Raw genomic sequence first — 57,671 nt, 5'->3', positions numbered from 1 at the left:
GCTCTAGGACGTCAACAACTTCAGCCGAATCCAGACGATCGAGACTTCCGTAAAGGGGTTTATAGTCTTCGCTTTGACTCCACAGCACGGCATAAAACCCAATAGCCACCGACGCCGCCAGACCAATCATTAACCCTATTTGACGTAATAAAGGTAAATTGCTGAAGCCTTCGACCAAATCACTTCCACTGCGAGCATTACTATTAGAGACTTCTGCGGGAACTTCCGCGCCTTGAGCTTCTGCCATTTCGGTCTACTCCGTTAAATCGGCATATTCATAATGTCGCGGTACGCTTCTACCAGCTTATTGCGTACCTGGACAGCGGCCTCGAATGAGACGCTGGCTTTTTGTGAAGCAACCATAACGTCCGTTATGTCTACATTTGGCTCACCACGCTGATAAGCCTCTGCCATGGCATTGGCACTTTGCTGCACATCGTTCACTTTATTGACAGCTTGCGCCATCACCTCACCAAAGCCCGGCACTTCTCGCCCAGGGTTCACCTTATCGGGCTGATTCGCCTTGCTGATGTCGTTTAATGCCTGGGGCTTTTGAAATGCCTGAGTCTGCGCTTTAAGCGAGCGCATTTCCGAGAGAAGATTATTGATATCTACCCGATTGCTCATAGTTTGGCCATTTAGTGTTCGAATTAGAATCGTCGATTTTTTGGCACTTATACATAAAAGCTGCCTTTAGGTGAGATAGTGCACAAAGTGGGCCAAGCTTTGCCGCCGGTGAGTTTTTGCCGCTCCAGCACATCAGCCACAAAAAAAGCGGACATTAGTCCGCTTTCCAGTATTATTTAAAACCTTTGGAGCTCAGACATCCAATTCAAAACCATCCTCTTTTAGGCGCGCTATTTTGTAGCGTAAAGTCCGTGCGCTAATACCTAAACGCGCTGCGGTGTTCTTCCGGCTGCCTCGTTCGGTCACCAGCGTTTCGCGAATGATTTGAAACTCTCGCTGCTTCAAATCCTGCCCCAACACTGCACCATCATCGGCATCTAATCTGGCCATCGACGGCGGGGCTACGGCTTCCCGACCCATAGAGTAGTGTTCAACCTGTGAGACCCCATCGGTGACCTCATGGCTTTGCGAGGTCACTCTGGCTGCATCAAAACCCGGAGTACTGAGCAAGCTCGGCTTCTCGCTGTAACCGGTGTGCTCTTGCAGCCCCAAGTCTTCAGCACTAATGATTCGACCAGACTGCAAAATCAACGCACGTTGCATAATATTGTCAAGCTCGCGGACATTGCCCGGCCAAGCGTATGAGAGTAGTTGCGCGTGAGCACTGGCATCGAGTTTTACACCGACTCTTTTTTGTTTTTTCGCATGCTTAAACAGCAACTTTTCCGCAAGCGGAATAATGTCTTCGCGGCGATCTCGAAGCGGTGCCCACTGCAAAGGAAGAATGCTTAATCGGAAATATAAATCTTCACGAAACCGACCGTCCATTACCGCTTCGCGCATATCCCGATTTGACGTCGCTATAACACGCACATCCAAAGCAATGGTTTTTCGGCCACCTAAGCGCTCAACCTCTCGCTCCTGCAAAACCCGCAGCAGTTTTGCCTGTAAACCAATATCCATTTCGGATATTTCATCCAGCAACAAAGTACCGCCGTTTGCTTGCTCAAACTTCCCCGGTGTACTTGTAACGGCTCCGGTATAAGCACCTTTCTCATACCCAAAGAGGGTTGCTTCCAGCATATTCTCCGGAATCGCCGCACAGTTTATAGCCACAAAAGGCTTATCCTTACGAGGCGACTGGTCGTGAACATAACGCGCCAACACCTCTTTACCCGTGCCCGATTCACCAACTATTAATACGGTGGATTCTGACTGAGCCACTCGCTGCGCTAGTTGCAGTAGCTTTTGACTGGATGGCGCTTGTGCAACGGGAGCCTCACTAGCCCCCATTCCCGCCAGGCCCGCATGCCGAGCAACCACCTCTAGGAGCGCGTCAGGCTCAAAAGGTTTGACCAAATAATCCACCGCACCTTCTTTAATTGCCACCACTGAGTCTGCAATGCTGGCATAGGCCGTCACCAGTACCATGGGAATGTGCGGGTAGTCCCCTTTAACCTGACGCAACAAATCGTAGCCCGATAAACGGCCCATGTTTACGTCCGATACAATCAAAGAAAAGGCCGAGTCATCTTTTAAATACAACAAAGCGTCTTCGGCGCTAGCCGCCTCACAAACCTCGTAATCGGCCAGCATTAGAGTGTCGACGAGCGCTTCACGTAAATCCGGGTCATCCTCTACAACCAACACTCGTGCCGACGGAGTGTCGACTGACATTTTTTTTGCAAGATTTAACATGAGAACACCTTTATGTGGTTCTGCGTGAAAACTTAATAGTCGGACTTAGACTCAATACAGGGCACAAGCAGAATGGCTCGAGCCCCCTGCCCCAATTCAGACTGTAAACTGAAACGACCACCGTGCGCTTTTGCCACGGCGTTGACCACGGCCAGACCAAGACCGGTTCCTTGTGATTTGGTCGTAACAAACAGTTCACCCAAACGAGGCAATAACTCTTCAGGTATTCCCGGCCCCTTATCGGCCACCTCAATTGCCAGCCAGGTTTCTCCCGCTGAATTTAACTGTGAGGCGTGAGCGGACATTGTCACGCTAATTTGAGCCTTCTGCCCTACCGCTTGAATGGCATTATTAACGAGGTTTACCAAAGAGCTAACCAAGGCATCGCGGTTACAGGCAAGCTTTAAAGGACGATCCGTTACCTGCCACACAATCGTGCTGTTACTGGAGCCCAGCGGCACTTCAATGGCTTCGGCTAATTCACGGTGAATTTCGTCTACTTCGCACACATCCTCTATGGGAATTCCACCTTTTACGAACAGCAGCATGTCTTGTACTTGTCGCTCCATGTGCTGTAGTCGTTTCGACACTTTCACTGCAAATGTGCGGCGTTTTTGTTCTTCAAGATTTTCTTTTTGCAAATGTCCAGAATAAAGCAATGCGGCGGAAAGAGGGGTGCGTATCTGGTGTGCTAAAGCGGACACCATCTGTCCAAGGGCTGACAACCGCTCATGTTTCGCAAGCTCTGACTGCAAACGGCGAGTTTCGGTTTGATCTGTCAGCAGAATGATTTGACCATCGCTTCCCATATTACGGGTAGCTAAGCTGATGCGACGCCCGTCACGTAAAGAAATTTCATGGCCATCATCGCCGCGAGGCGCAAAACTACGGCTGATTACATCGCGCCAAACCTCTCCCTCTAAAGGTTCCCCCAAAAGGTCCTTCGCCGCTGGATTACACTCTCGGATGCGGCCACTGTTATCCAGAACAACTACCCCACCTGGGAGCACGTTCAGCAAACTTTCTAAACGATGAGCAAGGCGCTCTTTTTCAGCCAGCTCTTGCAATCGCTGCTGGGTGACCTGGGTTAGCTCCTCATTTAGATCCGCAACCTGCTTTTCTAACTGGCGGTACGAATGAGTTAGCTGATCCGACACTTCAGTAAAAAGAGCGAAGGCATCAGATAATGCCTGGGCTTTGTCTGATCCCGCCACGACCGGAGCTTGAAGTACATTGGTGTCCATAAAGCTTACGCTGGCCTGCTTCGCCATATTCAAACCTTTTTTGCTGACGAGTCTTTGTCGTCAGATTACATTAAGCAACTCTGTAAAAGGCTTTTAGCAAGAGGAATGCCATAAAATATTTACTAATTATTTCAGTGGCTTACGGAAGAAACAAAAAAGAAGAAGCCAATTAATTGGCGCAAAGAGGGAAAAGACTAAAAGAGAAACCAGGGCCGGGCGACCCTGCTTAATTCATCGTTGCAAATCGTACTTGCGCATTTTTTCGACAAGCGTAGTACGACGAATAGACAACTTTTCGGCGGCCCGTGCAACCACACCGCCACAATCATTCAAGGCCTGCTGTATTAAATCCTTCTCTAAACGCGTGAGGTATTCGCGCAAATCTATGCCCTGTTCAGGCAACAACGGCGTATCGTTCATGCTGACGACGGTGGTTCCTTTCGTGGCCTCAGAGGACTCAGCCTTAATGCTGAAAGGTTCATCCTCCACTTCGACATGCCGATACTTGCTGGGCAGGTCTTGAACACCCACAACACCGTAAGGGTGCATAATCGCCATTCGCTCGACTAAATTGGCCAGTTCTCTGATATTACCGGACCAAGCGTGGCGACACAGAGATAAAATGGCCGCCGAATTAAAACGAATTGAGCCTCGTTGTTCGCTTTCCATACGCGAGACCAATTCATTAATCAATAAGGGGATATCCTCGGCTCTTTCTTTAAGAGAGGGCAACTCAATCGGGAACACATTGAGCCGGTAATACAAGTCTTCACGAAACTCACCATTTTCAATCATGGTTTCTAGATTACGATGAGTTGCGGCAATAATTCGTACGTCAGTCGCCACCGTTTTATTACTTCCCACTCGCTCGTAGCATCGCTCCTGCAAAACACGCAAGATTTTAACCTGCATGCTTAAGGGCATATCACCAATTTCATCTAGAAATAATGTACCACCCTCAGCCAATTCAAAGCGCCCAGCCCGAGCGGATATCGCCCCGGTAAAAGCGCCTTTCTCGTGGCCGAAGAGCTCACTTTCCAGCAGCTCTCCAGGTATGGCGCCACAGTTGACCGGCACAAACGGCTTGTCTCGCCTCGGTGAGTGATAGTGTAAATTGCGAGCAACGACTTCTTTGCCTGTACCTGACTCTCCGGTAATCAGTACTGAGACGTCTTTATCCGCAACTTGCGCCATCATCTCTCTTACTTGGCTAACTTGGCGGCTGGTACCTACCAAAGAACGAAAGAGGTGCACCGGACGGCGCTGAGCATGCTTTTTGTTGACTTGCTGGGCTTGTTTGTACAGGTGTGCCCGGTGTAGTAAATCCACTAAAGGGTTATAGCGTACAGGCAAATTTAAATGGCCTATAACCCTCTCTCGAAGCTCAGTGATCTCAGGGTTAATGGCTGGTTTTATTTCCCCAAAACTTGCCACGGCCACTTCATCATTCCATAAACTGATGGCTTCAACGTAGGCCTCAAATTCAGGTAGTTTATTTTGTCCAATTAATATCAGAGTGTAATCGCTATCGAGTGGATTACTTTGGAGAAGAGACTCAAGCTTCTTGGCGCAACAAAACTGAACCCCATCACCGAGAAACGTAAAAACCGTCGTTAATGCTGAAACGCGCTGTACATCCTCTTCGAGAACGAGCACCTTGTTGTTGTGGGACATAACTTTTCCAAATGACTATGGCAATACCCGAAGAAACGGAACTGATATCGAGACTGCAATAGGAATAGCCTGACTCACGATGATTGTCAAACTATTGACACAATAGAGCGGTAAAAATAATAAAAACAGCAGCTTAGGCGGATTATCTCAAGCATTATCGACAGGCGCAATAGCGTCCCAGCCCGTCTTCAATACCCATAATAATTGACGAACTTCACGCACTTGGTCGGGGTTTTGATTCTTATTAGCATTAAGCAGCGATAACGTACAATATTCATACAGGCTATCAAGCTGGCGCGCCAACTCAGCAACCTCAAGGTTCAGGCTATCGCGCAAGCCCTCAACAATTGCTATAGCACGCCCTAGGTGCTCTCCTCTCGCGGCAATATCCTTACGATCAAAAGCGGCTGAGGCAAGGTCCAGCTGCTGTAACAGCCCCTCAAAGAGCATTTGTATCAGTCGATGCGGGGAGGCGTTAGATACTTCACCCTGTAAACCTAACTGCCGATATTGCGATACGGCTTTTTGGGAATCGTAACTGTGCATGCTCAAACTCCGAAGCGCTCACGTTAATTTACGTTTACTTTTGCTGCCTTTGCACAGGCGTCAATTAACGTTGCGTAAGTGCTTTTGATGTCCAACAGGGTTTCTCGGATTAATATCTTATTGTGTCGGTTTTCATGACAAACTTTGTCTATCAAGATCATACACGTGTGATCAAGCTGCCTAAGTCTCGTATAGTTCTCACACGCAAGCGCCAGAGTCATATCTTCTTTAAGCTGCTGTAACGCATTAACACCGGCCTGGCCTTGTAAACTCTCAGGACGTGCAACTACCAAACTCATAAGGTCGGGCTCGCGTCGGCAATTTGATCCCAGGCACTTTTTATTTCCGCCAAAAGCCGGCCACATTCATCTAACAATTCAGGTTTATCTTGGCGATTTGCTTGAATCATTGTCCGGATCACGTAATCATAAATTTGATCAAGGTTTGCAGCCAGCTCACCACCATCCGTATCATTTAAGCTACCCTGCAACCCCTGGATAATTTTAATCGCCTTGCCAATTAACTCTCCCTTTAGGGCAATATCACTACGTAACATAGCCCCTTTGGCTTGTGCTATTCGCTCCAACGCCCCCTCAAACAACATTTGAATTAAACGGTGTGGTGATGCGTCTACAATGCTCGACTGTACATTTACTTGCTGGTATTGCCTTGCTGCTGCGCTATAGGGACTCATATATAAACTCTCTTTTCGCGTTTATTCATAGTCGATTGTGATCTCTATAGCTAACGACCTTGCATGTAAAAACTTTAGTCAATTCTTAAAAAATAACGATTAGAAACTGAGGCTTTTGCTTTTATGTGATGAGGCAAAACGTCTCAATGCCAGCCAAAGACAGATTTGAGAAATAATGACATTTGGCCCGCCATAAGCGAGCCTTTAGAGAAGCAAAATAATTGAGTTAAGTGTTCGGGGCTACGCATTACCCAGCGATAGCCGCGTTATTTGGGAGCTGTAAATGGCAGTCGATCGTTAATATCTTCTAAAAACGAGCCAGTGTTAGTGAGGTTATTGACAATCAACTCCATGGCCAAGAACTGACTTTCAAGACGGGCGCGATACGCATCTGTGCGTCGCTCCAATGAGGTGCGATCATCTTCAATCGTTTTTAAGTCTTGCTCAATATTATCTTCACGGGTTGCTATCAGCCCATTGCTGGCTAAGAAGCTGTTAATCAAACTGCTCATACTGCCAGAAAATCCGCGCGAGAAATTAATGTTCGCCGTCGTCGCGCCTTCTTTCACTTTTAACGCCAAACCTTCAGCAGCATTGCCAAGCTTAGGCAACAGCACCTGTCCCGAGCCAAACGCTGTTTCGCCATTCACTGTGCCTGCCACGTTGGTACCGGTAGTACCAGCTCCTACGCTTAGCCCTAACTCTGCGGTATCGGTTCCAATACTTTTAATCTCAACCCGGCTGCTGCTGCCATAGGCTTCTGATGTAAAGTTTAACGCGTTGCCATCAAACGCCACCGCAACGTTTGTGCGGGTGCCTGCCAACTCCTGACCGGCGTTAATCAATGACTCAATTTCAGCGGCCAGTTCGGCACCGCTGGCGTACACTTTGCCATCGGGCAGGCTGACTTGCGTGGTCTTATCGTCAATTTCAATTTCAAAACTGTAGTCTTTGCCTGTCGTATCCAACGGAAACGCCGCTACCGCCCCGCCGGCTAAACTGCCTCGACTGGGCTGCTGGGTAATAACCACCTCGTAATTACCGGGCTGGCTGCTTTGCGTGAAGTTGGTAACCTCTATGGCACTGGCATCGGAGCTGGTTTGCGGTACAAATAAATCGCGCACTAAATCGTAGTTTTGCGACATAACCGCGTTGAAGTTGGTGTTTACACGATCAGGGTCTTCGTTAATGGATAAAGTGCCGTCTTTTACGTTGGTTTGAATCCCCAGCTGCGCCAGGTTTGCAAACCCATTATCAATACCCGGAACAGAAGCGCTGATGATATTACGCACCCGGTCAATGATATTGTCGGCCATCGAGTCGTTATACAAGCTGCCAAACTCACCGGTGTCGTCATTCACGCCCACCAGTTGCTCAACAGCCCCCAAGAAGGTGTTATACGCCTCAACAAAGTCACGAATAGCGGTTTCGGCCAAATCGCGATCATTACCGATGGTAATGGTGATGGTCTCGGTGCTCGAAGCGCTGAACAAGTCCACCGAAAGGCCATTAATTACATCATCTACGCTGTTGGTCTCCCTGGTTACCTGGAGCCCATTTACACGCAAAATGGCATCTTTACCTTCTTGCTGCTGGGTCATACTTTGGTTGATGGTATTAAAGTCGAACTGCGCTAACCCGGGGGCGCCAGCGTCTTCGGTTGCGGTCAACTCAATCTCGTTACTCGCACCGGTTGGCCCGGTCAGCAATAAGCGAAAACTGGTACCATCGCTGACAATACTGGCCTGTACACCTACGTCGGCGTCGTTAATGGCATCGCGCAAGCCTTCCAGTGTATTGTTGGAATCATCAATGGTAATGGTCGCACCGGTTTTCTCGGTATCAACCGCAAAGTCATCCAGGGCTGTATTCCAGTCGCCGAAGCGCAGTGTCAGTTCACCTTTACCGATTTCAGCATCGGCACTGGCAAAGCCCGCACTGGCAATAGACTGAGACTGAGCAACTTGTTCGATTTGAACCTGGTAGCTGCCCGCCACCGCGCTTGAGGTAAGCTCGGTGAGCGCCAATTGAGTGGTGTCAGGCACGGACACCGACTTGGCATCAAAGGTATCCGCGCTGCCCAGCTGAGCCACCGATGCTTCTAACTCTGCCAGGGCGCTGCGCAGTAAACCATAGTCAGATATCTGCGTTTCCAGCTTGGTTTCACGGGTATTAAGGCGATTTTCTTCAGGGGCACGGTTAATGCTCACCAAGTCATTAATCAAACTGGAGGTATCAATGCCCGAGCCACCGCCCAAACTACTGATGATATTGTTTGCCATGCCCTACTCCGAAAAAACGAGAAGAAAAATGCCCGTATACACTGTTATCGACCCAACCACAGATAACTTTAGCCCATAAAAAAAGGTGCCCTGGGGCACCTTTAAAGCGTTGGTTTGACTCTATGCCTGAGCAGTCAGTAAGGGTACCGGCTCACCTGCATTCAATTCACGGGCCAGCTTTAAGAAAATCTCATCCGGAATTTGGCGAATCAGCTCTTGGGTAGAGCTATCAACCACTCTCACGATGGTGTCACCTGAGTCACTGTCGTAGCTGAACTGCAGGTCGCGCTGGGTAGACTGTATGAACTCGTTCATATGGGCTACCGCTTGCTTAACACTCTCTTGAAAGTCGCCTTCAGATACTTTCTGCTGTTCCTCCGCCTTGGGCTTTTGACCTTCGGGCGGCAAACTTTTACCGCTTTGATTGGCGGCGCTTGCCTGTGCTGATGAAGCCGCCCCAGAATTAACGGGCATTAACCGCTCCGCTCCTGTTGCGCTTACTTCATTCATAGCTTAATCCTCAATCTATAAAACCCGCCGGTGATCCGGCGGGCCGATTCAGTCTTACTGCAGCAGCGACAGTACTTGCTGCGGACGGGAGTTAGCCTGGGCCAGCATGGCGGTAGCCGCCTGCTGTAGTACCTGGGCTTTACTCAGGTTGGCAGTCTCCTGGGCGAAGTCTGCGTCCATAATCCGCGATTTGGCCGCTGAAGTCTTCTCTGACACGTTGGTCAAGTTAGACACGGTGAAATCCAAACGGTTGTTGACAGCACCGAGGTCGGCGCGGGTTTCACTCACCTGGCCGATGGCATCATCCAAAATACCGATGGCCTTTTGAGCGCCTGCGGCAGTGGAAATGTCAATGCTGGCAACAGAGCCAGCGCCTGAAGCGGAATTACGCTCCTGCAGGCCTGTGTCGGTGGCAATAGAAGCAGCCGCATTATCACCATACTTAATGCTCAAGTCACCACTGGTGCTACCCAATGCGATCGCCGCAGTACCTTGTTCACCTTGGAATGCAACCACGCCAGTCAGGTTGCTGACCTTATTGATAGCTTCGATAAGGTTGTCTGCTTGTTCATCAGCATCAGCGCCGGCATCCACTTTACCGATTGCCACACCGTTAATGATCAAGTCACCTTCTTTTAAGTCATTTTGGGTGGTGGTGGCGGCACCCTGCAGGTTACCTTCATTGTCCACAGCATCCAGACCCAATGCGGCTAGGTTGGTCATCATGGTCGCAGTGGCAGCGGCATCATCACCACCCTCAACTTTAACGCCGGCGCCGTCACTACTGGTGTCATTGAAGCTCAAGCGGAAGTTTCCGTCTGTTTCAGTGCCGTCAAAACCAGCGGCATCCAGTGCTGCAGTACCACTACCGGTTACCGTGATTGACACCACGTTTTCTTGGGAAAGTACCAAGCGGCCTTTATCGTTCAGGCTCGCACTTACAGTGGTGTCATCGTTAATTTTCTGTACCAGCTCTTCCATGTTATTGGTGCCAGTCAACACAAAGGACTGTGCATTGCCGTCGCCGTCAGTCACAGCGATGGTCAGGGTGTCAGTACCGGCTGTCAGCTGACCGTCACCAGTACTCAGGCCCTCGGTTGAAACCAGAGCGCTTGCTTCCACGTTCTTACCTTCAAGGTCAGAATTGATGGTTGCCAGCTTCTCATTAAGAGTTGTACCCGCTGCAGCGTCTGCAAGGCTGCTAAGAGCTACGTCGTTTACATACAAAGTGGTATCAGCATCAGCGCCAGTAAAAGCGCTCAGTGCAGCCAAGCCAGTTGCAGCCTCACCAACCACATCGCCAGAGCTGCCACCCAAAGAGTTGGCACTAAAAGATCCAACAGAAATACTGATGGTTTGATTTTGCTCAGAACCCACCTGAAGCGCGGTATCCTTCAAGCTACCATCCAACAAAGCCTGACCGTTAAAGGTAGTTTCTTTTGCAATACGACCCAACTCTTGCTTTAGCTGCTGGGCTTCAGAGTCCAGACGGGCGCGGTCATCGTTAGAGTAGATGCCGTTAGCAGACTGTACCGACAGTTCACGCATACGTTGCAGGATGTTGGTTACCTCTTGCAGGGCACCCTCTGCGGTTTGAATCATAGATACGCCGTCGTTAGCGTTACGAACCGCCTGGTCCAAACCGCGTACCTGTGAGGTCATGCGGTTAGCAATGGCCAAGCCGGCGGCATCGTCTTTAGCAGAGTTAATGCGGTTACCGGACGACAGACGCTCGGTTGCTTGGTCAAGGGCGTTGCCTGATTGCAACAGCTGGCGCTGAGTATTCAGGGAGGCAACGTTGGTATTAATTACTAGAGCCATGAGTAATCTCCTAAGTTATTTCCTGTTCACAGTCTTGCCAGCTGTGATCAGCCGATTATTGAAGCCGCTGAATGGGTTTTGGCTTCTGAGTAGGTTATCGGTCTGTTCCTGGGAAGCTTTAGGATTTTTTACTGACTTTTTTGAAAAATTATAACTTATTGTTTTTATTGTTGTTTTTAAGCTTTCAAAGGGGAAGATCAATTACGTATTTGATTTTTTATAAGCCTTTACAGCTTTACGGCCCTTAACCGTTTGCTGGTGGTTATGCTGCAAATTCTGCTTTTGAGCTTCGGCCAAAGCCACCAGCGCCTGGTTTTGTTCGGCCAGACGTGACACACGTTCGCTCAGCTCCAGACTTTCATTCTCAGGCAACGACTCCAAGGGTTCGCGGGCCAGCAGTGCCAAATGTTGATCGCGGGTTTCCAGAGTACGATAAAACTCATCCCAGCTGGCCGATGCGGCGAGTTCGGATAGCAAAGCGTTTGTCTTTTCTGCCCTCTGGATGACGGTTTTCCAGTTGACCTTTTGATCACTCAACATTAGGAACCCATTACGACATATAACTGAATAACGACAGATTAGCGACTTTAACAAAACTCTTTTGCGCCGCTGACAGCACTAGCTCTTGCATTTCTAAACGCGTTGATGCCTCTGCATAATCCAGAGCTTGTAAGTCTGTCAGCACTGAGTCTGTGTAGAGCTTACTGTCAAGATTTTGCTCACGCGTGCTCTCGAGTGTGTTTAGCCTTGCCCCCACCTCGCCTTGTACAACCGATATATTCGTGACGGCATTTTCCAAGTTAGCCAGGGTTTGGGCTACCACTTCATCCAGGTAGGCCTTGCTTTCAGGCGTTTCATTGACCGCATTCATCGCCTGACTCAAGCGAGTAAGCGTAGTTGCCAAACTTTGTTTGTTGGTAGTGGTCAAGCTAAAGCTGTCACCTGGAACAGTACTTCCGTCCCCTGGGTGGGGTTGGCCTGTAATCGTAAAGCTGGCACCGGCAACCTCTATTGGCTGACCGCTAACAAATGGTTCATTTTCATGCCCGGGCATAACCATTCCGGTCGAGCGATTAGTGATAGTGTATTGCGCTCCACCAGACCCATCGGGACTGAAAGTAACGATTAAGTCATCAGGATACAACTCATCAAACGTGTCTTGATCGGTCACTTGCCCAACATTGATCCGCGCCGGAGGATCAGACCGGTTGTTGGGGTTAGCTTCTGTATAAAAGGTGAAATTATCACTCGGGATATCCACAAACACCCGCTTCCCCGAGTCGCTGACATCGACCGCCACACTCCCCGAGGCATTGATCTGCCGTTGGCCTTCATCTCCGTGGTAGATAAATTGCCCATCTGCGCCCCGGCTAAATGGCTGGGTCGAGCCCTGATAGCCGGCAAAAATATACTGCCCTGCGGCATTGCGGGTGTTTTGCAGGTTCAACAGTTCGTCAATGCGACTGTTGGTTTCTGCCACCAGCGCTTTGTAGTCGTTAGGCGTTAACACGGCGGTGTTACCGGCACTCACAGCCAGCTCTTGCATACGCTGCACCAGCAGCAGCACGCTATCAAGCGCTGTTTCTTCAAGGTTTAAGCTGTTTTCGGCCACATCAATATTTTTAATGTATTGATCCAGCCGCGAGACCTCCTCGTTAAGCTGCAGAATTTGCGTGGCCGCTACCGGGTCATCGGCGGGCGTTAATACACGCTTGCCCGAAGCCATCTGCTCCTGAGTCTTAGTCAACGCCGTCTGGGCGTTACTCATGCCGATATTAGCGATGTTGTATATTTGCGATGTTGCCACACGCATAGTGCGCCACCTTTACCTAAGTCGGTTAAACAGCATTTAACAGCGTATCAAACAGTTCACGGGCAACGGAGATCACCCGGGCATTCGCCCCGTAGGCTTGTTCAAACTTAATCAAATTTGCCGCCTCTTCATCCAGGTTAACCCCAGAGACGCTATCGCGTAACGCCTGTGTTTGCTCCAGCAGGCTTTTGCTGGCCTCGGTGTTGGTGTTCGACAAATTACTTTTTGTGCCTATATCCTCAACCAGGCGTCCGTAGGCCTGCGCAAAACTTAATGAGTCATCACCCATGGTTCCCAGCGTTTCAAGGGCGGCGAACTTAAGACCATTGCGGTTATCGTTACTGGCATCGCTGTTAAAGTCGATAGTGAATGTATCGCCCGATTCCGGCTGACCTTTAATGCTTACCTGAAACCCCAGATAATTCGATTGGGCAAAATCGGCAGCCGTGCTATCGCCCAGCAAGCGGCTGTTGCCTGGAATGGTGTCTAGCTCAACCCCTTCTGCCATGGTGATATCGATACGACCACCAACGGTAATGGCATTAGCGCCCCCACCTGTCAGAGTTTCTAAGGCACCACCGACACCATCAGAGACCGATACAGTATTGGCAGCACTTTCGAAGCGTATGTCTACGTCTGCACCACTGGCTACACTTATAAAGAGTTGAGGTTCACCCGAAGCGTCAGCCGTAACCTTCGCATACGCCCCTTGCGCTATCAGCGTTGGGTTCGCATTGATCTGCTCAGCCATATATTCGTAAAAACCCGCAGGATCGCTATCTGGGTTTGGTACACCAGTGGCCAGCATACCCGCCTCCTGCTCGATCAAGTTTTGACCATTAAGAGTAATTTGCAAAGGGTCCGTAAAAGGAGTGCTCAGATTTCCGATGGTCGCAGTAGTATGAGCGTTAGCCTCCACGCCAGCCACAGAGCTCAACATTGCCGCCGTTTGCTGGGCTGATGCATTAGGGGTAGTTAACACAACCTGCTCTTGCTGCACGCCAGTGGTTGGATCTGTGTAGCTGAAGGTATAACGCTCCGCCGGATAGTTATTCGCCTGTGCCGGATCAGCGGGCGCGAGCGTAGCCGGCTGGCGGCTTCCGAGGCCTGTAGCAGTACCATTCCCCACCACCAAGGTCGAACCAGGGTCAGTCCCAAAAACCGGATTGTCGACATTCGGGGTAAACTCCAGATTGCTCATTGGCGGGTTGAGCGGCACCGGGTTGTTGGGGTCCGAGTTGTCCAACACATCAAAGGTTGTTGGCGAGGTAAACTTGATCACCAACGGAGGGTTTAACGCCCCGGCATTGCTGAACATTGGCAGGGTTTCGCCGTTGGCATTCGTCACCTGCAATAAGTCACCCGCACTTATCACACCACTGCCGGTATTACCGGAGGAAGTACCGGTGCGAATCGGTGAGGCAAGCGCCAGATCTTCAGGGCGGGATAACAGTGTTTCTATATCTCGCGCGCCGTTTCGAGTAGGTTGAATGGTAAAGGTGTCGCCACCTTGAAAGCTACCCGCCTCTAAGTTTACCGTCACGCCGTCAAAACTGATTTCAAAAGGAAAATTACCCGGCAACAAACCTTGAGCCACAACTTCGTTATCACTTTTACGAGTTACCACATAATTGCTTGAACCTGCGGGCATTTTTAACTCGTAATCACTGGTGCTTAACTGGCTCACATCGTCAATGGTTACGGAGATTTGCCGATCAGACGGCGGGGGGTTATCCCCATGAACAACACGGTTTTGCATCAGCGCTGGATCATTAATATCCACAAAAAGATTCGCACCGTATTCACCGTCTAAATCCAGACCCTGGGCTTGCAAGCGATTGAATTCATCCGCCAGAGCAATCGCCACACGCCCCAAATCGTTCATAGACGGCTCTAGCACGTCGTTGCGAAAATTTAATAAACCACCGAGCTTGCCGCCGCTGATTTGATTAGTCACATTGGCACTTTGCGACCCGTTACGCAGCTGAATTTGCCCAGTACGATCTACCGAAAAGCTGCCCACATTCGTCCCGACAACCAGAGATTGGCCACTGCCAATATAAACGTTTATCTGCCCACCACCGGCATCTACCGACTGTACAGAAACCAATTCAGACAATTGACGCAAGGCTTCATCGCGCTTATCCAGCAGGTCATTAGGGCCGTTCGCTGAACCACCCGCTTGGCTAATTTTTTGATTAAGGTCAGCAATCGATTGTGCGAGAGTGGTAATTTGATCCGTTACCGTATTCAACTCACTATTCACATCTTGTTGCAGTGATTGCAGGCGGCCAAATAATTGGTTGAAGCGCAGCGATAAGCTCTCTGCCTGATCCACAAACAACTGCCTTGCGGGTGTAGACGAGGGTTCGTCCGCCGCATTCTGTACCGCGGAAAAGAAATTTTGCAGCGCATTGGAAAGCCCTGTGCTGCCATCTGCGAACAGACTGTCAATTTTGCCGATATTCAGGTTATAGGCTGCCAGTTGATTATAGGCTGAGGTGTCCATACGCAGCTGGCTATTAATAAATTGATCCACCACTCGTTCAATGGAGGTGGTATTGACACCGCTACCGATATAGCCGGCGTTACCGACAGACTGCTCTGGACGGGTAGAGTTGGTCACTTCCTGACGACTAAACCCGGCAGTATTGGCATTGGATATATTATGTCCGGCTGTGCGCAGTGCGTTTTGACTCGCCTGCAAACCAGAAATGGCGTTCGACAATAAGCCGCCCATAATTAACCCTCGTTAGTGGCGCTGGCCACGTCTAAACGCTGCATAATGGATTGTATTTTTTTGGCGTAATCAGGGTCTGTGGCATAGCCCGCGCGCTGTAACTGCTCGGCGAATTGAGCACCATCCTCTCCTACCGCCAAGGCGTCTTGATAACGCGGTTTACGCATTAAATCGACATAATCTGAAAAGCTTTCAAACAACGAGTTGTAGCGGCGAAACGCGGCATTTTCGGTGTAGGCGTTATTGCCTTCGTACTCTGTGGTGTCATGCGTGACAACATCTCCACTCCAACCGCGACTGGCTTTGATATTAAATAAGTTAAACGAGCTGTTGCCCTGCTCGTCTTGCAAAACGTGCTTGCCCCAACCTGTTTCCAGTGCCGCCTGAGCCATAAGCGCTTTCGCATCCACACCCAGAACCTCCGCCGCCCAGTTTGCATAAGGCTTAATGCTTTCAACAAAACTCTGGGCCGAACCTTCGGGCGGGTTTGCGGCAATCGGCTGAGCCAGCACGTTATCAGTGCGTTTTATATTGCCCGCCGCTGCTTCTGATACGGAGCGATCTTGTTCGCCATAGCTTTGCTGCAACTGTTTATAAAGCGCATCGGCGAGCCCCATACCTCGGCCTTTTGTCAGTTCGAGAGACAGCTGCTGATCCAGCATCTGCTGATAAAACTGACTTTCTGACGAATTAAGAAAATTGTCTTCTGAAAAAGCTTCACTGGCAGCGCGCATGCTTTTAAACATCTGCTGCACAAACATCGCCTCAAATTGCTGCGCCACGGCCTTGAGAGCCTGAGGGTTATCATCACGCCCCATTTTGCGCACAGCATCCAGGCCCGAGCTGTTAAAAAAAGTATCTTGCGCGTTTTGTTCAATAAGACCGCTGCTGATGCTTTTCATTAAATCACCATCAAGTCCGCTTTTAACGCACCGGATTGTTTTAGCGCTTCGAGTATTGCCATTAAATCAGCAGGCGATGCGCCGACGTTATTTACGCTTTTTACAATGTCTTCTAAGGTCGCGCCCGGCGCAAACTTAAACATAGGATTCACTTCTTCTTCGATGTCTACGGCCGAGTTAGGCGTAACCACCGTATCCGCGCCGCGGGTGAACGGCCCAGGCTGGCTGACCTCGTAATCTTCCGAAATGGATACGGTTAATCGCCCATGAGTAATGGCAACCGGAGAAACCCGAACATGTTGCCCCACGACGATGGTACCGGTGCGTGAGTTGATCACTACGCGGGCAGGTTCTTCACCGGGTGTGACCTCGATGTTTTCTAATAAGGCGAGAAAGTCCACGCGCTGCGCAGGGTCCACCGGGGCATTGACTCGTACCGACACCGCATCCATGGGTTTAGCGACTTCGGGGCCAAGCATGTCGTTAACGGCGCGAGCAAGACGATTAGCGGTGGTAAAATCTGGCTGATGTAAATTAAATACAATGGGCTGGCCCGCAGCAAAGTTATTTGGCACAACGCGCTCCACCAGCGCACCGCCAGGAATGCGCCCAACACTCGGAACATTTACGGTAATACTGGAGCCATCCGCACCTTCAGCACCAAAACCACCCACGACTAAACTGCCCTGGGCAATCGCGTAAGTATTGCCATCAACGCCCTTTAACTCCGACATCAACAAGCTGCCGCCGCGTAGGCTTTTCGCGTTACTGATAGAAGATACCGTCACGTCCAGCTTTTGGCCAGGCTTAGAAAACGGCGGCAAATCCGCTTGAATCATTACGGCTGCCACGTTTTTCATTTGCATTCGGGTACCCTCGGGAATGGTAATACCGAACTGCTTCAACATATTGTTAAACGACTGAGTCGTGAAAGGACTCTGTGTGGTTTGATCGCCCGTGCCGTCCAAACCGACCACCAAGCCATAGCCAATCAGCTGGTTGCTTCGCACCCCGGCAACGGAGGCAATGTCTTTAATGCGCTCAGCAGTGGCACTTAACGGCAGTAAACACACACAGAAAATCGCAATTAATGTTTTCATTGTATTTCCTAGAAAGGCCAGTAACCGCTGTTAAAGAACTTAGACAACCAACCCATATTTTGTGAGTTAGCCAGCTCACCGGTGCCACTGTAAGAAATTTGAGCATTGGCGAGGCGCGTTGAAGAAACGGTGTTTTGTGGCGAAATATCTTCAGGGCGCAGTATGCCGCTGATGCGAATAAACTCATCGCCGCGATTAAGAGTCATCCATTTTTCGCCACGCACTATGAGGTTGCCGTTGGGCAGAACATCCGCCACTGTCACAGCGATACTGCCGGTTAAACTATTGCTTTGATCGGCACCGGCATCACCGGCAAAATCGCGGTCCTGATTAATATTGGTATCGAAAGGTGAGCCATTCAGCGTGGGAGTCATACCGAAGATGGTACCAGCGGGCAGGCTGGTAGAACTCTCTTTACTGACGTTTACGCCAGAGCTTTTGCTGGATACCGTACGTTCACTCAACATAATGGTAATGATGTCGCCCACATTGCGTGCTTTGGTATCGGTGAACAAACTCATACCCTGAGTGGGCTGGTACAGAGAGCCGTTGGTGCTCGTAGGCTCTTTCGCCTGAGACGAAACCGTGGGCGCGTAGTACGGATCACCCGGTGTAGGCCGTGGGCCAGTGGCACAGGCCGAGATAAGCAGCGCTGCAACGATCATACTGAACCGGGTTATTGTTCGCTCAAACATGGCTAAGCCTCAAACTTTAAAGCGTTTGCGTGATGTATTGCAGCATTTGATCTGCGGTAGACACCACCTTTGAGTTCAATTCATAAGCGCGCTGGGTGGTAATCATATCCACCATTTCCTGCACAATCTCAACGTTGGAGTTTTCCAGCATGCCCTGCTGAATACTGCCCATGCCATTTTCGGCCGGCGCACCGATCAACGGGTTACCGCTGGCAACACTTTCTAAAAACAAGTTGCCACCAATCGCCTGCAAACCCGCTGGGTTAACAAAATCGGCCAACAGGATATCGCCCAACTGCTGGGGCTCAACTTCACCCTCAATAAAAGCACTGACGACGCCGTCATTACTGATGGTGATTTTGCTGGTGTTTTCCGGCACATTAATCGCAGGATCTAACAGCAAGCCATCGGCATTCACCAACTGACCTTCGCCGTTTATTTGCAGCTGTCCATTGCGGGTGTACGCAATGGTGCCGTCGGGTCTTAGCACTTGTAAAAAGCCACGACCGTTAATCGCCACATCGAGCGCTTGATCCGTAACTTGCAAACTGCCCTCGGTAAATTGCTTTTGAGTACCCACTACTCTTACCCCGGTACCAAGCTGTAAACCTGAGGGTAACTGGTTATCCTGATTCGCCTGCGCACCCGGCTGACGCTGAGTTTGATACAGCAGATCTTCAAAGGTGACTCGGTCGCGCTTAAACCCCACAGTGCCCACATTCGCCAGGTTATTGGAGATGGTGGTCAACTGTTTGTCTTGCGCCGTTAAGCCTGTTTTACTGACATAAAGTGCTGCGTGCATGGTGTAAACCTCGTTCTGTACCGAGTTATTCGTTTGGCGCTTAGGACACTTGCAGCAAGCGCGCTGAACTTTCAGATTGTTCTTGGACTGTCTTCATCAGCTTTACCTGAAGCTCGTACTGACGGGACAAACTTAAAATTTCGGTAAACGCTTCCACCGCGTTTACATTGCTGCCTTCAACAGCGCCGCTGATGACCTGCACATCCGCGTCCGCAACCAACACCGGGATGTCGGTATGGCGAAATAAACCGTCAGCGGATTTTTCCATTTGCGCTGGGTCCGGGTTCACCAGTTTTAAACGATCAACTTCAACCAGGGTTTCAGGCCCTTCGCCCTGCGCCACAATGGAAATCGTGCCGTCATCTCCGATAGCGACTTTTTCGATAGGCGGCAGCGCAATCGGGCCGTTATTTCCCATCACCAGCAAACCATTTCCGGTACGCAGTAAGCCATTGGCATCCAGCTGTAAATCACCCGCGCGGGTATAGGCCTCACCACCGTCGGGACTTTGCACGGCTAAAAAGCCATCGCCATTGATAGCAACATCCAAATCTCGACCGGTTTGCTGTATCGGTCCATGGTCAAAATCCGTTGCGGGGGATTCACTCAATGCGTAGGCACGGGTGGGGTGGCCATCGCCGTAATACACTGACATCGAGCGCGCCTGAGCAAAGTCGGCACGAAAGCCTGTGGTGTTTACATTGGCCATATTGTTGGCGTGATTAGCCTGGGCTTTCATGTTGTGCTTGGCCCCGGTCATGGCAATGTAGAGCGCTTTGTCCATGGTTGACTCCGCTGGTTTTTTGTCGCTTTTGCTGTAAAAGGTTGTTCTAACCCCACTACAGCAAACCCTATGCCAGCGGCAAAAGATGCGTGAACAATTATTTTTAATTCAGGTAATTCAAAGACTTACAGAGAAAAAACTGAGAAGAAGATTTGCCCCGCATGGCGCAATGGCCCACCGAGAGAAAGGGAAATAAACGCAAAAGTAGAAGCAGCGGCAAAGGGCTTCCGCCCTATTGCCGCTTTATAAACATTACCGCAGGTTAATAATTGTCTGGGTCGTTTGGTTGGCTGTTTCGATGGTTTTTGCACTCGCCTGGAAGTTGCGCTGAGCAATGATCAGGTTCACCAGCTGCGAGGACAAATCGACATTGGATTCTTCCAGCGCACCGGAGTTAATGCTTCCCAGTGAGGCCGAACCCGGTGTACCGATAATGGCCTCACCGGTATCGGCACTTTGCGCCCACATGGTATCGCCTACTGGCTTAAGCGCTTCAACATTGTTGAAGTTCGCCAGCGCGACCTGGCCCAGCACCTGCGCTTCGCCGTTAGTGAATCGCGCAAAGATAACACCCGAATCACTCACATCCAAGCCAGACAACCGGCCGGTGGTATAGCCGTTCTGATCCAACTGCTCTACCGCAAACTCGGCACCGAACTGAGTTGAACCTGTAAGATCAATGACAAAGTTAGAGCTTGCAGGGGGCTCGGCGACAGGAATGGTTCCCCCCTGCAATACATTCAGCGGGCCAAAAGCACCGACTTCATTACCCTCTTCGTCCACCGGCGTCCAGTTTGAAATCAACATACTGTCGGTCAAGGATTCGTTCAGCGAACCGTCCTGATTGAAATGGACGTTAAACGAGGCCCGTGTTGGCAAGGTATTTTCTGGCGGCGGCAGGGTTGGATCAGGGTCGCCAACCTCCTGGCCATCAACCTGCACGTACATCACCCAGTGATTAGGGGATGTACTGGCATCGGCTGGATCATAAGGTTGTTTTACAAAGTACTGCGTCATCACATGGGGGTTACCCATGCTGTCAAAGATTGTATTGGAGGTGGCGTGGTTGTAGGTGGCCTGATCATTCGGATCAAACTGGTTCACCGGCACCTCGGTAAATGAGCTGGGGGCAAACGGTGAAAACAGGTTGCCAATAGCCGGAGTGCTACCGGTAATTTCGTATCCGCCATCCATCAACACGGATATCTGGCCGCCCACCACGATGGTTTGCTCATCGAAATCAGGGGCAACGGGGGCAGATAGTGTTTGAGATGAACCAGCCCCATCACTCCCCTCTACCGTTATGCTTTCGGCGGCAGGAGCCACAAAGTCGTAATTAAAACTGAATTTCAGGTCGGTTCCTACCGACGAGGTTAAAACCAGATTTCCTGCGGTATTTACCTCAGCAGTTACGCCTGGCAAAGTGGACGTTGAAAGCTCATTAATCTCGTTAGCAAGTTCAGCCAACGTTTGAGAGCTTAGCTCAACCCCGTTAAGTTGTAGGTTGCCATTAGCATTATTAAAGCCCGTTTGTTGCACTACCGCCTGAGTCGTAGCCGTTGCAGTCACACCTGGCAACGCATTTAGCTCTGATGCAATTTGTGCAGCCGAGGCCCCCTCCTCTGATGTAAATGTAACGGTAGCCCCATCTGGACCTGTAATTTCTAACTGCTGTGACAGATACCCGTTATCGGCGGCCGGCTGCCCCGGCACACCGCCTGTCGAAGAATCACCAGAGCTGAAACTGCCACTGCTACTGGCAACGGTGACCGTACTTGCAACCCCTTCCGATATATCTTGAATCTCTATGTTTGTACCGTTGAGTACCGCCTGAACATTGACCGAGCCACTTGAAAAAATAGCATTATTAATGGCGTCGACTAACTCTTGATCGTTATCTACTGTTTGCCCATCAAGATTTACTGTTACGGTTCCATTCGTGGACGAAGGTACAGAATCTGCGAGCGTTATATCAAAAGTATCCGTAGCACCAAAAGTCACTGGATAAGTAAAACTTGTCGTATCAGCCACCGGGAACGACGTGGTTTTATCATCTCTCAAACCGAGCTGAGACACACCAATCGCGGGGCCATCGGTATCAAACGATAAACCTATTGACTCCAGCACCTGCTGATTGGCATTTAAGTTAAATGAAGCCTCAACGCCTGTGGTTTGACGTGGCGCCTGAGTGCTTACATCAACCTGAAGGTCGCTCAGAATGCCACTGATATTACCATCAGCGTCAGCGGCATAACCTTGTAAGTTATACCCGGTATTGGTTACCACATAACCATTTTGGTCGAGACCAAACGCACCCGCACGGGTATAAAGCTGGTCACCTGCGTTATCAACCACAAAAAAGCCGCCGCCATTTACCGCCAAATCCAGCTGATTGTTGGTAAAATTCAGATTACCCTGACTGAACTGTTGACGAATATTCTGAACAGTAACCCCTGCACCCGGAGTATTGGACGAACTGCCGAGCAGCGAACTCGCATAAACATCGCCAAATTCAACTCGGGAAGTTTTAAACCCCGTGGTACTAGCGTTCGCAATATTATTGCCCGTGACCTCTAAGTCTGTATTGGCGGCACGAATGCCGCTTAGCGCTGTATTAAATGACATGGTTTTGCTTCTCCTGAATTAGGAACACACCACAGGTTGTTTTAGTTAAATTGCGTTACCTGACCGATATCAACGGCACCGACACCAGCCAGATTGAGAATAATTTCACCGTTAGTACCAAGAGTGACACTGTTGACATTGGCACTTAATGACGTAGCCAGTTGTTCTGTTTGGCCATCCACATTTGCGTTAACTTCAAAGCGGTAATCCCCTGCCGCAACAGGTTCTTCCCCCATACTCCAATCCAGAAGTTCGCCGTTAACTTCCATGTATTGGCCGTCCCAACGAAAGACCAGCTCACCGGATGGTTGCGACCCCAAAGGTACCTGCCCCATCAGTGAACCACCTTCGTCGTAGATGCTGATCCGCATATCGGAAGTGGATTGCTCCAGATCCACCGAACCCGCTACGATACCGCCCGGCATTAATTGAGTGGTATCGGTCGGCACAGAGACCGACGTACCCACCAAGCTTGAAGCCTGCAAGGCCTGGTTAGACATAAAGCTGCCGCTGAAGGTCTCGAACTGGCTGTTCAACTTCTCTAAGCCTTCCACAGAGCTAAATTGCGCTAACTGAGCAATAAACTCCGTATTTTCTTGAGGACTCAAAGGATCCTGATTATTCATCTGGGTAATCATCAGCTCCAGAAATGCGGACTGCCCCAACTCATTTGTTTTCGTTTCGGGCTCTTTTTCTTTGATGCTCAAGTTGCTAAGAATATTAGCCGCTGCACTGCCTTCATTATTGACTGTGGTCATTTACCTGCCCTCACTGCCCCATGGTCAGAACGCGTTGCGCCATTTGCCGTGCGGCGTTCATTACCTCTACGTTCACTTGGAACGAGCGCGAGGCTGAAATCATATTGGTCATTTCTTCCACCACATTGACGTTGGGGTAGAACACATAGCCGTCTTCATCCGCCAAAGGGTGATTGGGTTCGTAGCGCTGCTCATAAGGCGCATCACTTTCAACGATGCCCATTACCTGCACACCAGCGCTGGCGCGCTGGTCAGCCCCGTCTATCGCAAGCCCTTCGCTCATTGCATCGCGAGCCAAGGCGGCAAACACTGGTTGGCGTGAGCGATATACCTCTCCGGCACTTGAGGCCGCAGACTGCGCATTAGCAAGATTACTGGCCGTCGTGTTTAGTCGTAGGCTCTGTGCATTCATGCCGGTGCCGGCCACATCAAAAATATTAGCGAGTGACATAAGAAGCTCCTGTTATTGGCCGGTGAGGGCTTTGCTTAGCCCTTTGAATTTTTTGTTCAACATCATAAAGCTGGCCTGAAAATCCAATGCGTTTTTCATAAACTCGGCGTGCTCGACCTGATCTTCGACGCTATTACCGTCAATGGATGGCTGTTGTGGGGTGCGATACATGAGGTGCTGCGATGACGGTGAGCCATTCGTTACCTGAAGGTGGCCTTGAGCAGTTTTCGCCATGGACACACTACGAGCGCTACCCGTATGCTCGGCCAATACCGAGTTAAAGTCGAAATCACGGGCCTTAAATCCGGGGGTATCGGCATTGGCTAAATTATTTGCCAACACTTCAGCGCGACGCGCTCTGAGGGCTAATGCCGGTTCGTGGATCCCTAAGGCCTGCTGAAATGAAATTGCCATTGCCGCACCTGTACAAAAATAAGTTCTGACAAACCTATTGCACATGCTGTGCCAGCAACAAAAAATAAACCTATCTTATTGTTTTTATTGAACTATTTAAAAGTAGCGCCAATAAAATTCAGGAGGTACAGCGAATGCTCAAGAAAAAGCGGAAAACATTTGCCGCTTAGAAGATCAGGCAAAAAAGAAAGGAAAATCAAAGTGCGCGATAGAGTATACCTGGCTCACAACGCACCATCTCGAACAGATGGCCCAACTGCCCCACCCCTTCAGAAGACCCTAAGAACAACACTCCACCCGGCTTAAGGCTGGCGTGAATTTTCTGAAGAATTTTGGCTTTCAGCTCGGCGTTGAAATAAATGAGAACGTTACGGCAAAAAACCACATCAAAACGACCAAGAGCAGAATAGGAATCAAGCAAATTGAGCGCCCTGAATTCCACCTTATCCCGCAGAATGGGTTTAACCCGCCAACGATTCCCATCAACTGCATCAAAAAACATATCCCTACGCTCTGGCGACAACCCTCGCATGACCGACAGCCGATCGTATTCACCTAAACGTGCCTGCTGTAAAACAATGGATGATAAATCCGTTGCTATAATTTGAACCGGCCTGCCCAAAGTGCCCATAGCTTTACGCTTATACTCCTCAACGGCCATACTTAATGAGTAGGGTTCCTGCCCAGAAGAGCAAGCGGCAGACCATATACGTACAGGGCCAAACATACGATTTGCCGGTGCCATCATCTCTGGAAAAAGTTTGTTTTTGAGGTGCTCAAACGGGTAAGTGTCTCGAAACCAGAATGTCTCATTGGTAGTCATTACATCAATAACTTGATCTCGCAGACCGCGGTTCGAGCTGCGCTTGAGCTCTGTAATTAAATCGCTGAAACTGTGAAGGCCATGCTCTTCGAGCAAGCGACGCACCCGGTTGGTCACTAAATACTGTTTGTTTTCCCCCAGCGCTATCCCACAGGCATCCTGTAAAAATTGACGGAAATGGTCAAACTCCACCTGCTCCATTTGAGAATCGGAGCCTCTAAACTGGCTGCACATAAAAAACCCTGTCTAAAACCGGATGTCTTCTAGATAAACTAGATTAACTAAGCTACCTACTCTATTGATTTTAATCACTTTCTGATAAAAGATCTTCACCCGTAATAGCCAGAACACGATCATTCACCCGTTTTGCTAGCTCATCAGGGTGAAATTTCGCCAGAAAATCATCGGCCCCTACCTTTTTCACCATCGCGGCATTAAACACCCCGCTCAGTGAGGTGTGAAGAATAATGAACATATCTTTTAATTTGGGGTTGCCGCGCACCTCGGCGGTAAAGGTGTAACCATCCATCTCTGGCATTTCGATATCAGAGATAATCATAATCAATTCATTTAAAGGGTCTTTGCCATCTTCGAGCAAAGAATCAAGGTATTCGATCGCCTCCCGCCCATCTTTTTTGACGGTTGTCGCTATGCCCATGGATTCAACAACACGCTGAATCTGCTTTCTGGCGATGGTGGAATCGTCCACGATCAACACTTGCTTCTTCACCACCCGCTCACTTAAGCCATCCTCAACAACACCGGCACTGATTGTCTCGCTGATAGGGGAAACCTCGGCCAGAATCTTTTCGACATCCACTATTTCTACTAACTTGTCCTCTACTTCGGTTACCGCTGTGAGGTAATGCTCTTTCCCGGCTCCCTGTGGCGGCGGATGGATATCCCCCCAATTCATATTCACAATACGCTCTACCGCACGCACTAAAAATCCCTGAGAGGTACGGTTATATTCGGTGATAATGACAAAACAGTTTTCAATATCTTCCAGGGGCCGCCGACCAATGGCCAAGTTCATGTCCAATATGGGAATAGTGCCCCCACGTATGTGCGCAACCCCACGCACGACACCACTGCGTCCTGGAATTTCATTCAGTTTGGGACACTGAAGCACCTCTTTAACTTTAAATACATTAATGCCGTAGAGCTGCTGACCAGCCAGCCGAAACAGTAAAAGCTCCAGCCGGTTCTGCCCAACCAGTTGAGTTCTTTGATTCACACTATCCAAAACGCCAGCCATATAAACCTCTTTAGTACCCTTTTTAGGGCTCTGCCCTTTATTATGGTGTTTCTTTACCGTTGTGCCTCAAGAAGGCACAAACCTTGCTAATTTAAACCGTTGCCAAGTTATCGGCTGAAATTTGACAGAGTTTAGTCACAACATGCACCCACCTTATCTTTAGGATAGGACACTATGACGCTGGCACGGTATATTTATGCGTTAACGCTACTTCCTCTTCTAGCAGGGCTTCCTCATGAAGTACTTGCTGCGAATCATCACAACTTAGGCGCATTAATCGACAATGTAAATAAACATTTACAGAATCTATACGGTGAACACTCTGAAAAAGTAGAAATCAGCGTCTCTCCACTGGATAAGCGCTTAAGATTAGCAGCCTGCCCCACTCCTGTTCTCTTTGATGTAAGGGACCTCACGGGAGACGGGGGGGCAGTCCGAGTACTGGCTCGCTGCGAAGGTCCGTCTCCTTGGAAAATTTATCTGGGGGCTCAGGTAGAGATTTACCGTCAAATTCTTGTCACCCGATCTGGAATGAACCGCCATCAGAAAGTTGAAGCGAGGGATATCTCTTCTGTTTTGATGTCTACATCTTCACTTAGGTCAGGCTACTTTACCGACCCCCAAAGAGTGATTGGCAAACAGTTAAGACGTCCGGTTGATGCCGGAGAACCATTGCGTTCGGGACTTTTGGAAGAACCCATAGCAATTAATCGCGGTGAAGTGATCACACTTGAGTCGAACAGCGGTGCCATTAGCGTGGCCACTCAAGCGGAAGCTCTTTCCAGCGGTCGAATCGGAGAACAAATTCGGGTGCGAAACCTTGGCTCAGAACGGATAGTGCGCGGTCACATTGTGGCTGATGGACGGGTAACCGCTAATTTTTAGGTGACTTTGAGACCTAACCCACAAAAAAGTGGTTAATCCCTCTAAAGTTATAATGAGCACCGCCGATAGCGGATAAGCGAGATTTACATCTTACGTTCTGAGACATGAGTTATTTAACTAAAGCAAGGTTGGGATAGTTATGGCTATAGATACAAACAACACCTTTAAACCAGGCAATACCTTCACCCAAAGAGGTAACGGAGCGAGTAATACGCCTGGGCGCACCGATTCTAACAACAGCAAAACTCACAGCCCTGAAGGGAGTTCAGAAAGCGTGGTACTTAGCTCAGAGGCTCAAGGCCTGAACAAGCTTGAAGCAGCCATTGGCGCTGCACCAGAAATCAACAGTGATCGTGTATCGGCGATTAAACAAGCTATTGCCGAAGGCCGTTTCGAAATAAACCCCGAGCGTTTAGCCGAAAACATGTTAGCGCAAGAGGACCTTCTCGGTTAAAGCCCCCAACTGGCTGAGGTACCCCCAACCGCCTCAGTCTTTCCAAAGGTATAACTTATGTCAGTCAACCCTCAGCTTGTTCAGCAAATGATCACGCGCGACCAACAGGCCGCAGAGCAATTATTGCAGCTACTGGAACAAGAGTCCGAAACTCTGAAACAGCGAGACTCTCAGGCACTGGCTGATTTGGTGAACGCTAAAAGTGAACATATCAGCGTACTTGAAGCCCACAGCAGCGAACGCTCCGCACTACTCCAAAGCCTGTCTCTAAACGGCGATAGTGACGGCTGGTTGAGCTATATGAACTCAAACCCTCAATTAAAACCGTTAATCCCAGCGTGGGAAGACTTCCAGCGCATCTTGGCCCGCTGTAAAGAGCGTAACGAGATAAATGGCAAGCTAATTGGCCGCTCGCAGCAAACCTTGAAACGCCTGGTTAACCTTATTAAGGGTAAGCCGGAGTCTGGCGAGCTGTATAACGCTAAGGGCAACACCACCAACAACTCATTATCTAACACAGTGACCGAAGCTTAACGAATAGCCGGGGCATAGCTTTAGAAGGTGTTTTTTTTTACAATACCGCCCCGCCCTTTGCTCTACACAGACAAAAGGGCATGCCCCGGTAGCTCAGCAGGATAGAGCAGCCGCCTCCTAAGCGGCAGGTCGGACGTTCAAATCGTCTCCGGGGCGCCATTTTATAAGGCTCTCCGATGAACTTAATTATCTTATTCCCCTCCGATCTCAGCGAAAACAATATTGCTGAAATTACCGATGCGCGGCGTTTTGAGCACATCACACAGATTCAAAAAGCCAGCCTGGGTGATACGTTAAAGATTGGCTTGCTGGATGGAGAGATGGGCACCGGGCTCATCACGGACATTACCCCCCACAGCATTCGACTGGAACTCACATTAAATCAGTCACCGCCTCCTGCATCTCACATTCGCGTAATTCTAGGCTTACCCCGCCCCCCCATGTTAAAACGCAGCCTGCAAAATATGGCCGCACTGGGCATTAAAGATATTGTATTGCTGCAAAGTGCAAAGGTTGAGAAAAGCTATTGGCAATCACCGCAGCTCAGCGAAGAGAAATTAACCCAAGAATTAATTTTGGGGCTGGAACAAAGTTGCGACACTCGATTACCGCAAATAACCTTTGCCAAGCGTTTCCGCCCTTTTATTGAGGATGAGTTAGTAAAATATTGTGGTGCTGACCAAAAACTGATCGCCCACCCCTATGTGCAACAACCCTGTCCTTATCAGACAAAAAAACCAACCGTCTTAGCCATAGGCCCTGAAGGTGGCTTTTTAGACAAAGAGTTAGACAGCTTTTGCGACAGAGGCTTTATGGGTGTGACATTGGGCCCAAGAATACTTCGTGTTGAAACGGCCATACCCTATTTACTGGGGCGCCTAAGTTAACTAAAAAAAGACTCAAACCGCCTTCGATCTACTGCGGGGCTAAAAAAGAAGCCCTGATAACAGTGGCAGCCATACCCCTTTAAAATATCCAGCTGCTCTTGCAATTCAACCCCCTCAGCGACAAGCTCTAGGTCCAATAAGCGCCCCATGGTAACGATTGTTTCCACCAGCACTCTGTCACTGTGGTCGACGATAATATCGCGAATAAAACTTTTATCGATTTTCAGAGTGGTTACCGGCAGGCGCTTGAGATAACTGATAGAAGAATAGCCCGTACCAAAATCATCTAATGAGAAGCTCACGCCATAGCGCTTTAACCGAGTCATGGTTTCGATAGTTTTATCCATTTGCTGAATGACTATCCCCTCGGTAACTTCCATGTCTAAAACATCGAAAGGTAAATGATACCTTTCGAGTATTTGGATAATATCATCGGCAAAGCGCTCACGACGAAATTGTCTGGGGCTGATATTAATACTTAACTTCATTCCCTCTTGCCACAGCCCCTTTTCAATCCAACACTCTAAGTCACGACAAGCTTGCTCAATCACCCATTGACCTACCTGTAAAATCAGGCCTGAGGTTTCCAGCACCGGGATAAACTCGAGTGGCGAGATATTTCCCTTTTCCGGGTGCTTCCACCTAAGCAGAGCTTCAGCACCGACAACCTTACCGCTCAGCGTATCGATTTTCGGTTGATAATGAAGCTCGAACTGAGTCTCTTCTAAGGCACGGTGCAAATCCCCTTCAAGTACCAATTGACGGCTCACTTTATGAGCCATTTCTTCGTTAAAAAACTCAATTGCATCCCGGCCCGCTTCTTTCACTTGATACATCGCCGTGTCGGCATAGCGAAGCAGCTCATGCACGCTGTTATTATGATCCGGGTATATGACCACTCCCACGCTACAGGTGACCCGCAACTCCATATCTTCATGAAGATAAGGGACGCACACTAAAGAGCGTATTTTTTCGCTGACCTCTCCAGCTTTAAGAGCCGCAACATCAATATCTTGATCAAGAACAGTGAGCACTACCACGAACTCATCGCCACTTAAGCGTGCGACTAAATCCTCCTCTCGAACCGATGTTTGTAACCGCCGAGCAACTTCCTGCAGCATCCTATCGCCAACCGGGTGCCCGAGAGAGTCATTGATATTTTTGAATTTATCCAAATCAATGAAGAGAACGGCACCGAAATACCCATGGCGCTGCGCTCTTTTGGCTTCATGTTCTAATCGCTCCACCAAATGCAGCCGATTAGGCAACCCTGTCAGCGCATCATGGTGAGCCATGTACTCCATTTTCGCCTGAGCATTCTTCCGCTCGGTTACATCTACCGATACCACCAAACTCACTTTTTCGTCGTAATAATCGAGTGGCATCATGTGAGTTTGCAGATACAACTGCATACCATCGGTGCCGATAAAGCTCTCCTCAACAAGATCAACCTCTTCCCCATCACGAATAACTCGCAAATCATTTGCGAGTATCGTTTCTACATCCAGCACGGAGTTTTGAAGAAGGTCGCGCACGTGAACATTACGCATTTGATCTGGGGTATAACCTAATGTATCGGCTAACGCTTTATTCGCAAACAAATAGTAGCCTTCAATATTTCTAGCACCAATTAACACGGGCAAGCTATCAACAATTTGCCTGAGGTGTTCTTCACTTTTACGTAGCGCCAGCTCGACAGCCCTCCTTTTTACCAGCGAGGCCTCAATGACATCGAGTAATTGGTTACTGCTGCTGATTACGGTTCCGAGTTCATCCCGGCGATGAGCTTTTAAGGGCGTTAAACGTCGAACACCCGGCTGATCTGGATCAATATCATTAATTTCCTGAGACAAGCGAACGAGCGGCTTAGTAAGAATGAAATAGAAGGCAATAAACAGAAGCACAACGAATAAAAAGTTGCGCAGCACTCCGACCATAAGATTAACTTCGGAGCGGCGGTAAAAACTGGCTAAAGCGAGGCTTTTATCAACACGAAAGACGATTTCACCTGCGCCTTGGGCACCATAACCCGGTACTTTTAATTGCGAGGCATAGGTGAAGTCCTCACCTGCGATAATTCGACTTAACCAGCTGCCACTTTGAACACTCTCAGTCCGACGAACTTCCGCCAGAACATTGCCTCGTTCATCTTTTATAACGACTTCGTCAATAAACTGGTGGGTCAATAGCCCATTAACAACCTCAAGGGCAAGATCATTATCCAGTGTGTGCACCGCTCTCGCTGCGGGCGGAGTGGCCACTTCTACAACATGACCAATAAGCTGTTCAAGCTCGCGGGACTGCGCTGTGTAATCGATATACACCTGCAGTGAGCTAATCAAAAAGCTCACCACAAAGGCCAGAATAATACCGATTTTGGCTAGCTGAAATGATATACCCTCAAAAAATGAGGGCGACTTATCGTCCATTATCGTGCTCAATCCTCGGTGGGGCCTTAAACCTTAATACGGGCAACTGCATCAGCGACTCTTGGGTGCACAATGTCACCCTTTTGTACATTAAGACCCGCCTGAAGCTGGGGATTGGATAATCCCGATTGCGCCAAAATTCTTATCAGAGGCAGTGTCGCATGACACAGTGCAATTGTCGATGTTCGTGCCACCGCGCTGGGTATGTTCGCCACGCAATAGTGTGGCACACCTGAAACTTGATATACCGGTGTGGTATGGGTAGTTGGTCTGGAGGTTGCAAAACAACCACCTTGATCTATTGCCACATCCACTAACACACTACCCGGCCGCATCTGTTTTACTTGCTCTTGCGTTAATAAGTTAGGAGCCCTTTCCCCCGGAATAAGCACCGCGCCCACACATATATCGCTTTGCGCAGCCAACTGCGCAGCCCTGTCTTGAGCGGCAAACTCTAAAGAAACAGCGCCAGAAAAAATATTATCCAGCAGCCGCAAACGTTCCAAAGAGACATCCAAGATATTAACTCTTGCCCCCATCCCCAAGGCCACACGTGCCGCCTGAGTTCCAGCAATACCGCCACCAATAATAGTCACCACGGCAGCGGGCACCCCCGCCACCTGCCCAAGTAGCACACCTCTCCCCCCTTGGGATTTCAGCAAATAATGAGCGCCAGCCTGCGCCGCCAAACGGCCTGCAATTTCAGACATTGGCGTCAATAAAGGCAATCGTCCTTGTGCATCAGTAACGGTCTCATAGCCAATGGCTGTAACACCACTATCTTGCAGAGCACAAGCTAAGTCGGGAAACGCCGCCAAGTGCAAAAACGTGAATAAGATATGCGAAGACGATAATAACCGGCATTCCTCTGGTTGCGGCTCTTTTACCTTAACAATCAGATTCGCTTGCGCAAAAACCTCAGCTGCTTCGGCAACCAATACCGCCCCGGCCTGCGAATATTGAGCATCGTTGAACCCACTACCCTCGCCCGCCCTCTGCTGCACAAATACGCGGTGTCCGTCAGCAACCAAGCTTGCCACCCCCTCAGGGGTCAGGGCGACACGATACTCTTCACTTTTGATTTCGAGGGGCACACCTATTCGCATACGCATCTCCTGAAGCAATAGGAACGTCAGCGTTTACCTGCCAGCTATGGTTACCCCTCAGTATAGTCGCGTGTTAAAGCTCCATCGCATTAATAAAGGCAGGCCCCGAACGAGAGGATGCTTCAGGTGCAGTCCGGTTCTCAGTTTGTACGCCTGTAGGAGCCAGACCGACAAAGTCGAACAGGTTTCGATCTGCCAACTGAGACGGTGCTACATTGCTGATGGCGGTGAATATGGTTTCAGCACGTCCTGGGTGGGACTGCTCCCACTCAGTGAGCATTTTTTTGATGGCCTGGCGCTGCAAGTTTTCTTGCGAGCCACATAAGTTACATGGAATGATTGGGAAGGCCCGAGCTTGTGCAAACGCCGCCAGGTCTTTCTCTTTACAATAAGCCATGGGTCGAATGAGAACATTACGTCCGTTATCCGCCAATAGCTTAGGTGGCATGGCTTTTAACTTGCCACCATAAAACATATTTAAAAAGAGCGTTTCAATAATGTCATCTCGGTGATGACCCAGTGCAATTTTCGTTGCGCCAATGTCATCGGCAAAGCTATAAAGCGTGCCTCGCCGCAGGCGTGAGCAAAGGCCGCACGTTGTTTTCCCTTCTGGCACAATCTCTTTCACGATGCTGTAGGTGTCTTTTTCGACAATATGATATTCAATCCCAATGCGATCCAGGTACTCGGGCAATACATGTTCGGGAAAGCCTGGCTGCTTTTGATCCATATTCACAGCGACCAAGTCAAAATGCACAGGCGCTGTTTTTTTCAGGCTCATTAGAATGTCCAGCATTCCGTACGAGTCTTTACCGCCAGACAAACAGACCATGATTTTGTCGCCTTCTTCAATCATGTTGAAGTCGGCTATGGCCGAGCCCACCTGCCTGCGTAGGCGTTTTTGCAATTTGTTAAATTCCAGCCGCTCTTTTCGAGTCGCTGACTCCGTTGCTTGATCGCTCATGAAGTGCTCTTTTTACCTGTATTAAATCGGGCGCACATTGTACGGATTTTGGTCAAGGGATGGAATTATCTTTGCCGCCGAGCGGCATGTGTTTGCCGTTTGCAGGCTCATCCACCCCTTAACGCACCAATATTCATAGGGTTATAGGGGGCTAACCTTGTGGCATGGCGCTTGCTGAGTGACTGCTATTGAAACATTACGGATACGAGAGATACCTATGTCGCTACTAAGTCGACTGTTCCATAAAAAGCCTGCGGACAAAAAGCCAGAAGCGAAATCCGCCTCAAACCTAAACACCGTCTCAGCACCTGCGCTTGCACAATTAGAGCAGTGGAGCGCCAAGCGCCAGCTAATTAAGGTCAAGGTTCCGGGTGATCGTGAGAGCTATCAAAGCATGGTGCTGGCGGTAGATACCGTCCGCGGTCTGGTCTGGCTCGACGAACTGACGCCGCGACCATTTTCTCTAGGCAGCGCCGAGTGGCTGGTCGTCGAGCAGCATCAAAACGGCGAAATTATTACCTTGCGCCTACCGATATTGCACAGTGCCGATCAACGCCGGGAAATCGCTTGCCTGCTCCCCCACAGCATTGATTTCCGCCCCCGCCGCCGCTGGGAACGATTCACGTTGCCGGGCGACCCGCTGAAAGCGAAAATTCGCAGTATTGGCGGCGAACCGCAGATGGCGAACATTATCAATCTTTCCGCCGGTGGCGTGCGCCTGGCACTGCGCGGTAATCAGCTAGACGCCTTGCGACGAGATGCGCTCTTACCCCTGTGTGAATTTACTCTTGGCCAATTACACATAAACACTCACGGACGTGTAAAATCCGCTCGAGTAGTCACCAGCCCTTATCGACACACTCAAGTCAGTGTGGAATTTGCCGATATCTCTCTGGCGACACAAAAAGCACTCAACGACCACCTCGAACGCCTTGCCGATCTCCACCATCAAAGGAGGTCCGCCGCTTAAACTGACAAAGCTCGCTTGAGTAAAAAAACTAAGGACATACCATGCGCAATAACGGGCCGGTTACACAAAGACAGGTGCCGGTAAAACCCGGCGAAGAAATCGTCTCTGGCACTGACTTAAACAGCAAAATCATTTACTGCAACGATACCTTTTGCAAAATAAGCGGGTTCGAAGAATCCGAACTGCTCGGCCAGCCTCACAATATTTTACGCCACCCCGACATGCCCTCGGACGCCTTTGCCATGCTTTGGAGTACCGTCAAGCAAGGTAATGCTTGGATGGGGCTGGTAAAAAACCGCTGTAAAAACGGCGATCACTACTGGGTTGACGCCTATGTGACTCCGGTAGGCGAAGGCGGAAAAACCACCGGTTACGAGTCGGTGCGCGTGCACGCAGACACCCTTTTAGTGAACCGTGCAGAACATTGCTATCGCCGTTTACGCCAGGGTAAAGCCTACTGCTCAGCGCTGCTTAAGCTCTGGCATTGTGGCCAAGTCGCTGCCGTGACGTTCATCGCATCGCTGGTGCTATTGGCCGCAGCCGGCTTTATCAGTCAGGCAGGCCCCTCACCCGTCACGGCCCTTATTTGTGCGTTTGTACTGTCTATCCTCGCGCACCTGGGGCTGGGGTTGGCGCTTAAAGCGCCATTACAGCAAGCCCGCAACGCCCATCACGATCCGCTGGCCGCCTATATTTATACCGGACGTTGTGACGCCATCGGCGAGATACTATTGGCGACTATCGCCCAGCGAGCGCGTTTGCGTACCGCGATGGGACGTATTGAGTCCTCTGCAAAAGATGTCGCACAACACGCAAAAGCCGCGCGCGAACAGGCAAAACAAACCTTCTCCCATATCGATCAGCAGCGCCAGCAAACCGCCAATGTTGCTCACGCAATGGGTCAGATGAGTCTTGCCGTACAAGAAGTTGCCACAGGCGCCACACAAACATCAGGCGCCACCCGCGATGCCCTCAAAGAAGTAGAAAACGGCCAAGCCGTCATTGTCAGCGCTGGCACGGCGGTGAGCGATTTGTCCAATACCGTTGGCGGCTTGAGTGAAGTGCTAAACCGCCTGATCGAACGCAGCCGCAATATTGGCTCGGTAGTGGACGTTATCCGGGCCATTGCCGAACAAACCAACCTTCTCGCGCTCAACGCCGCCATTGAAGCTGCACGGGCAGGTGAACAAGGGCGTGGTTTTGCCGTAGTGGCGGATGAAGTGCGAACCCTGGCTCAGCGTACACAGCAGTCTACCGAAGATATTCAGAATATGATTGCCGAACTGACGCAAACCACGACGCTAGCCGATAATCAAATGCAGGACTGCCAATCTCATGTTGAGCGCAGCAACACGGAAATGGAAAAAATTACCCAGGCGCTGCAATCTATTGCCAGCGCGGTAGAGACGATTGATCAAATGTCGCATCAAATCGCTGCCGCCGCAGAAGAGCAGTCAGCCAGCGCCAATGACATTGATCAAAACACCCGCAACATCACCGAGATCGCTGACTCTGCTCAGTCGCAAATTCAGGAAGCTGACAGACTCAACCAGGCCGTGGCCACCTTATCGTCCAATCAGTTTGAATTGGTTAAGCGCTTCCAGTAATTCGATACTGGACAACACCGCGCAAGCCTTTTAGCCTTGGCGCCTCTGACACACTCAAAGGCGCCCTTGCTTCGTTAACGGGCTAATGTTTATGCACTTATCCAACGACCAATTACTTGACCTGGACCGTGAACACGTCTGGCACCCCTACTCGTCTTTTCTAACCCCCTCGCCCACCTACGCCGTCGAACGCGCTGAGGGCGTAAAGCTCTATTTAAAAGATGGCCGTACGCTGATCGACGGCATGTCATCCTGGTGGAGTGTATTACACGGCTACAATCACCCGCGCTTAAATCAAGCGCTGACTCGCCAGGCCGATGCCATGAGTCACGTTATGTTTGGCGGTTTGACCCATGAGCCTGCGGTACGGCTGTGTCAAAAACTTGTCGAGCTGTCGCCTGAGGGTTTGAACAAGGTATTTCTATCCGATTCTGGCTCGGTGAGTGTTGAGGTGGCAATGAAGATGGCGCTGCAATACTGGCACTCGGTGGGGCAGCCGCAAAAGAACCGCTTTATCGCGCTGAAAAATGGCTATCACGGCGATACCTTTGGCGCCATGAGTGTCTGCGATCCGGTCACAGGAATGCACCACGTGTTTGCGGATAATTTAATGCAACAGTATTTCGCAGAGCGCCCCGAGTCTCGCTTTGGTGAGCCTCTACAACCTCAGGACATCGCCAGCATTCAACATTTACTGGAAACCAAAAAGGACGTGGCGGCGGTTATTCTTGAACCTATTGTTCAAGGGGCAGGCGGCATGTGGATGTACAGTGCCGAGTACCTTCAAGCAGTACGAAACTTATGCGACAAACACAATGTACTTCTGATAGCCGATGAAATTGCCACCGGTTTTGGTCGCACAGGTAAACTATTCGCCTGTGAGCATGCCGGTATTAGCCCCGATATTCTGTGCTTGGGCAAAACCCTAACAGGCGGCTATATGACACTTGCCGCCACTTTATGCAATGACAAGGTAAGCCAAGGCATTTGCGAGGGAGAAGCCGGTGTCTTCATGCACGGCCCAACCTTTATGGGCAACCCTTTGGCATGCGCCGTCGCCTGCGAAAGCATCAATGTATTGCTGGAAGGAGACTGGCAGGCCAATATTCAGCGTATGGAAACGCAACTGAAACAGGAATTAAAGCCCTGTAACACACTCAAAAGCGTAGCGGACGTTCGAGTACTCGGCGGTATTGGGGTGGTAGAGCTGCACAGATCGCGATCGCTGGATGAGCTGCAACCGGCGTTTGTGGAACAGGGAATTTGGGTGCGGCCCTTTGGCAAATTGGTGTATATCATGCCGCCCTATTGCATCAGCGCGGAAGATCTTTCCACGCTGACACAAGGCATTTACCGAGTGATCAGCAAACTCAAGCCATAGGCTTAAGGCCAACCGCGCGGCGTACTTTTTCCAAGAAAGGTGCGCTGTGTTCGCGCGCCTTTACCGCACCAGCCTGCAGAATCTCTTCGATGTCTGCTGGGCGCTCCATCAAGTCGAAGTACTTCTCCCGCGCATCGCCAATCTGACCGTTAATCAATTCGAACAACTCGCGCTTGGCCTCGCCCCAGGCAATGCCGTCGGCAAATTTTTCTCGCATCTGCGCCACCTGATCGTCGCTGGCAAACGCTTCCCAAATTTGAAATACCGTCGAGGTATCCGGATCTTTTGGTTCGCCCGGCTCCAACAAATTGGTTTTGATTTTATTGATGTGTTTTTTCAGCTGCTTTTCCGTTAAAAACAGCGGGATGGTGTTGTTGTAGCTTTTGCTCATTTTACGGCCATCAAGACCATTCAAGGTGGCGACTTTATCGTCAACAACAGCCTCTGGCAGTGCGAAATGATCACCGTAATGATGGTTAAAACGCGCTGCAATATCGCGAGCCATTTCAATGTGCTGAACCTGGTCTTTACCCACCGGGACTTTATTGGCGTTAAACATTAAAATATCCGCCGCCATCAGCACCGGATAATTGTACAGCCCCATGGTAATACCGTAATCAGGGTCTTCCCCGGCCTCTTCGTTAGCGGCCACGGCTGCTTTATAAGCATGAGCGCGATTCATTAAGCCTTTGGCCGCCATACACGTCAGAAACCAGCTCAACTCTGGGATTTCTGGCACGTCTGATTGACGATAAAACACCGCCTTGTCGGTATTTAGGCCCAGCGCCAACCAGGTTGCGGCAATTTCACGACGCGATTGCTCTACCCGTTCAGGATCGTGGCATTTAATCAACGCGTGGTAATCCGCTAGAAAATAAAACGACTCGAAAGACGGATCTTCACTGGCGGCAATTGCAGGGCGTATCGCCCCCACGTAGTTTCCCAAATGGGGGGTTCCAGTGGTGGTTATGCCGGTCAGTACTCGTTGCTTGCTCATCGTGATCTCTTTGTTGGTTCTTTAGCGGGCGCCTATGATACAGCCCCTTAGCGGGGATGTGTAGCGAGCCGGGTCAACAACTGTCGATAGCTCCCGCTCATTACTTCCCAGCATAAGCCAGACACATCGGGGGCTTGCGGCCAAACGCCCTGCAGTGAATATTGCTGCAAAAGCTGTATTAAATGACTGGCCAGACTTTGGGCGTCATGGCTTAGATTTCCACTCACGTTATAGCAGCTGCTAAGACCAAAAAATTCAGGATACACTTGCCGTCGAGGCACAGCAGGTATGCAACCTGCTGCGACCGCTTCCAACACCGCCAACCCCTGAAAATCATGATCCGCTGTCGATACTACCACCTGACAACGCTGCAACAGGCTACGATAACTGGCCAAGCTATCAATATAACCCCACTGACCTAAAGCATTACATTCAGTGAGAAGCTCGTGAATTGCGTGAAATGCCTCAGGCTGTCTGCGAAACCTTTCCCCCACCACATGCAAAGTAAATGGCAGCGCGCCATCAAAGTGGCTTTTTAGGACTTCCAGTGCGGCCAGTAACAGATCGGGGTTTTTATCGTACTCCCAGCGGTGATTCCAAACGAATTCTGGCCTGCAAGGACTCTGGGCTTCCACCCTTGCCGCGTAAACCTCTGACTCAAGAGGCACTGGCACAACTTGCGACTTTTCTGCCAATTGAGCCACAATGCCTTGAGGCACCAGGTCCGGCATTTTTCTCAGCAGTTTGTCTACGCCGTCAAGAAAGCTGACGCGGTTAAAGTCTGAATTAAATGCCAGCTGGTCAGCACATAACGCACTGTAAAGGGTTACGATTTGAGGCTCTAGGCTGTGAGTTTGCCTCGTGCTTAACGGGTATTCGAATTGATTTTCATGGAAATACAACAACGTGGGCACTGTCGCAATGGATGGCAGCATACCGCGTAAACTGGATAAATCCACCATTGAGGTCGCCACTAGAGCATCATAACTGGCGCTCAATTCATCTCGGTATAAACTTGCCAGAGACAGGCTATTACCTCGAATACGCCAGCTAAAGTAACGGGCAGGTAGTGCAATGTGAGTAAAATTAATCTCTGGCAGTGCGCGCTCAAGCCCCTGCCGCCAACGCTTATGGCTGGCAGCATCGTAACCGGAAATGAGTAATATATTCACCGGCCAGCAAAATGTCCGGGGGCCTGAGTTCTTGCAAAGTATTGCTTGGCCACTTCACATAAGCTGTGAGCGTCCTTAGTACCCGCCAGCTCTCGGGTAGAGTGCATGGCAAATGTGGGGACTCCAACGTCCAGAGTTTTTACTCCAACCTCGGCCGAGGTAATGGGGCCAATAGTACTTCCACACTCCATATCCGTGCGGGAAACGAAACTCTGCACAGCGACATCGGCCTGTGAGCACAGCATCTTAAACAGCGCACTGGTTTCACTGGTGGTGGCGTAACGTTGATTGGCATTAATTTTAATTACCGGCCCTTTATTTAATACGGGACCATGCTCCGCGTCATGTTTTTGTGCAAAATTTGGATGAACACCGTGAGCATTATCCGCAGAAATCATCATAGAAGCGTCGAGCATTCGTAACCGATCGCTAATATCTGGCAGCAAGCGCTGTAGGAACTGGTCCAGGATAGGCCCTTTAGCGCCACAGGCCGAAGCACTGCCGATTTCTTCATGGTCGGTACAAACCAATAAACAACTTTGCGTGTCCTGCGCGTTAATGATGGCTTCAAGGCCAACATAACAACTGAGTAGGTTATCCAACCGGGCACTGGCAATAAACTCTTTACGCAGGCCCACCACGGCCGGGCTTAGGGTGTCGTACAGACACAGCTCAAAATCCAGAATCTCCCTGACTTTGACAGTTGGATACTGAGCCTGCAACTGGGCCAACAGTAACGCCGAAAAAGTAAACTGGTCTGGGTCCTCATCTGCCAACATCAAAATCGGACGAATATCCGTTTGCGCATTAATGCTGCGGTTACGGTTCGCCTCGCGATCCAAATGGATTGCCAGGCTAGGCACCATAGCTATGGGGTCTTTAAAATCGATTAATCGACTTTCAGGGGAGTCACTATCAGAGCGGAAAGTGACACGCCCAGCGAGGGATAGGTCGCGGTCAAACCATGTCGACAACAAGGCGCCACCATACACCTCAACGCCTAATTGATAGTAACCTGAGCTAATGATCCGGGCGTTAGGCTTAACCTTTAAGCAAGGGCTGTCGGTGTGCGCACCAAACATGCGAATACCCGCTTCTGGCAACGGGGCTTGGCCGTGGGTAAAAGCAATAATTGAGGAGCCATTTCGCACCACGTAATAGCGCCCACCAGGCTCCAGCGACCATGTGTCGGACTCCTGCAGTTCCGTAAAACCGGATACCTTTAAGCGCTTAGCCATAGCCTGAGTGGCGTGGAAAGGTGTAGGCGAGGCCGCAATAAAATCTATCAGCCCCTGATTAAATTCAGCAGTTTTTTGCTCAGTCATGATTCATCTCTATTGAGTCGGGGCAGAGCGAATACGCTCGCGCTTTTTCCAAGAAACAGTGTCTCTAACGTAACTAGGTTGCACCGCCATCACATCGTGCAGCTTACCTTCGCGCCAATACCGCGCGGCAAGCTCCACCACGGCGGCCGCCCGCGGTAAAGCTTGCGCGTCAAACTCCGCTGAGCATTTTTGTAAGGCGGGCAAGGCCCAGCCTCCACCTATACCCACAAAAGCGCCGCAATCTGTGGGCAGCAATTCAGTCACCATCTCCGGTGCGTTGGCTGCGGGGCCGCAAAGCTCTTGCAACTTTCCGTCTTCTCCTAATTGGTACACCCCCCAATAAACCTCCCCCATGCGAGCATCCAGCGCGGGCAATGCAGTGCGAACGTTGTGATTTGCTTGCAGCGCTTGCCATGCTAACGCCTCTAAAGTGCCCACAGGCACCACTGGCTTATCACTGGCAAAGGCCAAACCTTGTACAACGCCCATGCCAATGCGTAGCCCCGTAAACGAGCCAGGGCCAGCACCAATGGCAAGGGCATCAACATCTTCCAGCGAGGTATTGGTTTGTGATAGCAGCTCATCAATCATCGGTAGTGCGCGCTGAGTGTGGCTTTGCGCTGCCATTTCAAAATTTTCGATAATATGACCATCATGCCAAAGAGCCACAGAGCAGGCGTCACCAGAGGTGTCTAACGCGAGGAGTTTACTCATGGTTTTTTCCGGGTTCAAAATGCTTATTTTGACAGATCGCGCATTCGGCACCAAGGGTGGTGAACGAAGTCATCTCGACGATAGCGCTCGCTCGAGCCAGGACAGGAAAAACAAGCCCCCGAGAAAGGGGGCATGAGAGGTCTTACGCTTTTTTCGCGGGCCGGCCACGACGCGCTGCTGTTTTACGCTTGGCAGGAGTTTTGCGATTTTTAGCCTTTGCCTTAGCGGCTTCTTTACGCTCAATAGCGCGCATTTTTGCTTTGGCTTTTTTCTCGGCAGCTTTAGCCTTCGCTTCAAGTTTGCGCGCTGCTGTTTTAACTTTCGCGGCATCTGACTTTGCGCGGGCTTTTAACCACTTTGCTTCAAAAGCGGCTTTCGCTTTTTCTAAATCGCTACTAGCTCGACTGGATAAACGCTCTTCTAGCTCGGCCAGCTTCGCTTTGCTTGCCGCTTCAACTGAGCGGATAGCGGCTAGGCTTTTCTCTTTGGCCAGGCGGGCCTTTTGCTCGGCCAGCTTAACGCGTAACGTCCGCGCTTTTTCATTCGCTTTAGTCACACCATTTGCCGCCGTTTTCGCCGCACGCTTATCAACAGCTTTCGCACTTTTTTCTGCTTTTGCTTTTGCGGTCTGCGCTTTTTTTCGCGCAAGCTCTACTTTCTTTTTTTGCTCATCTAACTGGGATTGAGCTTTATCAACGGCGATTTGAATTTTTGCTACAGCAGGATCAACGGATGCCGGTACTGAGCGTCTAGGGGATTTACGGGTCACAGACTTCCGTTTGGTGGGCGCTTTACGCGCGGTCTTGCTCGCAACTTTTTTTGCAACTCGGGCCATTTGCTATCTCCTAATATGTTTTGCTTTGTCGCACCTGTAAATGCACAGCACCTGAAACGCTGCAGGAGCACTGTTAATATATTTAAAAAATAGACAAATTGCACGTTTCTAAGCCAAATGTGTGACTGTTTTGAGTTTTTTCTGCAAAAGAAAAAACAATGTCATTGAGCAATTATCTATTTCAGCACATCAAAAACCACAAAAGGCCCAGAGGGCCTTTTGTGGTTTTACTTCTTAAAGGTTGTTAAGCCTTTTAGTCACTCAGTACAGAAAACAACTGGGTGCGAATGGCATCCACACTGCCGACACCCGCCACACGGGTAAACTTGGGCGCACTGGCAGGATCTTTGGATTGCAACTGCTGATAAAAATCAACTAAGGGCTTGGTTTGCTCATGGTAGACCGAGAGCCGTTTACGTACAGTCTCTTCTTTATCATCTTCGCGCTGCACCAACTCTTCTCCGGTTTCGTCATCTACACCTGGAGTTTTAGGCGGGTTGTGCTCTATGTGATAGACGCGACCTGATGCTTCATGTACCCGACGGCCACTCAAACGACTGACAATCTCCTCGTCTGCCACATCAATTTCAATCACATGATCAATATCGATACCGGCCTCCAGCAAAGCCTCTGCTTGCGGAATGGTGCGGGGAAACCCATCAAACAAAAAACCCTTAACGCAGTCATCTGCTGCAATACGCTCTTTAACCAACGCAATAATTAAATCATCAGGGACCAGACCACCAGCGGCCATAATGTCTTTAGCTTGCACACCCAGGGGGGTACCTGCTTTCACTGCCGCCCGCAACATATCGCCGGTTGAAATTTGCGGAATGCCAAACTTATCCATAATCATTTTTGCCTGAGTGCCCTTCCCTGCACCCGGTGCCCCCAATAAGATGACCTTCATACCTCTGCCACTCCTCAGTATTATTTGCAGCAATTAGCGCCGTGTACGGAACAGCTTGGCTACAATTTCTGCTTTATAGAAAAAAGGCGATACGATACACGGCTGCCAACTGAATCACAAGAAGAGGCCACGGCAAGACGATAAGCCATTGTTTTAATTGTATTTTTATTCTATATTCAAAGGTATGCGCCCATCCCGATGGGCAAATTCAAATATATTGGCGAGGTGTAAACCATGGATATCAAGCCCGGAGAACTCCTGAGCTATTGGGAGAAAACCGCTAGCGGTGAACTAACCAGCACCGACTACAAAGTCAGATTACCCATAGAAGTTGCCGCAAAGCTTGAGGCCCTGGCGCAGATGTACCCCAGAAAAACACGGGAGCAGCTAATGGCCGATTTGATCGCCAGCGCCCTTTACGAACTGGAAACGTCAATGCCCTATATAAAAGGCAGTAAAGTGATTGCTCACGATGAGTTTGGCGACGAGATATACGAAGATACAGGCCCTACTTCTCGCTTTTTACAACTGAGCAGCGAACAGCTAAAAGCCCTGAAAGGCTGATACCGCACGCGCCGTTAACCCACGGCGCTTTTTTCTTGCCTCCACTAGGCATCCACGGCGGCGTACTGCTCAGCCTCTTGGTAAATAATTTCATCGACAATCTGTGAGGGGGTTTTGTCACGACAATCTATCGTGATATCAGCGTACTTTTCATACAGCGGGACTCGCTCTGCGTATACCTCTGAGAAGCTCTGATCAGCAGGCTTCGCTAACCCCCGCGTGCTCATATTGAGTATTCTCGAAGTAAGGTCTTGCTCCGGTAGTCGCAAATAGACGATCTGCCCCAATGATTTCAATAAAGACATCGCCGCATCGCTGTACACCACGCTTCCACCCGTAGCAACCACGTGCTGATCACAGTTTAATTGCAGCAGCGTAGCCTCTTCCAGCTGGCGCAAATGCAAATAACCTGATTCGTAAACTATATCCTGTAGCGTCTTGCCCGCATGGGTTTGAATTAATAGATCCGTGTCAACAAACTCTCGCGCAAGCTCTTTAGCCAAAAGAACACCTATGGTGCTCTTCCCCGCTCCCGGCATACCGATAAGAATAATACTGTCGCTGCGTTTCACATTGTACTCCAGTCAAAACCAAGGCTTACACTCTAAAGCTCCCTACTAAATCGCGCAAATTTTGCGATAGAGTACTTAACTCACGACTGGCGTTAGCGGTTTTAGCCGCATCATCTGAGGTGTTCATGGCAAGCTGATTGATTTCAACAAGATTTTTATCGATATCTGCCGTCACCGAACTCTGCTCTTCGGCAGCCGACGCAATTTGAATGGCCATGTTGGTAATCGAGCTCACTGCATCTCGAATATTCACCAAAGACTCACCACCGTCGTTCGCAGCCTGAACAGCCTCTCCGGTCATTTCATTGGAATAGTTCATTGCGGTTACTGCACTTTGAACACCGGTTTGCAACTGTGCCAGCATTTTCTGAATATCTTCCGTAGACTCCTGGGTTCTACTGGCCAAGGTGCGAACCTCATCCGCCACTACGGCAAAACCTCTGCCTTGCTCACCGGCCCGAGCCGCCTCAATAGCCGCGTTTAGCGCCAACAGGTTTGTCTGCTCAGCAACGCCTCGTATCACATCGATTACAGAAGTTACATTCTTTGCCTCATCTTCGAGCTGAGCCATAACCCCAGCGGTTTCAGCGATACGGTTAGACAGTTCCTGGACTCGGTTCACAGCCGTTTCAATTCGCTCCTGACCAGACTCGGTGATCCCGTTAGCGCGCTTTGCGCTATCCGCTGTCTCATTGGTGTTTTGAGCAACCTCATGGATAGCAACAGTAAGCTCATTAACCGCTGTCACCACCATGGTAATGGAGTGACACTGTTCGTCAGCCGCCCCCTGACTACGCTCCGAAACACTCAACATCGTATTCGCAGCTTGAGAAACCTCTTCAGTATTGGCACGAATTTGACCGATTAAGTGCTGTAGCTTCTCCATAAATTGATTGACATGGCCAGACAGCTCACCGAGCTCGTCATTGTTTTGCACATCGATACGAATTGTCAGGTCACCATCGCCTTCTGCGATGTTTTGAATTCGGTTACTGATAGACTTCAACGGCTTTATTACCAAAGCAGGCAGCACTAAAGCTGCCCCCAGGGCCACCAGGGTACATACGATAGCGATCCCTATAAGCTGAGTTGATACAGACTTTTCATCCGCTAGAATTTGCTGAGTGAACTGCTCCACATGATTGAGTCGACGTTCGCCCACCACATCCAAATGTGTACGAACTGCCTCAAACAGTTGATAACTACGCTCGTACCCCTCACGCTCAAAGTCGTCAATACTGTTGGGGTCGCCAGTGGCGGCTTGCTCTATCAAGTCGCGGCTAAAGGAATACCACGCTTGAAACAGCGTCAGGAATTCAGTTTTCTCAGATTCAACACTGGTATTAGATAGGGTTAGAGACTGCAAAAAACGCTCACGCGCCTGTTCAGCGTTCTCTTTATGCTCCGCCATTAAGCTCGCCACACTTACACCACTCGCACCATTCACAAATGCGGTTCGCTCGGCGGTTAATGCTTGATACAGATCACGGTCTGCCTGCAATAAAAGTTGCAGCTCTTGTAAGTTAATTTCAGCAATCGTAGTAGCATTTTCAGAGAGCTTGCGAGCAGATAAAACCGAATAAATACTCGAGTAAAGAAAAAGAGCAACCAAAACCAGAAGGGGTAATGTCAGTTTCCAACGGAAACCCATATTATTATACCAACGCAGCATACCTTTCCCCTCGACTTAGGCGGATTTTTCTTTGAGTGTAGTACAGTTTTTTGGCGGCTAACTGTTCTCGGAAAATATCGGCACAGAAGGCGGAAACTTTATACTGACTAACGATTTAGCTTTAGGCTCACTTTAGTAACGCGGGATTCAGACATCTCAAGCACAATGAATTCAACCTTGCCCATTGCAACCCGGTCGCCAATAACGGGTTGTTTATAACGCCGGTAGATATAGCGGCCTATGCTCCAGTTTGCCATTTCTTCTGGCACATCAAAACCATAAAGCAAGCCCAAGTCCATTAACTTGGCTAAAGGCGACACAACAAACTCACCAAAGTAAGCTTGTGCCGAAATACGATCTGGTTCCTTTTCTCCCACTAACCATTTGTCCAGTAGGTTTAAAGCATCGGGCCTGGCCAACAGGTAGACATGATCCCCCTCAAGCAAGGGCCCACTGGCGGGTTCGGCCAGCGGCTCCCCCTCACGAATAACGCATAAAAGTCGTGTACCTGTACTCTCTTCAAGCCTCGCCACACCAGCTTTAAGCGCAGGAGAATCAGCCAGCAATTTGTAACCAATAAACTCGTAACCAGCCTGCCCCGGCACCCCAAGCTCCACTCTCTGTACCCGTGATGAGCTGGTTGGCACGTCCACCTTCAGCCAACGTGCCAGAGGCGCCACCGTCCACCCTTGCAGCACCAGTGAAATAATTACAATAAAGAAGGCAATATTAAAAAAGAATGGCCAGTGCTCGAACCCGGCCAGCCAGGGAAACATCGCCAGCACAATAGGAACAGCCCCGCGCAACCCCACCCAGGATATAAAAAGCCGCTCCCGCCAAGAGAACTGAAATGGCAGCAGAGAAATACACACCGCCAAAGGCCTGGCAATAAAAATCAAAAACAAGCCTATCAGCAGTGCGCTAGGAGCGTAGGTCACCAGTTCAGAGGGGGTCACCAATAAACCCAGCATCAAAAACAGGCTGATTTGCGCCAGCCAGGCTATGCCATCGTGGAACCGCTGAATGTTGTACAGACCCCGTGACACCCGATTTCCCACCATCAAACCGGCTAAATATACGGCGAGGAACCCACTGGAGTGCAGCACTGCGGCAAGACCGAAAATAGAAACGCCACCGAAAAGCGCCAATAAAGGATACAAACCGGGGCTTAGTGCCAGACGAGTCACCCCCCAAGCGAGAAACCGGCCACCCACTACACCAACCAGAGCGCCAACCCCCATCTGCCAGGCAAACCCGAGCAACATGGTCGCATTAAATCCGCTCTCACCCATGCGAATAAATTCGACCACGGTCAAGGTTAAAAAAATCGCCATCGGATCATTCAAGCCTGATTCGATTTCAAGGGTTGCGCCCACCCTCGCCTTCAGCGCCAACCCCTGCATATTTAATACAGAAAACACCGCAGCGGCATCGGTAGAGCCCACAATGGCCCCCACCAACATTCCCTCGACCCAGGGTAAATCCAGCATCCAGGCGGCAAACGCTCCGCAAACGCCAGCGGTAATCACCACACCCAGTGAAGCCAACGACAGCGCCGGCTTTAAACCCACACGAAAGTTATGAATATCCGTGCGCAACCCACCATCGAACAAAATTACCGCCAGGGCTAAGGTGCCCAAAAACAAAGCCGACTGCACATCGTCATACGCGACGCCGCCAATCCCGTCTTCGCCGCCGAGCATGCCGACCAGTAAAAAAACCAACAATAACGGCATCCCCACCCGTGGGGAGAGTGCGCTGGCCAAAATGCTGATCAAAAATAATACAGCGCCCAATAAAATAAGCTGATTTAGAATATCCATAGGGAAATGATACTACACAGTAGGCCTACCAAAGCGAGAACCTCTATTTGGTGTTATTATTTCGTTTTTAAACCTGCCAGAAACAAGTTGTTTATTCATGCTCAGTAAAGACGCGTTGTCGCAGCTCTCACAATTAAAATCGAATATCGTTGCCCATAAAGATTACGCCGAAGGCCTAGTCAGGCCCACCGCCAAGCGATTTGGCTTTGTTCGTTTAGACGACGGCCGAGACGCCTTTCTCGATCCAGATCAAATGCTGCGCGTACTGCCAGGCGATAGAGTAAAAATCAGCCTGAGCGAAAACAGTAAAAAGCAGCTCGAAGCGACTTTGGAGGCGTTAATCGATTCGCCCTTAAAAACATTTGTCGGCCGCTATGTACGGAAAGGCCCCGCCCATTTTGTCGAGCCAGACCTACCGCCTTTTAGCCGCTGGCTGTTTATACCACCTCAAGAGCGCACCAATTGCAGTGAAGGCGATTTAGTGCAGTGCGAGTTAATCCGCCACCCCTTCAAACACGATGGTAAAGCCCAGATTCGCGTTATCAACCGGATTGGAAAACCCGACGAGGCCGGAATTGAAGGCCGCTATATCTGCGCCAAATACCAGCTACCGAATGAGTGGAGCGAAGCGGCCACCGAACAGGCCGCCGCTATTAACCCCGAGGCGCTCACCACCCTTGAACGACAAGCGATGATTGACACGCCCTTTGTCACCATCGACTCAGAGTTCACCCGCGACATGGACGATGCGCTCTACGCCGAAAAGACTGACACCGGCTGGCGTCTGATTTCCGCCATTGCCGACCCCAGCAGTCTTATTGAACCGGGCAGCGCGCTTGAGCAAACCGCACAGGAGCGCGTCAGCACGCTTTACCTGCTGGGCCACCCCATCACCATGCTGCCCACCGAATTGTCCCACGAGACCTTTTCGCTGATTCCCGAAGCTGAGCGTCCAGCGGTCGTATGTGAAATGAACATTAATCAAGATGGTAGCATCGCCGATTACCGTTTCAGCACCGCGAACATTCGCTCGCACCACAAACTGAGCTATCAAAACGTCAGCGAACTGCTGGACGGCAGTGGCGACACCTTGGAAAAAGAACTACCGGGCCCGATCATTGAAAGCCTAAAAGCCATGGCCGACTGCGCCCAGGCAAGATTGAGCTATCGCCAGGAACACGCACTGGTAATGGAAGACCGCGCCGATTATCAGTACTGGCTTAATGACAGCAAAAAAATTGAGCGCATTGAAAAGCGCCTGCGCAACAGCGCGCAAAAATTGGTTGAAGAAGCCATGCTGGCCACCAACATCTGCGCTGGCGAACTGTTCAATCAACATCCACAAACAGCCTTTTACTCGGGGCACATCGGCTTTCGCCCTGAGCGACTGGACGATGTGAAAGCCCTGGTAGCCGAAGTTCTGCCCGAGATGGCCGAACTGGATTTTACCCAGCTTGAGAACTTCCAGCGCTTGTTTAAAACGCTGCGCCAAAACGCTGAACAGTCAGAAGAGCAAGCGCGCCTATTATCCTTACTGCAGCGCATGCAGCAGGCAGGTAGCCTGACCACTCAGCCAGTGGGTCATTTTGGCCTGGGCTTTAATGCCTACGCCACGGTGACCTCCCCCATCCGTCGCTACCAGGATTTACACAACCACATTGTACTTAAGGCTATTTTAAACGGTGAAACGCCGCGCACCACCGACGAACACCAAGCCCTGGCGCTACAAGAAACCTTAAGCACCGGTCGCCAAGCCAGCCGCACGCTAGAGCAGTGGCTGCTGTGCCAGTACTTAAGCGAACATTTAGGTACAGTGCACTTTGGCACTATCACCGGTGTTAGCGCTCGCGGCATTAGTGTCCGCCTGGAAGATATTGGTACCGACGGTTTTGTCCAGCTGGTAGAAAAAGGCCAACCCAAACCCAAGTTTGACAGTCGCCGCCTAAGTCTGACTACCGACACGGATCAATACTTCCTGGACCAAACGGTTGCGGTAAAAGTTAAAGAGGTGGATGTCAACAGCCGTCGCATAGCGCTGGAGCTGGTAGACCAAGCCATGGCCGAGCGGCTGCAAGCGTTTGACGCACCGGAGCAGACACCCTAACCCTATGGCGTACTGGCTGTTTAAATCGGAACCCGACTGTTACAGCATTGACGACCTTGCGCGTGAGCCAAAGCAAACCGCGCGTTGGGACGGCATTCGCAATTATCAGGCACGCAATTTATTGCGCGATGAAGTAGCGCTGGGCGATGAGGTGCTTTTCTATCACAGCCGCTGCAAACACATAGGGATTGTGGGAACGGCAAGCGTAGTTAAAACCGCTTACCCGGACCCACAACAGTATCTGCCCGAAAGCCCCTACTTTGACCCTAAAGCAACCCCCGGCCAGCCGCGCTGGTTTTGTGTCGACATTACATTAAATGAGCGGTTCAAGACGCCGGTGTTGTTATCCACCATCAAAGAGATTCAGCAGCTCGAAGAGATGACTCTTTTAAAGCAGGGGCGGCTATCGATACAGCCGGTAACCCAAGAACAATGGCAGACCATTATTGAACTGAGCCGCTAATCGTTCTAAAGCTCCAAAAAAAACGCCGGCAATTGCCGGCGTTTTTTTTCGCATCAAGAATAATCCATTAAGGTTCAGGGTTCCAACCTTCACCACCATTGTAACCGGCAAACACCGAAGCACGACCCATAAAAGGCGCAGCTTCACCGGCACTCAACACATAACCGAATTCCCGGCTACTCAAATCTAACGGCGCACCATCCAAATCTGTGCTGCCATACTCACGCCAGCCGGACTCTGCACTGGCAATAACGGGATTAGGTGCGGGCTGACTGTTAATGCCCTCCCCGGCCCAACCGATAGCGTTGATATAGCTGCCCATTGCGCAATGAATAAAAGTGACATTGTCAAAGTAATCGGCGCTGCCACAACCTGTCAGGCTACCCATAAGTACCACTGCCGATACCAATAGCACTCTATTCATACGCTGTTCCTTATTATTGTTTGATTATTATCCGGCCGCACACCGAACTGACCACAACCCCTTTTGATCTTACCAATTACACACCTTAAGTCATACCAAAAACAATAGCATGAAAAATGCCCTATAACGGCCTTCACCTAACACTTGTAGATAACGGCCTAAGTTGCTGTAAAAAATACAACTTTTAAACACAAACAATGATTAAATAGCAGCCAAAGAGGGCGTGTTAGAACCACTTTCGTGACTGATTACTCAAACCAATCGGTAAGCAATCCCCTTGGCCTATGGATTGCTCTATAGTCCACAGCCTATTTTTTCATGACATAAGGAGTCAGATTATGGTCAAACCAATCAAAGCCCTGGCACTGTCTACCGCTGCGTTGATGGGCCTTAGTGCCGCAGGTGCGTTAGCACAATCAAACAATAACGCCTCAGTAAGTTACACCTATGGCGGTTTGGAATACGTTGAGCAAAACCTGGATGATTACGACTGCAATCAGGACGGTTTGAGCACGTACGGCAGTTACGCAATCGATGGGCCTTGGTTCGCTATCGGTAGCTTAACTGACGTGAGCGGCGATAAAGGCTGCGGGTCTACCACCCTGCAACTGGGCGCGGGCTATCACACTCTGCTGACACGGGGGTGGGACTTGTACGGCACCCTGAGCGTTGAACGCACCGACCCAGATCATGGCGACAGCGACACCGGTTTAGTTGCCGCCGTTGGTGCTCGCGGCTGGATGTTTCAACAATTGGAGGGTAAAGCTGAAATCGCGCATCACACGGTATTTGATGACACAACCGAAATAAACCTCGGCGCAAATTATTGGCTTAGCCAAGCGGTGGCAGCCACCCTGGACACCAGTTTCTCAGACGAAGGGGAATCTATTGCCCTGGGCGCACGAATGAACTTTTAGTCGGCCGTCGGCAAAGCTACAATAGTGGCTTTGCCGGAACCCTTCCCATGGCCCAAATCGGACAATTCGCCCGCCTCCCTGTCGTTAAACTCGTAGATTTCGGTGCTTATCTTGACGGTACCGAGCTAGGCACTATTCTCCTACCCAAGCGTTACTTAAACAGCGAGCTCGGTATTGGCGATGAAGTGGATGTATTTATTCATTTGGACAGCAACGATATACCTGTCGCAACGACACTGAAACCCCGAGCCTGCGTAGGACAAGCGGCTTATTTACCGGTTGTCGACATTAACGATGCCGGTGCCTTCTTAGATTGGGGGCTACCAAAACATTTACTGGTGCCGTTCAATGAGCAACACAAGCGTTTTGAGCTGAGCCGCTCCTATGTTGTAACCTTATTTCTCGACCCTTACAGTCAGCGTATTACCGCCTCCTCCAAATTGAATAAACACCTGCACGAAACCAGCCGCCAACTGATACCCAACCAAGCCGTCGATTTATTAATCTGCGGCAAAAGCGAGATGGGCTACAAAGCCGTCATCGACAACCAGTACCTGGGACTCATTTTTCGTGACGACGCGTTCCGCCCTTTAAGCTACGGCGAAAACACTCGAGGCTACATTAAAAGTATCCGCGGCGACGGTAAGATCGACTTGAGCTTACAGCCCGTTGGCGATAAAGGCCGCGACAGGCTGCAACAAAAGATACTCGACTACTTAAAGGTCAACGGCGGCCGCAGCCCGTTAAATGACCGCGCTCAACCAGACGACATTTACCGCGAATTTAACGTGAGCAAAGGTGTCTACAAAAAAGCCTTAGGGGCTCTTTACAAACAGCGCTTAATTGCCATTGATCACAAAGAAATTTGTTTAACAAAGAATTTGTGAAAGCAAATACGGTACTTATTGGCGTATAAATTCTGCAAACACCTCAACCCTCACCTGGTCGCCCACAGCTGGGGCAAATTGCCCCATAGCGAATTCCGAGCGGTGAAAGGCCAAATTCGCCTCAAAGCCGATAATATAATCACCGGTTAAACGATTTGTGGTTGCGCCGTTGATGCGAACGGTCAGCTCGGCGGGCTTAGTGACGCCCCGAAACGACAAATCACCTGCAAACGTTAAAACATTGTCATTTGTTTGCGCTCGCCCAACAGACACAAATCGCGCTTCAGGAAATTGAGAGGCGCACAACCAATCGCAACTTTTTAACGTTTCGGAAAAATCAGGATTATTGACATCCAAAGAGGCGATAAAAACGGCCGCGCGGATGCGGCTGGCGGCGGGGTCATCGGCATTATAGTCCAGCTCGGCATAAGCTTTATTAAACCGGCCGACAAACTGCGAAACATTAAGGTGAGAAACTTTGAACAGCACACTGGTGTGCTTAGGATCGAGGGAGTAATTTCCCTTTTTAAGAGCGGTTAACTCGGTATCAACACTACCGGATAATACTGCCCCACAGCTGCTGAGCAGCAGCGAGGCAGCCAATATAAAAAGCCTGACTATCGCCCTACTCCCACTCGATGGTCGCAGGCGGCTTGCTGGAAACATCGTAGGTAACCCGCGAAACACCAGAGATTTCATTGATAATTCGATTGGAGACCTTTTCCAGCAGCTCGTAAGGCAAGTGCGCCCACCGGGCTGTCATAAAGTCGATGGTCTCTACCGCACGCAGCGCAATAACCCACTCGTAACGGCGACCATCGCCCACCACGCCTACCGATTTAACCGGCAAAAATACCGCAAAGGCCTGGCTGGTTTTGTGGTACCAATCGGCGTTGTGCAACTCTTCAATAAAAATAGCATCCGCTTCGCGCAGAATATCGGCGTATTCTTTTTTCACTTCACCCAAAATGCGTACGCCCAGGCCAGGCCCCGGGAACGGGTGGCGATACACCATATCGTAAGGCAAGCCCAACTCTAAACCGATTGCACGAACTTCGTCCTTGAACAACTCACGCAGTGGCTCAACCAGCTCCAGCTTCATGTCATCGGGCAAACCGCCAACATTGTGGTGGGATTTAATTACATGGGCTTTACCTGTTTTTGCCGCGGCCGATTCGATCACATCCGGGTAAATCGTGCCCTGCGCCAACCAGTTAACGTCTTTAATTTTTGCCGCTTCTTCATCGAACACTTCAATGAAGCTGTTACCAATAATTTTGCGCTTGCGCTCGGGGTCGTTTTCGCCTTCAAGGCGCCCTAAAAACAGGGCTTCTTTGTCGGCGCGAATGACCCGTACCCCCATGTTCTTGGCGAACATGTCCATTACCTGATCGCCCTCGCCTTTACGCAGCAGGCCGTTATCCACAAACACACAGGTCAGTTGGTCACCGATGGCCTTGTGCAGCAGTGCCGCCACCACGGAGGAGTCCACACCGCCAGACAGCCCTAACAACACTTTATCGCTACCCACTTGCTCGCGCACTTTTACGATAGCGTCTTCCACAATATTGGCCGGCGTCCACAAAGCGTCGCAACCGCACAGTTTCAATACAAAGTGCTCAAAGATGCGCTTGCCCTGCAAGGTATGGGTGACTTCCGGGTGGAATTGCAAACCATAAAACTCTTTGGCCTCACAGTGCATGGCCGCAATGGGGCACGATGGTGTAGATGCCATCACTTCAAAACCCTCGGGCAGAGAGACCACTTTATCGCCGTGGCTCATCCATACGTCCATCAGAGCGCTGCCATCAGCTCCCACATGATCTTTAATGTCGTGCAGCAGTGGGCCGGCGTCTTCGACTTTTACCTGCGCATAACCAAACTCTTGAATCGCTGACCCCTGAACTTTACCACCCAACTGCTCGGCCATCGTCTGCATGCCGTAGCAAATACCCAACACGGGCACACCTAAGTTAAACACCACCTCTGGCGCACGCGGTGAATTCTCAAGTGTGACCGACTCGGGGCCACCCGCCAAGATAATACCGCTGGGGTCGAACTCGCGAATTTCCTCTTCGGTCATATCGTAGGCGCGAATAATGGAGTAAACCCCCACCTCACGTACGCGTCGGGCAATCAGTTGCGTGTATTGAGAGCCAAAGTCGAGAATCAGAATGCGCTGAGCGTGAATGTCCTGAGTCATGGGTGTTCCAAATGCTAGTGAGAAAATGAAAAACCCCTGCAGGTGAATACAGGGGTTGTTAAATCGATTAAAGGCTAATGCCTAGCGACCACTTACTGGGTAGTTAGGCGCCTCTTTGGTAATTTGCACATCGTGCACATGGCTCTCGCCCATGCCAGCAGCTGTGACGCGAACGAACTTAGGCTGGGTACGCATTTCCTGCATGTTGCGGCTGCCCGTGTAGCCCATGGCAGAGCGCAAGCCGCCCATCAGCTGATGCACGATAGCGTTCAGCGGGCCTTTATAGGGTACGCGCCCTTCAATACCTTCTGGAACGAGTTTTTCGGCGCCTTCGCTGGCATCCTGGAAGTAGCGGTCTGACGAACCCTGGGTTTGCGCCATGGCGCCCAGCGAGCCCATGCCACGATAGGCCTTGTAGGTACGGCCCTGGTACAGTTCAACCTCGCCCGGTGCCTCTTCGGTCCCGGCAAACATTGACCCCATCATCACGCAGTCGGCGCCCGCAACAATGGCTTTAGCCAAATCACCACTGAAGCGCACACCACCATCGGCAATCACGGGCACCTCGGTACCTTTTAGCGCCTCGACTACATTAGCAATGGCAGAAATCTGTGGCACGCCCACGCCGCTAACGATACGGGTGGTGCAAATAGAGCCAGGGCCAATCCCGACTTTAACCGCATCCGCGCCGGCTTCAGCCAGCGCAACGGCGGCTTCAGCAGTAGCGATATTACCACCTACCACCTGTACATCCGGGTATTTTTGTTTGATGGCGCGTACACGGTCGATCACATTTTTGGAATGACCATGAGCGGTATCAACCACCAGTACATCAACACCGGCCTCCACCAGAGCCTTTACTCGGCTATCCGTATCGGCACTGGTGCCAACACTGGCACCCACACGCAAACGACCCTCTGGGTCTTTGCTGGCATTGGGGTATTTTTCGGCTTTGTTGATATCTTTGACTGTGATCATGCCGCGCAGCTTAAATTCTTCGTTCACCACCAGCACTTTTTCAATGCGGTGCTTGTGCAACAGGGCGCGAATTTCATCGGCACCGGTACCCTCAAGAGTGGTCACCAGCTTATCTTTGGGCGTCATGATACTTGAGACAGGCGCTTCTTTATTAGACTCAAAGCGGACATCACGGCGGGTGACAATACCCACTAAATCACCGCTTTCCAGTACAGGTACACCTGAAATATTGTTGGCTTTGGTCAGCGCCAGCAGGTCATTAATGCTTGCACTTGCCTCTATGGTGATAGGATCTTTCACCACACCAGCTTCGTACTTCTTAACCGCTCGCACCTGCTGCGCCTGCTGCTCAATAGGCATGCTTTTGTGAATAATGCCAATGCCACCCTCTTGCGCGATGGCAATAGCCAGCCGAGCTTCGGTAACAGTATCCATTGCAGCTGAAATCAGGGGGATATTCAGAGCGATTCCGCGAGTCAGACGAGTTTTTAGCGACACGTCCTTGGGGGTTACCTCGGAGTAACCGGGCACCAGCAAAACATCGTCAAACGTGAGAGCTTCTTCAGCGATTCGCAACATAGCCATCCAACCTTTGCGCTTGAGAAAAATAAGCGCGAAAGTATACCGCAAATCCACCCGCCAGGTAAACTCAATGATGCCAAAATGAGGCCTGTAAGCTGCTGAATTTGTTTTATTTTTGTAACACGGCGACAGACCCGCCAACACCTTGCAAATAAAGGCTGCAAAGGCACAAAACGCCTCTGCTACAATGGCGCGATGAATAACACTTCAAGCGATAATCTGCCCCCCAACACCCTGCCCGCCGAGCGGGAAGTGTTAAGCGTTTCACGGCTGAACTGGATAAGCCGGCAACTGCTGGAAACCCACCTACCCTTAATTTGGGTAGAAGGTGAAATTTCCAACCTTGCCCGCCCCAGCTCCGGCCATTGGTACTTCACCTTAAAGGACGACAAAGCCCAGGTGCGTTGCGCCATGTTTCGCGGCCGCAACCAACAGGTACGCTTTGACATACAAAACGGCCGGCAAGTTTTACTTCGCGCCCGCGTCAGCATTTACGAAGGTCGCGGTGACTACCAGCTCGTTGCCGAACACATGGAAGAAGCCGGCCTCGGTGCACTGCAGCGCGCTTTTGACGCGTTAAAATCCAAGCTGGCGAGCGAGGGGCTATTTGCGCCGGAAGGTAAGCAGGCGCTCCCTCCGCACCCCGAGCATATTGGAGTCATTACTTCTGCCACTGGCGCGGCCATTCGTGATGTTTTGGCCGTTATTCAACGGCGTTACCCGACCCAAAAAGTAACGGTATTACCTGTACCCGTACAGGGTGAACAAGCTGCTTCCGCTATTATCCAGGCCCTACAACTGGCCGAGCGGAGCCAGCTGTTTGACCTACTGATACTGACCCGAGGGGGCGGTTCTATAGAAGATTTATGGGCCTTTAATGATGAGGCGTTAGCGCGTCAAATCCGCTCTTGCCCTATTCCGCTTATTAGCGCCGTGGGCCACGAAACGGACTTTACCATTGCCGACTTTGTCGCTGATCATCGCGCACCTACCCCATCCGCAGCAGCCGAAATCGCGGTGCCCGATGTCCGTGAACATATCAACACCCTGA

At 50.3% G+C, this 57,671-nt stretch carries 54 protein-coding genes and 1 tRNA gene (2 of these 55 cut by a window edge); 14 read left to right on the top strand and 41 right to left on the bottom strand.

The window, feature by feature from the left end; all coding sequences use genetic code 11:
* From fliF to D568_RS0109885, 25 genes are all read right to left on the bottom strand, one after another.
* Positions 1-247: the beginning of a flagellar basal-body MS-ring/collar protein FliF gene (gene fliF, locus D568_RS0110010; protein WP_020209466.1), read on the bottom strand. 1,451 nt of this gene lie to the left of the window's left edge; 247 of the gene's 1,698 nt are visible here — the first part of the coding sequence; it begins with the start codon at positions 245-247; the stop codon falls past the left edge of the window.
* 14 nt (positions 248-261) lie between these two features.
* Entirely contained in the window at positions 262-627 is a 366-nt protein-coding gene (fliE, locus tag D568_RS0110005; protein WP_020209465.1) for a flagellar hook-basal body complex protein FliE, read from the bottom strand.
* Positions 628-819: 192 nt separating this feature from the next.
* Positions 820-2,325 (bottom strand): sigma-54-dependent transcriptional regulator, encoded by a 1,506-nt coding sequence (locus D568_RS0109995; protein ID WP_020209463.1) that lies wholly within the window; start codon positions 2,323-2,325, stop codon positions 820-822.
* Between the two features lie 32 nt (positions 2,326-2,357).
* On the bottom strand, positions 2,358-3,596 hold the full coding sequence (locus D568_RS0109990; RefSeq protein WP_020209462.1) for a sensor histidine kinase: 1,239 nt from the start codon (positions 3,594-3,596) through the stop codon (positions 2,358-2,360).
* Positions 3,597-3,800: 204 nt separating this feature from the next.
* Positions 3,801-5,243, bottom strand: a complete 1,443-nt coding sequence (locus D568_RS0109985; RefSeq protein WP_020209461.1) for a sigma-54 dependent transcriptional regulator — start codon at positions 5,241-5,243, stop codon at positions 3,801-3,803.
* Positions 5,244-5,390: 147 nt separating this feature from the next.
* Positions 5,391-5,789 (bottom strand): flagellar export chaperone FliS, encoded by a 399-nt coding sequence (gene fliS / locus D568_RS0109980; protein ID WP_020209460.1) that lies wholly within the window; start codon positions 5,787-5,789, stop codon positions 5,391-5,393.
* A gap of 23 nt (positions 5,790-5,812) precedes the next feature.
* On the bottom strand, positions 5,813-6,088 hold the full coding sequence (locus tag D568_RS0109975) for a hypothetical protein (protein ID WP_020209459.1): 276 nt from the start codon (positions 6,086-6,088) through the stop codon (positions 5,813-5,815).
* Positions 6,085-6,483 (bottom strand): flagellar export chaperone FliS, encoded by a 399-nt coding sequence (gene fliS, locus D568_RS0109970; protein ID WP_020209458.1) that lies wholly within the window; start codon positions 6,481-6,483, stop codon positions 6,085-6,087. The genes D568_RS0109975 and fliS (D568_RS0109970) overlap by 4 nt, the downstream gene beginning before the upstream one ends.
* 266 nt (positions 6,484-6,749) lie before the next feature.
* Entirely contained in the window at positions 6,750-8,765 is a 2,016-nt protein-coding gene (fliD, locus tag D568_RS0109965; protein WP_020209457.1) for a flagellar filament capping protein FliD, read from the bottom strand.
* A 120-nt stretch (positions 8,766-8,885) separates the two neighbouring features.
* Entirely contained in the window at positions 8,886-9,275 is a 390-nt protein-coding gene (locus D568_RS0109960) for a flagellar protein FlaG (protein WP_020209456.1), read from the bottom strand.
* A 54-nt stretch (positions 9,276-9,329) separates the two neighbouring features.
* Positions 9,330-11,096: a flagellin N-terminal helical domain-containing protein gene (locus D568_RS0109955; RefSeq protein ID WP_020209455.1), complete on the bottom strand. Its 1,767-nt coding sequence runs from the start codon at positions 11,094-11,096 to the stop codon at positions 9,330-9,332.
* A 201-nt stretch (positions 11,097-11,297) separates the two neighbouring features.
* Positions 11,298-11,636, bottom strand: a complete 339-nt coding sequence (locus D568_RS0109950; RefSeq protein WP_020209454.1) for a flagellar protein FliT — start codon at positions 11,634-11,636, stop codon at positions 11,298-11,300.
* Positions 11,637-11,646: 10 nt separating this feature from the next.
* Positions 11,647-12,909 carry a flagellar hook-associated protein FlgL gene (gene flgL / locus D568_RS0109945; protein WP_020209453.1) on the bottom strand — a complete coding sequence of 421 codons (1,263 nt, stop codon included), beginning with the start codon at positions 12,907-12,909 and terminating at the stop codon, positions 11,647-11,649.
* Between the two features lie 25 nt (positions 12,910-12,934).
* A complete protein-coding gene (flgK, locus tag D568_RS0109940; RefSeq protein WP_020209452.1) occupies positions 12,935-15,649 on the bottom strand; it encodes a flagellar hook-associated protein FlgK in 2,715 nt (904 codons plus the stop codon).
* A 2-nt stretch (positions 15,650-15,651) separates the two neighbouring features.
* On the bottom strand, positions 15,652-16,551 hold the full coding sequence (locus tag D568_RS0109935) for a glucosaminidase domain-containing protein (RefSeq protein ID WP_020209451.1): 900 nt from the start codon (positions 16,549-16,551) through the stop codon (positions 15,652-15,654).
* Complete coding sequence (locus D568_RS0109930) at positions 16,551-17,651, bottom strand: flagellar basal body P-ring protein FlgI (protein ID WP_020209450.1); 1,101 nt, start codon at positions 17,649-17,651, stop codon at positions 16,551-16,553. Before D568_RS0109930 ends, D568_RS0109935 begins: the two co-directional genes overlap by 1 nt.
* A gap of 8 nt (positions 17,652-17,659) precedes the next feature.
* Positions 17,660-18,346 (bottom strand): flagellar basal body L-ring protein FlgH, encoded by a 687-nt coding sequence (flgH, locus tag D568_RS0109925; RefSeq protein ID WP_020209449.1) that lies wholly within the window; start codon positions 18,344-18,346, stop codon positions 17,660-17,662.
* Positions 18,347-18,362: 16 nt separating this feature from the next.
* Positions 18,363-19,148 (bottom strand): flagellar basal-body rod protein FlgG, encoded by a 786-nt coding sequence (gene flgG, locus D568_RS0109920; protein WP_020209448.1) that lies wholly within the window; start codon positions 19,146-19,148, stop codon positions 18,363-18,365.
* Positions 19,149-19,188: 40 nt separating this feature from the next.
* Positions 19,189-19,932, bottom strand: a complete 744-nt coding sequence (flgF, locus tag D568_RS0109915) for a flagellar basal-body rod protein FlgF (protein ID WP_020209447.1) — start codon at positions 19,930-19,932, stop codon at positions 19,189-19,191.
* Between the two features lie 252 nt (positions 19,933-20,184).
* Complete coding sequence (locus D568_RS0109910; RefSeq protein WP_020209446.1) at positions 20,185-22,557, bottom strand: flagellar hook-basal body complex protein; 2,373 nt, start codon at positions 22,555-22,557, stop codon at positions 20,185-20,187.
* 41 nt (positions 22,558-22,598) lie between these two features.
* Complete coding sequence (locus tag D568_RS0109905) at positions 22,599-23,315, bottom strand: flagellar hook assembly protein FlgD (protein ID WP_020209445.1); 717 nt, start codon at positions 23,313-23,315, stop codon at positions 22,599-22,601.
* Between the two features lie 10 nt (positions 23,316-23,325).
* Entirely contained in the window at positions 23,326-23,766 is a 441-nt protein-coding gene (gene flgC, locus D568_RS0109900) for a flagellar basal body rod protein FlgC (protein WP_020209444.1), read from the bottom strand.
* 12 nt (positions 23,767-23,778) lie between these two features.
* Entirely contained in the window at positions 23,779-24,180 is a 402-nt protein-coding gene (gene flgB / locus D568_RS0109895) for a flagellar basal body rod protein FlgB (protein ID WP_020209443.1), read from the bottom strand.
* Between the two features lie 196 nt (positions 24,181-24,376).
* Positions 24,377-25,237, bottom strand: coding sequence for a CheR family methyltransferase (locus D568_RS0109890; RefSeq protein ID WP_020209442.1), 861 nt, complete (start codon positions 25,235-25,237; stop codon positions 24,377-24,379).
* Positions 25,238-25,307: 70 nt separating this feature from the next.
* The gene (locus tag D568_RS0109885) at positions 25,308-26,261 is read right to left on the bottom strand and encodes a chemotaxis protein CheV (protein WP_020209441.1); all 954 of its coding nucleotides are present in this window, start codon (positions 26,259-26,261) and stop codon (positions 25,308-25,310) included.
* 174 nt (positions 26,262-26,435) lie between these two features.
* On the opposite strand from D568_RS0109885, the gene flgA reads away from it, so the two are divergent.
* The 5 genes from flgA to D568_RS0109860 all read left to right on the top strand — a co-directional run bounded on the left by flgA (position 26,436) and on the right by D568_RS0109860 (position 29,021).
* Positions 26,436-27,146: a flagellar basal body P-ring formation chaperone FlgA gene (gene flgA, locus D568_RS19865; RefSeq protein WP_020209440.1), complete on the top strand. Its 711-nt coding sequence runs from the start codon at positions 26,436-26,438 to the stop codon at positions 27,144-27,146.
* Between the two features lie 139 nt (positions 27,147-27,285).
* The gene (gene flgM, locus D568_RS0109875; RefSeq protein WP_020209439.1) at positions 27,286-27,600 is read left to right on the top strand and encodes a flagellar biosynthesis anti-sigma factor FlgM; all 315 of its coding nucleotides are present in this window, start codon (positions 27,286-27,288) and stop codon (positions 27,598-27,600) included.
* 57 nt (positions 27,601-27,657) lie between these two features.
* On the top strand, positions 27,658-28,134 hold the full coding sequence (locus D568_RS0109870) for a flagella synthesis protein FlgN (RefSeq protein ID WP_020209438.1): 477 nt from the start codon (positions 27,658-27,660) through the stop codon (positions 28,132-28,134).
* Positions 28,135-28,216: 82 nt separating this feature from the next.
* Positions 28,217-28,293, top strand: a tRNA-Arg gene (locus D568_RS0109865).
* Positions 28,294-28,310: 17 nt separating this feature from the next.
* On the top strand, positions 28,311-29,021 hold the full coding sequence (locus D568_RS0109860; protein WP_020209437.1) for a 16S rRNA (uracil(1498)-N(3))-methyltransferase: 711 nt from the start codon (positions 28,311-28,313) through the stop codon (positions 29,019-29,021).
* Here D568_RS0109860 and D568_RS0109855 read toward each other — a convergent pair.
* The 3 genes from D568_RS0109855 to ttcA all read right to left on the bottom strand — a co-directional run bounded on the left by D568_RS0109855 (position 29,018) and on the right by ttcA (position 33,520).
* Positions 29,018-31,450, bottom strand: a complete 2,433-nt coding sequence (locus tag D568_RS0109855; protein ID WP_020209436.1) for a putative bifunctional diguanylate cyclase/phosphodiesterase — start codon at positions 31,448-31,450, stop codon at positions 29,018-29,020. The two genes, D568_RS0109860 and D568_RS0109855, sit on opposite strands and share 4 nt — an antisense overlap.
* A 26-nt stretch (positions 31,451-31,476) precedes the next feature.
* Complete coding sequence (gene ald / locus D568_RS0109850; RefSeq protein ID WP_020209435.1) at positions 31,477-32,556, bottom strand: alanine dehydrogenase; 1,080 nt, start codon at positions 32,554-32,556, stop codon at positions 31,477-31,479.
* A gap of 73 nt (positions 32,557-32,629) precedes the next feature.
* Complete coding sequence (ttcA, locus tag D568_RS19860) at positions 32,630-33,520, bottom strand: tRNA 2-thiocytidine(32) synthetase TtcA (protein ID WP_020209434.1); 891 nt, start codon at positions 33,518-33,520, stop codon at positions 32,630-32,632.
* 217 nt (positions 33,521-33,737) lie between these two features.
* On the opposite strand from ttcA, the gene D568_RS19855 reads away from it, so the two are divergent.
* The 3 genes from D568_RS19855 to bioA all read left to right on the top strand — a co-directional run bounded on the left by D568_RS19855 (position 33,738) and on the right by bioA (position 37,478).
* Positions 33,738-34,490: a flagellar brake protein gene (locus D568_RS19855; RefSeq protein WP_020209433.1), complete on the top strand. Its 753-nt coding sequence runs from the start codon at positions 33,738-33,740 to the stop codon at positions 34,488-34,490.
* A 41-nt stretch (positions 34,491-34,531) separates the two neighbouring features.
* Positions 34,532-36,097: a methyl-accepting chemotaxis protein gene (locus tag D568_RS0109835; protein WP_020209432.1), complete on the top strand. Its 1,566-nt coding sequence runs from the start codon at positions 34,532-34,534 to the stop codon at positions 36,095-36,097.
* 85 nt (positions 36,098-36,182) lie between these two features.
* Positions 36,183-37,478 (top strand): adenosylmethionine--8-amino-7-oxononanoate transaminase, encoded by a 1,296-nt coding sequence (bioA, locus tag D568_RS0109830; RefSeq protein WP_020209431.1) that lies wholly within the window; start codon positions 36,183-36,185, stop codon positions 37,476-37,478.
* On the opposite strand, the gene D568_RS0109825 is transcribed toward bioA, so the two are convergent.
* From D568_RS0109825 to adk, 6 genes are all read right to left on the bottom strand, one after another.
* Positions 37,468-38,475 (bottom strand): tryptophan--tRNA ligase, encoded by a 1,008-nt coding sequence (locus D568_RS0109825; RefSeq protein WP_020209430.1) that lies wholly within the window; start codon positions 38,473-38,475, stop codon positions 37,468-37,470. The genes bioA and D568_RS0109825 overlap by 11 nt on opposite strands.
* A gap of 47 nt (positions 38,476-38,522) precedes the next feature.
* Positions 38,523-39,647: a tRNA-queuosine alpha-mannosyltransferase domain-containing protein gene (locus D568_RS0109820; RefSeq protein ID WP_020209429.1), complete on the bottom strand. Its 1,125-nt coding sequence runs from the start codon at positions 39,645-39,647 to the stop codon at positions 38,523-38,525.
* On the bottom strand, positions 39,644-40,972 hold the full coding sequence (locus D568_RS0109815; protein ID WP_020209428.1) for a M18 family aminopeptidase: 1,329 nt from the start codon (positions 40,970-40,972) through the stop codon (positions 39,644-39,646). Before D568_RS0109815 ends, D568_RS0109820 begins: the two co-directional genes overlap by 4 nt.
* 9 nt (positions 40,973-40,981) lie before the next feature.
* Positions 40,982-41,686, bottom strand: coding sequence for a tRNA (adenosine(37)-N6)-threonylcarbamoyltransferase complex dimerization subunit type 1 TsaB (gene tsaB / locus D568_RS0109810; RefSeq protein WP_020209427.1), 705 nt, complete (start codon positions 41,684-41,686; stop codon positions 40,982-40,984).
* A gap of 142 nt (positions 41,687-41,828) precedes the next feature.
* Positions 41,829-42,521 carry a hypothetical protein gene (locus D568_RS21120; protein ID WP_020209425.1) on the bottom strand — a complete coding sequence of 231 codons (693 nt, stop codon included), beginning with the start codon at positions 42,519-42,521 and terminating at the stop codon, positions 41,829-41,831.
* Positions 42,522-42,774: 253 nt separating this feature from the next.
* Positions 42,775-43,431 carry an adenylate kinase gene (adk, locus tag D568_RS0109800; protein WP_020209424.1) on the bottom strand — a complete coding sequence of 219 codons (657 nt, stop codon included), beginning with the start codon at positions 43,429-43,431 and terminating at the stop codon, positions 42,775-42,777.
* Between the two features lie 234 nt (positions 43,432-43,665).
* Between adk and D568_RS0109795 the strand changes: the two genes are divergently transcribed.
* Entirely contained in the window at positions 43,666-43,995 is a 330-nt protein-coding gene (locus D568_RS0109795) for a hypothetical protein (protein ID WP_020209423.1), read from the top strand.
* A 44-nt stretch (positions 43,996-44,039) separates the two neighbouring features.
* Here D568_RS0109795 and D568_RS0109790 read toward each other — a convergent pair whose 3' ends face one another.
* The 3 genes from D568_RS0109790 to D568_RS0109780 all read right to left on the bottom strand — a co-directional run bounded on the left by D568_RS0109790 (position 44,040) and on the right by D568_RS0109780 (position 48,062).
* Complete coding sequence (locus D568_RS0109790; RefSeq protein WP_020209422.1) at positions 44,040-44,567, bottom strand: shikimate kinase; 528 nt, start codon at positions 44,565-44,567, stop codon at positions 44,040-44,042.
* 25 nt (positions 44,568-44,592) lie between these two features.
* Complete coding sequence (locus tag D568_RS0109785) at positions 44,593-46,239, bottom strand: methyl-accepting chemotaxis protein (RefSeq protein WP_020209421.1); 1,647 nt, start codon at positions 46,237-46,239, stop codon at positions 44,593-44,595.
* A 107-nt stretch (positions 46,240-46,346) separates the two neighbouring features.
* The gene (locus D568_RS0109780; RefSeq protein WP_020209420.1) at positions 46,347-48,062 is read right to left on the bottom strand and encodes a potassium/proton antiporter; all 1,716 of its coding nucleotides are present in this window, start codon (positions 48,060-48,062) and stop codon (positions 46,347-46,349) included.
* A 97-nt stretch (positions 48,063-48,159) separates the two neighbouring features.
* Between D568_RS0109780 and D568_RS0109775 the strand changes: the two genes are divergently transcribed.
* Both D568_RS0109775 and D568_RS0109770 read left to right on the top strand, forming a co-directional pair.
* Positions 48,160-50,166 carry a VacB/RNase II family 3'-5' exoribonuclease gene (locus tag D568_RS0109775; RefSeq protein WP_020209419.1) on the top strand — a complete coding sequence of 669 codons (2,007 nt, stop codon included), beginning with the start codon at positions 48,160-48,162 and terminating at the stop codon, positions 50,164-50,166.
* Positions 50,167-50,170: 4 nt separating this feature from the next.
* Positions 50,171-50,629 (top strand): EVE domain-containing protein, encoded by a 459-nt coding sequence (locus D568_RS0109770; protein WP_020209418.1) that lies wholly within the window; start codon positions 50,171-50,173, stop codon positions 50,627-50,629.
* 67 nt (positions 50,630-50,696) lie between these two features.
* Here the strand turns inward: D568_RS0109770 and D568_RS0109765 are convergent, their stop codons facing one another.
* Positions 50,697-51,053, bottom strand: coding sequence for a hypothetical protein (locus D568_RS0109765; protein WP_020209417.1), 357 nt, complete (start codon positions 51,051-51,053; stop codon positions 50,697-50,699).
* Between the two features lie 338 nt (positions 51,054-51,391).
* Between D568_RS0109765 and D568_RS0109760 the strand changes: the two genes are divergently transcribed.
* Complete coding sequence (locus D568_RS0109760) at positions 51,392-51,970, top strand: outer membrane beta-barrel protein (protein ID WP_020209416.1); 579 nt, start codon at positions 51,392-51,394, stop codon at positions 51,968-51,970.
* A 47-nt stretch (positions 51,971-52,017) separates the two neighbouring features.
* Positions 52,018-52,857, top strand: coding sequence for a CvfB family protein (locus D568_RS0109755; protein ID WP_020209415.1), 840 nt, complete (start codon positions 52,018-52,020; stop codon positions 52,855-52,857).
* Positions 52,858-52,872: 15 nt separating this feature from the next.
* Here the strand turns inward: D568_RS0109755 and D568_RS0109750 are convergent, their stop codons facing one another.
* The 3 genes from D568_RS0109750 to guaB all read right to left on the bottom strand — a co-directional run bounded on the left by D568_RS0109750 (position 52,873) and on the right by guaB (position 56,617).
* On the bottom strand, positions 52,873-53,460 hold the full coding sequence (locus tag D568_RS0109750; protein WP_020209414.1) for a YceI family protein: 588 nt from the start codon (positions 53,458-53,460) through the stop codon (positions 52,873-52,875).
* A gap of 22 nt (positions 53,461-53,482) precedes the next feature.
* Positions 53,483-55,060, bottom strand: a complete 1,578-nt coding sequence (gene guaA / locus D568_RS0109745; RefSeq protein ID WP_020209413.1) for a glutamine-hydrolyzing GMP synthase — start codon at positions 55,058-55,060, stop codon at positions 53,483-53,485.
* Positions 55,061-55,141: 81 nt separating this feature from the next.
* On the bottom strand, positions 55,142-56,617 hold the full coding sequence (guaB, locus tag D568_RS0109740; RefSeq protein ID WP_026286957.1) for an IMP dehydrogenase: 1,476 nt from the start codon (positions 56,615-56,617) through the stop codon (positions 55,142-55,144).
* 198 nt (positions 56,618-56,815) lie between these two features.
* On the opposite strand from guaB, the gene xseA reads away from it, so the two are divergent.
* Positions 56,816-57,671, top strand: partial view of an exodeoxyribonuclease VII large subunit gene (gene xseA, locus D568_RS0109735; RefSeq protein ID WP_020209411.1) — the 5' portion only. It continues 515 nt past the right edge of the window; the window shows 856 of its 1,371 coding nt (coding positions 1-856); its start codon is at positions 56,816-56,818; the stop codon falls past the right edge of the window.

This window comes from Gilvimarinus chinensis DSM 19667 (assembly GCF_000377745.1).
GTDB lineage: Bacteria > Pseudomonadota > Gammaproteobacteria > Pseudomonadales > Cellvibrionaceae > Gilvimarinus > Gilvimarinus chinensis.
Note: the sequence above shows the minus strand (reverse complement) of the source record. Positions and strands in the feature narration are given on the sequence as shown.

What these genes read in the sequence shown, in the direction of transcription:
- fliE (WP_020209465.1), bottom strand. Translation starts at nt 627, where the DNA reads ATGAGCAATCGGGTAGATATCAATAATCTTCTCTCGGAAATGCGCTCG.
- D568_RS0109995 (WP_020209463.1), bottom strand. Translation starts at nt 2,325, where the DNA reads ATGTTAAATCTTGCAAAAAAAATGTCAGTCGACACTCCGTCGGCACGA.
- D568_RS0109990 (WP_020209462.1), bottom strand. Translation starts at nt 3,596, where the DNA reads ATGGCGAAGCAGGCCAGCGTAAGCTTTATGGACACCAATGTACTTCAA.
- D568_RS0109985 (WP_020209461.1), bottom strand. Translation starts at nt 5,243, where the DNA reads ATGTCCCACAACAACAAGGTGCTCGTTCTCGAAGAGGATGTACAGCGC.
- fliS (WP_020209460.1), bottom strand. Translation starts at nt 5,789, where the DNA reads ATGCACAGTTACGATTCCCAAAAAGCCGTATCGCAATATCGGCAGTTA.
- D568_RS0109975 (WP_020209459.1), bottom strand. Translation starts at nt 6,088, where the DNA reads ATGAGTTTGGTAGTTGCACGTCCTGAGAGTTTACAAGGCCAGGCCGGT.
- fliS (WP_020209458.1), bottom strand. Translation starts at nt 6,483, where the DNA reads ATGAGTCCCTATAGCGCAGCAGCAAGGCAATACCAGCAAGTAAATGTA.
- fliD (WP_020209457.1), bottom strand. Translation starts at nt 8,765, where the DNA reads ATGGCAAACAATATCATCAGTAGTTTGGGCGGTGGCTCGGGCATTGAT.
- D568_RS0109960 (WP_020209456.1), bottom strand. Translation starts at nt 9,275, where the DNA reads ATGAATGAAGTAAGCGCAACAGGAGCGGAGCGGTTAATGCCCGTTAAT.
- D568_RS0109955 (WP_020209455.1), bottom strand. Translation starts at nt 11,096, where the DNA reads ATGGCTCTAGTAATTAATACCAACGTTGCCTCCCTGAATACTCAGCGC.
- D568_RS0109950 (WP_020209454.1), bottom strand. Translation starts at nt 11,636, where the DNA reads ATGTTGAGTGATCAAAAGGTCAACTGGAAAACCGTCATCCAGAGGGCA.
- flgL (WP_020209453.1), bottom strand. Translation starts at nt 12,909, where the DNA reads ATGCGTGTGGCAACATCGCAAATATACAACATCGCTAATATCGGCATG.
- flgK (WP_020209452.1), bottom strand. Translation starts at nt 15,649, where the DNA reads ATGGGCGGCTTATTGTCGAACGCCATTTCTGGTTTGCAGGCGAGTCAA.
- D568_RS0109935 (WP_020209451.1), bottom strand. Translation starts at nt 16,551, where the DNA reads ATGAAAAGCATCAGCAGCGGTCTTATTGAACAAAACGCGCAAGATACT.
- D568_RS0109930 (WP_020209450.1), bottom strand. Translation starts at nt 17,651, where the DNA reads ATGAAAACATTAATTGCGATTTTCTGTGTGTGTTTACTGCCGTTAAGT.
- flgH (WP_020209449.1), bottom strand. Translation starts at nt 18,346, where the DNA reads ATGTTTGAGCGAACAATAACCCGGTTCAGTATGATCGTTGCAGCGCTG.
- flgG (WP_020209448.1), bottom strand. Translation starts at nt 19,148, where the DNA reads ATGCACGCAGCACTTTATGTCAGTAAAACAGGCTTAACGGCGCAAGAC.
- flgF (WP_020209447.1), bottom strand. Translation starts at nt 19,932, where the DNA reads ATGGACAAAGCGCTCTACATTGCCATGACCGGGGCCAAGCACAACATG.
- D568_RS0109910 (WP_020209446.1), bottom strand. Translation starts at nt 22,557, where the DNA reads ATGTCATTTAATACAGCGCTAAGCGGCATTCGTGCCGCCAATACAGAC.
- D568_RS0109905 (WP_020209445.1), bottom strand. Translation starts at nt 23,315, where the DNA reads ATGACCACAGTCAATAATGAAGGCAGTGCAGCGGCTAATATTCTTAGC.
- flgC (WP_020209444.1), bottom strand. Translation starts at nt 23,766, where the DNA reads ATGTCACTCGCTAATATTTTTGATGTGGCCGGCACCGGCATGAATGCA.
- flgB (WP_020209443.1), bottom strand. Translation starts at nt 24,180, where the DNA reads ATGGCAATTTCATTTCAGCAGGCCTTAGGGATCCACGAACCGGCATTA.
- D568_RS0109890 (WP_020209442.1), bottom strand. Translation starts at nt 25,237, where the DNA reads ATGTGCAGCCAGTTTAGAGGCTCCGATTCTCAAATGGAGCAGGTGGAG.
- D568_RS0109885 (WP_020209441.1), bottom strand. Translation starts at nt 26,261, where the DNA reads ATGGCTGGCGTTTTGGATAGTGTGAATCAAAGAACTCAACTGGTTGGG.
- flgA (WP_020209440.1), top strand. Translation starts at nt 26,436, where the DNA reads ATGACGCTGGCACGGTATATTTATGCGTTAACGCTACTTCCTCTTCTA.
- flgM (WP_020209439.1), top strand. Translation starts at nt 27,286, where the DNA reads ATGGCTATAGATACAAACAACACCTTTAAACCAGGCAATACCTTCACC.
- D568_RS0109870 (WP_020209438.1), top strand. Translation starts at nt 27,658, where the DNA reads ATGTCAGTCAACCCTCAGCTTGTTCAGCAAATGATCACGCGCGACCAA.
- D568_RS0109860 (WP_020209437.1), top strand. Translation starts at nt 28,311, where the DNA reads ATGAACTTAATTATCTTATTCCCCTCCGATCTCAGCGAAAACAATATT.
- D568_RS0109855 (WP_020209436.1), bottom strand. Translation starts at nt 31,450, where the DNA reads ATGGACGATAAGTCGCCCTCATTTTTTGAGGGTATATCATTTCAGCTA.
- ald (WP_020209435.1), bottom strand. Translation starts at nt 32,556, where the DNA reads ATGCGAATAGGTGTGCCCCTCGAAATCAAAAGTGAAGAGTATCGTGTC.
- ttcA (WP_020209434.1), bottom strand. Translation starts at nt 33,520, where the DNA reads ATGAGCGATCAAGCAACGGAGTCAGCGACTCGAAAAGAGCGGCTGGAA.
- D568_RS19855 (WP_020209433.1), top strand. Translation starts at nt 33,738, where the DNA reads ATGTCGCTACTAAGTCGACTGTTCCATAAAAAGCCTGCGGACAAAAAG.
- D568_RS0109835 (WP_020209432.1), top strand. Translation starts at nt 34,532, where the DNA reads ATGCGCAATAACGGGCCGGTTACACAAAGACAGGTGCCGGTAAAACCC.
- bioA (WP_020209431.1), top strand. Translation starts at nt 36,183, where the DNA reads ATGTTTATGCACTTATCCAACGACCAATTACTTGACCTGGACCGTGAA.
- D568_RS0109825 (WP_020209430.1), bottom strand. Translation starts at nt 38,475, where the DNA reads ATGAGCAAGCAACGAGTACTGACCGGCATAACCACCACTGGAACCCCC.
- D568_RS0109815 (WP_020209428.1), bottom strand. Translation starts at nt 40,972, where the DNA reads ATGACTGAGCAAAAAACTGCTGAATTTAATCAGGGGCTGATAGATTTT.
- tsaB (WP_020209427.1), bottom strand. Translation starts at nt 41,686, where the DNA reads ATGAGTAAACTCCTCGCGTTAGACACCTCTGGTGACGCCTGCTCTGTG.
- D568_RS21120 (WP_020209425.1), bottom strand. Translation starts at nt 42,521, where the DNA reads ATGGCCCGAGTTGCAAAAAAAGTTGCGAGCAAGACCGCGCGTAAAGCG.
- adk (WP_020209424.1), bottom strand. Translation starts at nt 43,431, where the DNA reads ATGAAGGTCATCTTATTGGGGGCACCGGGTGCAGGGAAGGGCACTCAG.
- D568_RS0109795 (WP_020209423.1), top strand. Translation starts at nt 43,666, where the DNA reads ATGGATATCAAGCCCGGAGAACTCCTGAGCTATTGGGAGAAAACCGCT.
- D568_RS0109785 (WP_020209421.1), bottom strand. Translation starts at nt 46,239, where the DNA reads ATGCTGCGTTGGTATAATAATATGGGTTTCCGTTGGAAACTGACATTA.
- D568_RS0109780 (WP_020209420.1), bottom strand. Translation starts at nt 48,062, where the DNA reads ATGGATATTCTAAATCAGCTTATTTTATTGGGCGCTGTATTATTTTTG.
- D568_RS0109775 (WP_020209419.1), top strand. Translation starts at nt 48,160, where the DNA reads ATGCTCAGTAAAGACGCGTTGTCGCAGCTCTCACAATTAAAATCGAAT.
- D568_RS0109770 (WP_020209418.1), top strand. Translation starts at nt 50,171, where the DNA reads ATGGCGTACTGGCTGTTTAAATCGGAACCCGACTGTTACAGCATTGAC.
- D568_RS0109765 (WP_020209417.1), bottom strand. Translation starts at nt 51,053, where the DNA reads ATGAATAGAGTGCTATTGGTATCGGCAGTGGTACTTATGGGTAGCCTG.
- D568_RS0109760 (WP_020209416.1), top strand. Translation starts at nt 51,392, where the DNA reads ATGGTCAAACCAATCAAAGCCCTGGCACTGTCTACCGCTGCGTTGATG.
- D568_RS0109755 (WP_020209415.1), top strand. Translation starts at nt 52,018, where the DNA reads ATGGCCCAAATCGGACAATTCGCCCGCCTCCCTGTCGTTAAACTCGTA.
- guaA (WP_020209413.1), bottom strand. Translation starts at nt 55,060, where the DNA reads ATGACTCAGGACATTCACGCTCAGCGCATTCTGATTCTCGACTTTGGC.
- guaB (WP_026286957.1), bottom strand. Translation starts at nt 56,617, where the DNA reads ATGTTGCGAATCGCTGAAGAAGCTCTCACGTTTGACGATGTTTTGCTG.